Source organism: Halosaccharopolyspora lacisalsi (assembly GCF_014137975.1).
Classification (GTDB): domain Bacteria; phylum Actinomycetota; class Actinomycetes; order Mycobacteriales; family Pseudonocardiaceae; genus Halosaccharopolyspora; species Halosaccharopolyspora lacisalsi.
Genome location: NZ_JACGWZ010000009.1, coordinates 56300 through 113970 on the forward strand (window position 1 = coordinate 56300; position 57671 = coordinate 113970).

Here is a 57671-nt window from a genome sequence, read left to right on the forward strand (position 1 = left end):
GGAGGCGCCCTCTCCGGTGCGGCACCCGGCGGAAGGGCGCGCGACGCGGCCCTGCTGCTGGCGGGGTTCGTGCTTTCGACGGCGGGCGCCCACTGTGCACGCCGTGTGTTGGCGAGACGACCTAGCAGGTAACCGGTTCGGCCGTGCCTCCCCGCTCTCCGCCGCGATGTCACCGGATCCGGTGATTCTGAGCGAAATCGATGCCCCCGTTCGGGCGTATTTTCCGGGTGGGGCGCATCGTTCCCGCGTCGGTGGGCGTCAAAATAGGTGGTTGCCGCTCGTCGGTACGCGCCACCGACGAACGCAACCGGTCGGAACCGGCCGTAACGCCCCCCGTACGGCCGCTCCGACCAGCCGTGAGTCCTTCGGAATCCGAAAAAACCGAAGGACTCACGGCTCTCCCACTTCCGAAGAACCCCTACTGGCCCTTGCGCAGGCCCAGGGCGTTGAGCGTCCCCTCGACCGGCCCCGGCCGGTGCTCGGGCAGCGCCCCCGGAGCGTGCTCGCCCACGGCCGCCACGACCTGCTCCGCCGCCGGGTTCACCGCCGACCACTCGCCGATCACGACGGTCGGCACGGTCTCGTTGCCCTCGGCCAGCGACCGGACCGTGGCGGCGGCCTGCTGGTCCTGCCAGATGTCGACCTCGGTGAACTCCAGGCCCCTGCGCTTGAGCCCGGCCCGCAGCGAGGTGCAGAACGGACATCCCGGCCGGGTGTAGACGGTCACCGCGTCGGCTTGCTGCTCTCCCATGAATCTCTCCGCTCTCGGCTATGAGGCCGTTTCGTGCTCGCGCCGCGAGGACGACTCCTCGGCCTCGCCGACCCCGACCCGCTGTTGCAACCGCTTCAGCGGTCCCGGCGCCCACCACGCGGCGCGACCCATCAGCTTCAACACCGCGGGCACCAGAATCATTCGCACCACGGTCGCGTCCAGCGCCAGCGCGACGATCATGCCGACGCCGACCAGCCGCATGATCGTGACGCTGGAGAACGAGAACGCGCCGGTGACCACGATCAGCAGCAACGCGGCGGCCGTGATCATCCGTCCCGTGCGGACCAGGCCGGTGCGGACCGCCTCCTCGGTGGAAGCACCTCCCGCGCGCGCCTCCACCATCCGCGACAGCAGGAAGACCTCGTAGTCGGTGGAGAGCCCGAACACCACCGAGGCCATGAGCACGATGATGCCGACCGACACCGGCGCCGGGGTCACGTTGATCAGGTCGGCACCGTAGCCCTGCACGAAGATCCAGCTCAGCACGCCGAAGGTGGCCGACAGGCTCAGCGCGCTCATCACCACCGCCTTGATCGGCAGCAGCACCGAGCCGAAGGCCAGGAACATCAGCACCAGCGTCGCGCCGATCAGCAGGGCGGCCACCCACGGCAGCTGGTCGGCGGTGGCCCGCAAGCTGTCCAGGTTCAGCGCGGTCGGCCCACCGACCAGCATCTCGCTGCCGCCCGGGGGCGTCAGACCCCGGACGTCGGTGACCGCCTGGTTGGCCTGGTCGGTGTAGGGTCCGGTGGTCAGCGACGCGTTGAGCACGACGACGTCACCACCGGCACCGCTGGACCTGGCGGTGTCGATCCCCGGCACCTGACCGACCTCGGCGGCGAACCGCTGGACGGCGGGTGCGGGCGGGGCCGAGCCGTGCCCCTGCAGCACCACCTGGACGGCGTCGCTGCTCATGCCGGGGAACTCGGTCTGCAGCGTCTCGATCGCCTGCCGCGCCGGGTCGTTCTCGGGCAGGATCCGCTCGTCGGGGGCGCCGAACTGGGTGTTCAGGAACGGGGAGCCGAGCAGCAGGAGCACGGCGACGATCGGCACCGCCGTCAGCAGCGGACGCTTCATCACGCCGTCGGCGAACCGGCGCCAGCCCCGCCCCTCGCCGGAAGCGGAACCGGAACGCTTCCCGCGCCACGGCACGGCGAGCTTGTCGACGCGGTGGCCCAGCATCCCCAGGATCGCCGGCAACAGGGTCAGCGAGATCACGGCCGCCAGCGCCACCGCCGACATGCCGCCGAAGGCCAGCGACCGCAGGAAGCTCTGCGGGAACAGCAGCAGCCCGCCGAGGGCTACCACCAGCAGGGTCGCGGAGAACGCCACGGTGCGACCGGCCGTGGCCACCGAGCGACGCACAGCCTCACCGGTGGACGCTCCGGCGGCGAGTTCCTCGCGGAACCGGCCCACGATGAACAGGCCGTAGTCGATGGCCAGTCCGAGTCCGAGCAGGCTGGCCACGTTGACCGCGAAGACGTTGACCTCGGCGAACAACGAGATCAGGTGCAGCAGGCCGAGCGAGCCGAACACGGCCAGGCCACCGACGAGCACGGGCAGCGACGCGGCGACCACACCACCGAAGATGATCACCAGCAGCACCAGCACGACCGGCAGCGAGACGGCCTCGGCCATGGCGAGGTCGTTGGTGGTGTGCTGGGTCATGGACTGCTGCACCGGGATCTGACCCGCGACGTCGGTTTCCACGCCCCGGACCTGGAACCGGCCCTCGATCCGCTCGTAGGAGTCGGTCTTGGCGCCGAGATCCGAACCGGCGAGGGTGATCGTGGCCAGTCCGCTGGTGTGGTCGGAGTTGGTCAGCTGCGGCGCCGGCGTCCGCCAGTAGGACGTGACGTCGGTGACGGCGCCGGGCGGCAGGTCTCCCAGCGTCCGCTCGATCCTGGAGGCCACCGCCGGGTCGTCGACGGTCCCGCCCTGCGGAGCGCCGTAGATGACCACCAGGTCGCCGCCCGACGAGCCGAGGGCCTCCGAAGCGACCTCCTGGGCCTGCGCGGCTTCACTGCCGGGAGCCTCGTAACCGCCCTGGCTCACCTTGTCGAAGACGCCGAGTCCCCACGCACCGCCGCCGACGACGGCGAGCAGCAGCACGATCACCACCGGAAGGCGATGTCGGTGGGTGAGCGATCCCCAGGAAGCGAACAAGGCTGACCTCCGGCTGTGTTGGTAGCTGCCCAGCGCGGCGACTACGGTGTCCTGGCTACCTTGAACTGAGTAAACGGCGTTCACTACCGCTGTGCCCCACAGTAGCGACGAGAAGCGCGTCCAGCACCCGATGGAGTGGCACACCATGAGCGAAATCACTCGGCGTGAACGAATGCGCGTCGAGACCGACCTGGAGATCCGCCAGCACGCGCGGAGGCTGCTCGTCGCGGAGGGCCGGGAGGCCGTAACCCTGCGCGCCATCGCCCGTGAGCTCGGCATCACCGCCCCGGCGCTGTATCGCTACTACGATTCGCGCGAGGACATGCTGCGGCAGCTGTGCGTCGACATCTGCGACGATCTCGCCGACGAGCTCAACCGGGCCCTCGAAGAGGTCGGCGAGGACGACTACCGGGAGAAGCTGTTCACGGTCTGCCGCGGGTTCCGGCGGTGGGCGCTGGGACATCCGCGCGAGTTCACGCTGGTCTTCGCCTCACCCGCCGACGAGACCGGCACCGACACCGGCGAGCCCGCGCAGGACCAGTTGGGCAGCGTGTTCCTGCGCGTCATCGGGCCGCTGATGAGCGAGGGCGCCACTCAGGTCGTCAACGAGGGGGCGCCCTCGGACCTGCACAACGACCTCGCGCCCAACCAGGAGGCGCTGGCCGCCGCGTTCACGATCAAGGGCATCGAGGTTCCGGAGGAGGCCACCGGGCCGCACGCGGTGTACTTCCTGCTGCGGTGGTGGATCAGGATCTACGGCCACGTGGCGCTGGAGGTGTTCCGGCGCTTTCCGTTCGACGTCGCCCACGCCGACCGCCTCTTCGAGTCCCTGCTCACCGAACTGACCCAGGACGTCGGTCTGGACGGGTGACCGACCGGGCGGCGATCGAAAACCGCCGACGACACCGATCGTCCCTTGTGCACTCCGGTACGTGAATGATTTTTTAGAATCTCCCGAGCTGCGCATCGCCGATGCCGACCGGAACGAGGCGCAACGCCTGCTGAGCGAGCACCTCGCGGCGGGACGACTGACTTCCGGGGAACACGAGGAGCGCGCTTCGCGGGCGTCCCAGGCGCGGACTCGGGAGGAGATTCAGACCCTGTTCGGGGACCTGCCGAACCCGCAGTCCCGATTCGACGGAGCCGCACCGCAGGCCGCCGCTCCCACTCGTCGACAACAAGCGGCGTGGTTTCCGGAGCCGGGAGTCGACTTCGGCACGACCCCGACGTCCCGGCGGCTGTGGTACGCGATCACCGCCGTCGTCCTTCCGTGCGCGCTACTCGGAGCCGCCACGGGGCTCACACCGTCAGCGGGAAACCCGTTAGTCCTTCTCGCCGCCCTGGTGCTCTTCGCGGTGCTCTACGTACTCCTGGTCGTCAGCGACCGCACCGCCAAGTGATCGCGAGCACCGACCGCGCACGGCCCACCCGTCGTAGTCCCCGGCCCGAGCCGGTCCAGGAAGGACCCCGCCGCCGCGCGGTCGGGTGCCACGGCCACCTCTGCACGTGGACGTGAGGCTCTCGCTCCGGAAGCCCCATCAGCATGAAAGCCCCGTCCAAAGCAGGACGAGCACCGCCGGCAAGCGGTATGCCCCGAATCGGTCACGGTCGGTCGACGGCCGGCCCACAGCAAATGATCAAGTTGTTCACGCCGTGCCGAACGCCCGCCGACAACCCGGTGCAGTACCGACTCGTCGATGAGGGGACGAGTCCCCGACGCCTTCGACCGTCTCGGTCCGGTCGCCAGACGCGGAACGTCGGGGTGAGGCGACCCGCCCGCGCCCTGGCCCTGTGTCCGCCGGCCTCCCGAACGTCTCGGTGTCGCGACCGGACGACGAGCTGCCGGGTCACGCCACCGCTTCAGCAGCTCGTGGAAGGCGGGGGCGCCGTGAGGGTAGGCGTGTGCGCTGTTCGGCCGGCCCAGTCCCTCGCGGTTGTAGTACCCGGGGGTGCACTCGGCGTGGAACCACTCGTGGTCGGGGGCGTCCTCGGCCATGACGGCGAGCCAGGCGTCCTCGGCCTCGCGGGACGGTTCGATGAGGGCGTCCTCCGCTTCGGCGGCCGCGACGAGGGCGGCCGCATGGACGGCCTGCTCGTCGAGGACGTGCGTGAAGTTGACGCTGCTGGCGTTGTGCAGGGAACCCATCTGGATCAGGTTCGGGAAGCCGTTGCTGGTGAAGCCGTGGAGGGTTCGCGGGCCCTCCCGCGCCCAGAGGTCCAGCAGTCCGGTGCCGCCCCGGCCGCGGACGGGGAGCTTGCCGGATTGGATACCGGAGACTCCGACGGAGAATCCCGTGGCGAAGATCAGGCAGTCGAGTTCGTACGCGACGTCGCCGCCGACCACACCGTGCTCGGTGATGCGCTCGATGCCGTGGGTGTCCGCGGTATCGATCAGCGAGACGTTGTCGCGGTTGAACGCCGAGTAGTACTCGTCGGAGAAGGTGGGGCGCTTGCAGGCGTACCGGTACCAGGGCTTGAGCTTCTCCGCCGTCTCCGGGTCGGTGACGGTCCGCTCGACGCGGGCGCGCAGCTCGTTCATCTTCGCGGCGTCGGCCACCTCGTAGGCGGCTTCGAAGTCCGGTCCCCCGTCCGGGCGGTGGAAGCTCGGCAGGAGCTTTTCCAAAAGCCCCGCCGAAGAGGTCCAGCGGTCCGCCACGAGGTCCCGGTCGACCGTCTTCTCGCCGGAGACGATGCGGAGGAAGTTCTCGCGACGCTCGCGGGCCCAGCCGTCGTGGTCGGCACCGACGTCTTCCGCGGTGGTGCGGCGGTTGGCGCGCACGTCCACGGTGGAGGGGGTGCGCTGGAAGGCGTAGACGTGCTGGGCGTCCTCGGCCAGCATCGGAACGGCCTGAACGCCGGTGGCGCCGGTGCCGACGACGCCCACGCGCTTGTCGGCGAGGCCGGTCATGCCGCCGTCCGGGGTGCCGCCGGTGTAACCGTAGTCCCAGCGCGACGTGTGGAAGGTGTGGCCCCGGAAGGTCTCGACGCCGGGTATCCCGGGCAGCTTCGGCTCGGACAGGGTGCCGGTGGCGGTGACGACGTACGTGGCGTGGAAGGCGTCGCCGCGGTCTGTGGCCACGATCCACTTCTCGGATGCTTCGTCCCAGGTGAGCGAGGTCGCCGCGGTGGAGAACAGAGCGTTCGGACAGAGGTCGAACGTCCGCGCGATGCGCATCGCGTGTTGGCGGATCTCTTCGCCGGGGGAGTACTTCCACTTCGGCACGTACCCGGTCTCGTCGAGCATCGGCAGGTAGACGTGCGACTCGATGTCGCAGTGGATGCCCGGGTAGCGATTCCAGTACCAGGTGCCCCCGAAGTCACCGCCCTTCTCGACGACCCGGACGCGCTCCACGCCCTGCTGCCGCATCCGCGCCCCGGCGAGTATGCCGCCGAACCCGCCACCGACCACGGCGACGTCGACGGCGTCGTGCATCGATTCGCGCTCGGCCACTTCGCCGACGTACGGGTCGGCGGCGTAGTAGCCGAATTCGGCGTCGGTGGCGTGATACTGGCGGGCGCCGTCGGACCGTACGCGGCGCTCACGTTCGAGGTGGTAGCGCCGCCTCAGCGCGGCGAGTTCGTCGGGGGTCGGTGGTTGAGCGGTCGTCATGCGGGGCCTCACTCCTGCCGGTCGGCCGCCCCGAGGTGAGCGGCGTCCGCTACGATAACAACAACCGGACAAGGTTGTCCGGTTTCGTCGCGAGTGAAATGTGCCATTCGTGCGGACCCTTCCGCGCTCCTGCACGGACCACGCGAATCTCTCGGCCGGCAGCACCCCACACAGCAGAGAGGAACAGCGATCCCCATGCGACGCCCCCCCCCCGGTCCGATCCCTCGCCGCGCTCGCCACCGTCGGCGCGTTGGCCCTCACCGGATGCAGTACGGGCACGGGCGAGGTCGCCGGTGACAAGGCGGTCGCCACCGGCGCGGGCAGGACCATCCGCGCCCACGAGGTCATGCAGTTGACGGAGACGCACGACAAGACCGGGATGACCCTGCTCGAGGGGCCGACCTTCGGCGAGAACGGCGGCCTGTTCGTCGTCGACGCCACCGCACCCGCGGGCGAGCCGAAGGTGATGCGCGTCGACGTGGAGAAGGGGACTTCACGGCCGGTCCACACGGATGACCGAGGGGCTTACACCTCGGCGCAGTTCAGTCCGCACGACGGACGGCTCTATCTGACCGACTACGCCCACGGCGAGGTCGTGAGTCTGGCCCCGGACGGCAGCGATCCGCGGACCTTCTTCTCCGGCGAGGTCGTCGGAGCGCGGATGCACCCCGACGACATCGCCTTCGACGAGCGGGGCGACTTGTACGTCAGCGACTCACGCGGCCTGTCCGAGGGCGATGCGCACGGCCGGGTGGTGCGCATCGAGCGCGACGGCGAGAAGGCCACCGTCCTCGCCGACAAGCTGGCCGCGACGAACGGGATCTCGTTCGACGCGGACTACCGCGGGCTCTGGATCAGCGAGCTCACGCGGAACCGGATCTCCTACCTGCGCCTCGACGAGATGGGAGGGGCGGCTTCCCACCACACCGCCGTCCGCGTCGACGGCGGGATCGCCCGGACCGACTCGATCGCCGTGGACGCGGACGGCAACCTCTACCAGGCACTGCACGGCCGACCCGCGATGGCCGTCTACGACCGGCACGGCGAGCGCCTGGCGACGGTCGAGGTCCCCGCCCGGACCGAGGGCCTCGAGTCGGCGACGAACGTGGCGATCACCCCCGGCGGGACCACGGCGTACGTGACCGTCAGCGGGCCCTCAGGGGGGTACGTGTACACCTTCGACGCGCTGGCGGAGGGCATCCGGCAGTCCAACGGCGGCTGACCCTCCTGCACTCACCCGTCGAACGGCCGCACCGGCCCCACCTCGACGCCGAGCAGCCGCCACGCCGCCACGACTCGGCGTTCCCGCTCCTCCCGCGTGGGGCCGCTGGCGGCGCCGGAGACCATGGCGACGGCGAGCATGAGGTCGTTCACCGCACCCAGTCGGTGCTCCTCCGGCAGGCGTTCCCGCAGGGCGCGTTCGACCCGCTCGGACAGGGTCAGTGCGTGGGCGAGAACGTCCGGGCGTCCGTCGGCGCGGTGAGCGTGCAACAGACCGAGGAAGGCCGCCGACTCCGTCAGATGCCAGGTGAGCACACCGAGGACGTCGTCGAAAGTCGTGGCCTCGGCCGCGGCCACCTGTTCGATCTGCCGCACGTTCTCGTCCAGGACCGCCTCCGCCACGGCCGCCCGGTCGGGAAAGTGCCGGTACAGGACGCCCTGCCCGACCCCGGCTCGACGTGCGATCGCGGACAGCGGAGCCTCCAACCCGTACGTCGCGTAGATCTCCCGCGCGGCGGTGAGCAGAGCGGACCGGTTCCGGTCGGCCACCTTCTTCCCCTGATTGGCGGGCCGCCGCTCGTCGGACACAGAGGGCTCCGTCATACCGAGAGGATACCGGCCGACCGGCAGGCCGAGCTGTCAGTCGTCGAAGCTGTCTCGCCACCGGCCGGTCGGCCATGATGCGGTTCAAGCTCGCGACGGTGATCGCGCGCCCGGCCGTCGACGCGCGCACTCGAACGGAGCCCGCAGCACCCGAGGAGCACGTCGGGCGTCACCGGCTCCCCGCATCACACCCCGACCACGGCGCGCTCGATCTTCCGGAAGAGGGACCGGCCCCGTGTCGCCCCGCGAAACCCCGGCTCCCCCGTGGACACGTGGTGGACGCGTCGTTTCGGCGCTCTCGCCGCCGAGACGACGCGTTCACCCAGCATCGCTGAAGATCATCGGGCGACGTCCGCCGTGCGCTGAGATCATCCGGGCAGAGGTTGAGACTGGCATTTCCGACAGGAGGACGCCGTGTTCGACACCGCCCACGCCCAGATCCTGGGGTCCCTGGCCGTTTCCGGCACCTCCGTGCTGGTCGTCGCCACCGCCCTCGTCGCCTTCGGGTACGTGCGCGACTGCTCCGGACAGCACGCGGGAGCGGGTCCCGGCGCCACCACGGTCGCCCACATCCAGGCGGCGCTGGCCGCCGAGACCGCTCGGGGCTCCACTCCGCCGAAAGCAGTCGCGCACCACCCCGGGCGTCACCGGAGTTCGGCGTACCAGTACCCCGTCCTCCAGCTCGGTCTCCGTCCGGCGACGCCCTGAGCGGCCCTACCGCTGTGCGGCGTCGTGGGCGCGCTGCCGGTCCTGGCGTGCGGCCTCGGCACCGGTGGCGATCGGCGCGGTGACCCACTGACGCGGAGTGCCGAACGCCTGCGCCAGACCGACCGCGTGCGGGCGAAGTGTGCGGCACAGGTCGTTGACGGCTTCGGTGACGGCCTTCGACCTCCGCGCGGTGATGCGCTCGTGTTCGAGGAACCAGCCCCGGTCCTCCTCGATGTTGGACAGCACGTACAGGTCGCACAGCCGCTCCAGCATCGCGGCGACGTCCGGGTCCGTGCACCGCTCGATGCCCGCGACGAACGCTTCCAGCACTACGCGGTCCACGTGCACGCGCGCCGCGCGCAACACGTGGTCCTGGGCGTTGTTGAACACCTCGAACGGGTCCGAGTCACCACCGCTGGCCCGTCGCAGGCGCCGGGCCACCGCGTCGAGCACGTGCTTCTCGCGGTCCTCGAACATCCGCAGCTGCCAGCCCCGGTCGAACAGCACGTCCTCGTCGTCGCGTCCCGGAGCGGCGTCGACCAGCCGCTGCACCAGCGAGCGCGCGGCCGTGTGCTCGATGACCGTGCCGACGAACTGGTCGGCCACGTAGCGGGCCATGCCCAGCGTGCCGATGTCGTCGAACTGGTCCTTGTAGTTGGTCAGCAGCCCCTTGGCCACCAGTTGCAGCAGGACCGTGTTGTCGCCCTCGAAGGTGGTGAACACGTCGGTGTCGGCCTTGATCCGGGGGAGCTGGTTCTCCGAGAGGTAACCCGCTCCGCCGCAGGCTTCCCTCGCGGCCTGGATGGTCCGCGTGGCGTGCCAGGTCGACATCGCCTTGATCCCGGCCGCGCGTGACTCCAGCTCGCGCTGGGCACGGTCGTCACGCTGCTCGGACTCGTGCAGGTCGTGCAGCGTGGAGACCAGCTCCTCCTGCGCGAAGTGCAGCGCGAACGTCTTGGCCAGCGCGGGCAGTAGCTTGCGCTGGTGGCCGAGGTAGTCGAGCACGGCCGTTTCGTCGCCGGTACCGGGTTTCTCGAACTGGCGGCGCGCGTCGCCGTAGCGCAGGGCGATCTCCAGGGCGAGCTTCGTCGCGCTGCCCGCCGTGCCGGCCACGGAGATCCGGCCGCGGATGAGCGTGCCGAGCATGGTGAAGAAGCGCTTGTTCCCCCCCTCGATCGGGCTGCTGTAGGTGCCGTCCGGTTCGACGTCGCCGTAGCGGTTGAGCAGCGCCTCCCGGGGCACGCGCACCTGCTCGAAGGTGATCCGGCCGTTGTCCACACCGTTGAGCCCGGCCTTGTGGCCGCAGTCGGAGATGTGCACGCCCGGCAGGGGAGCACCTTCCTCGTCGCGGATCGGCACCATCAGCGCGTGGACGCCGTAGCCCTCACCGGCGGTGTGGAGCTGCGCGAACACCACCGCCATGCGGCCGTCCCGCGCGGCGTTGCCGATGTACTCCTTGCGCGCCGCTTCGTGCGGAGTGTGGACGACGAACTCCTGCGTCTCCGCGTCGTAGGTCGCGGTCGTCCGCAGGTTCTGCACGTCCGAGCCGTGGCCGGTCTCGGTCATGGCGAAGCAGCCGGGCAGCTCCATGCTCATGATGGGCTTCAGGTACCGGTCGTGGTGGCGCTCGGTGCCCAGGGCGACCACGGCCCCGCCGAACAGGCCCCACTGCACCCCGGCCTTGACCATCAGCGAGAGGTTGCCGGCCAGCATCTCCATCGAGACCACCGAGCCACCGGTGTCCCCCTTGCCGCCCGCCGCGACGGGGAAGCCGTACTCGGTGACTCCGCTGCCGGCGAGCACCTTCAGCTGTTCGAGGACGCGCTCGCGGTGGGATTCGACGTCGAGATCGTCGCCCGGTGGCAGCTCGGTGCTCTCCAGCAACTGCCGCACCTGTTCGCGGACGCCCGCCCAGCGGCCGTCCAGGAGCTCTCGGAGCTTGGCGGCGTCGAAACTCGCCGGGGTCTTCGGGATGTCCATCGGCCCTCCAGTCCACTGCGATGAACCCTGCCACGGGCGAGTCCGTCACCCGGGCCGGTCACTCCCAGCTTAGTTACTCACTGGTAACTTCGCCATGTGACGCTGGTCCCCCCGGTGACCGGTGGTGGCGGCGCCGGTGGATGCGGGTGTGGTGCCCGGTGGGGGTGGCCGCGCCGACCGGTGGCCGCTGCCCGGTTTCGCGCGGAAGCGGGGAACTCCGCGCCGAGGTGCGGCCACCGATTCGGATGGTCACCGCCTCAGAAGGGGTAGCCCGCGTGGTTCTCGCGGAAGGTGACCCAGCGGGTGTCGGTGAAGGACTCGACGCCGTTGCGACCGCCGAAGTGGCCGTATCCGGAGTCGCCCACCCCGCCGAACGGCGCCTGCGGTTCGTCACCGACGGTCTGGTCGTTGACGTGCACCACCCCGGTGTTCAGCCGTCGCGCCACCGCCCAGCCACGCCCGGTGCTCTCGGTGATCACGCCCGCGCTGAGCCCGTACGGCGTGTCGTTGGCGACGGCGATCGCCTCCTCGACGTCCGCGTAGCCCAGCACGGTGCTGACCGGGCCGAAGATCTCCTCGGAGTACAGCCGCTGGTCGGTGTCCACACCGCTGAGCACGGTCGGCGGGTAGCAGGCGCCCTTCGGGCCGCCACCGCCGGTGTGCAGCACCGCGCCCTTGGACACCGCGTCGTCGACCAGACAGGCGACCCGCTCGGCGGACGAGGAGTCGATCAGCGGGCCGACCACGGTGTCGGACTCGGCCGGGTCGCCCTGCTTGAGCCCGGCGACCTTGGCGGCGAAGCGCCGCGCGAACTCCTCGCGCATGCCCCTCGGCACCAGGACGCGGTCCGCCGACATGCAGATCTGCCCGGCGTTCATGAACGCCCCGAAGGTCACCGCGTCGACCGCGTAGTCCAGGTCGGCGTCGTCGAGCACGATCACCGAGTTCTTGCCGCCGAGTTCCAGGACGGCGGGCTTGAGGTGCCTGGCCGCCTCGACGCCGACGGAGCGCCCGACCTCGGTCGACCCGGTGAAGTTGACCCGCCGGACCCGCGGGTCGGCGATCAGGGTGTTGCCCACGGTGGCGGCGTCCTCGCGCGCGTTGGTGACCACGTTGAGCGCACCGGAGGGCAAACCCGCCTCCGTCAGCACCTCGGCGAAGAACAACCCCGCCGTCACCGGGGCGTCCTCGCTGGGTTTGAGCACCACGGTGTTGCCGACCGCCAGCGGCACGGCCAGCGACCGCGCGCCCAGGATCAGTGGCGCGTTCCACGGCGCGAAGGCGGCGACCACGCCCGCAGGCTGCCGCAGCGCGAAGCCCAGTTCACCGGGGGCGTCGCTGGACAGCACCTCGCCACGCGGGGAGGTCACCGTGGCCGCCGCCTCGCGGAACACGTTCGCCGCCAGCGCCACGTTGAACCGCGCCCACGGGGCGGCGGCGCCGACCTCGTCCCGCATCAGCTCGACCGCTTCCTCGGTGCGGCGTTCGAGCACGTCGGCGGCGGCGAGGAACACCTTCCGGCGGGTGAGCGCGCCCGAGCGCGACCACTCCTCGAAGGCCGAGGAGGCCGCGTCCACCGCCCGCGTCGCGTCGGCGGAAGAGGCCGCCGCCACGGTCGCGAACACCTCGCCGGTGTAGGGATTGACGTCCTCGGTCGTGCCGGAGGCGCCGGGGACGGACTCGGCACCGATGAACAGCTCACGATGTTGGGTCACGGACTTCCTTTCGCCGGTGTCGTCCTCGCGGGGGTGAAGACCTCGCGAGGTTCTCCGCGAGAATATTGCGCTCGCCCCGCTCGTCGAGGAAAGCGATGCCCGTGGTTCGCCCGGGCACGCCGAAGTCCCGGCGCGACCAGCACGAGGAGCACTTCGACCGGCTCACCGCCCTGCTCCCCACGAGGGAGGGGTGAGAGACGACCACGGGCCGAGCCGCTCGCAGCCGGGGCTGATTTTCCACGGTCGCCGCTGCGGACATACCACTGCGGGCCTGCTGGAGTTCCCGTCACCGACGGAGAGCGCACAGCGCCGTCAACGACGACTCGGCGCCGCGAGTGAACAAGTGCGGTGACGGCCCCGGGACTCCCCCACCCGGTCTACGAGGCAAGTCCGTCATGCACACCGAACGAGAGGGATCGGCGAGCAGCCCTCGTCAATCCCGGCCCCCGGGGGGCGCTGCGCGGCCCGCAGCGCGGTAAGCAAGACCCCTCGCAGTCCCGGTGCACCGGGACCTTTTCGCTGGGGGAGCATCGACGGGACGGAGGCGGCCCGGTGCCGACGAGAGTTCGACGATCCCGGCCACTGCCGCACCTTCGGTCTCGAAGGCCCGCTCCACGACCGCTCCGGCGCGGACTTCGGCACGTCCGGCCGAGAGCGCCCGCCTCCTGTGGAATCGGGACTCCCGGAGTGTGTAGGGTTGGTGGTGGTCGTTGTATTTCTGGGTTCGTGTTCGTGCACGCTCGCTCAGATGTTGGTGCGAGCGCGCTGCTGTCTTTGGTTGTTGCTGGAGTAGCCGCCGTTCGAGATACCCGGCCCGGGCTCCACGCGGTGTGGACGCCCGTCCTACCCCCCAGCTCCAGAGGAGACAGACATGGCACAGGGAACCGTGAAGTGGTTCAACGCCGAAAAGGGCTTCGGCTTCATCGCTCCGAACGAGGGTGGCCCGGACGTGTTCGTGCACTACTCGGCCATCGACGCCAGTGGCTTCCGCAGCCTCGACGAGAACCAGCAGGTGACCTACGAGGTCACCCAGAGCCCCAAGGGTCCGCAGGCGGAACTCGTCCGCGCGGTCTGAGACCACGCTCGCGGTCGGAGGTTGTCCGGCCTCCACGGTGAGGCCGGGCGACCATCACCCGACAGCGCTCCCGCACCCGCCCTCGCGTGTGTCCGGTGCGGTCGAACCGCGTTGAGCGGGCCCCCTTTTCCGGCGGCAGCTCCGTGCCGAGCGGATCGGCGATCCGCAACCGCTCCACATCGGGCCGTGCAGCACCGGCCGCGTTGAAGCGATGACCGCTGAATCCCACGCCCGGTGCACCCGGTCGCAGAAGCCCGTACCGGTCATCGCCGGCCGCCTCCCCAGCGGACACCTCCGCCCCGTTCACCAGCCCACGGCGGCGCCGATCAGGTTGATGCCGGGCCGATCCGGATCCCCCCATCCGGCCGCCTGCGGTGACGACACCGCGCTCCTCACTCACGCGGACCGAGCCGGCCGCCCCTCGCCGCACAACTGTGGCAAGCGACCGCACCTACCGACACGCGTTCAGCCCCGCCCTCACGCGCTTCCGCCATGACGCCGTGGTCCTTCCGCGGACCAATGGTCGAACGCGGCATCCGAAAGGACATCTCATGACCAGTTCCGCTTCCGCCTCCCCCCGCGCGCACCAGTCCCGCGGCGCGGCGAGCACGCACCGCAAGACCACCGCTCGGAGTGCACTCCAGCGCCTCGATCCCGTGAATCCGCTGGAGTTCGTCGACCCCGACCACACCGACAGCGCTGCCGAGCACCGCCCGCACGCGGACCGCAGTGCCGAGGCCATGCGCCGCCTGCGCACTCCCTTCACGGCGCATCTCGCCGAAGACCCCCAGAGCCGGCAGGAGCCGAACGACAGCGGGGAAGGAGTTCGTGGACTCGCCGCATGACCCGAACGTTCACCTCGCGCCCTCCCCACGCCGCGGTCGAACCGAGGCTGCGCGGGTGGACTCACCTGGGCACGGCCATCGGATTCACCGCCGCCGGCGCGACCGACCGGATCCGGATCCTGTCCGCGGCCACGGCGTCGAAGCTGCCCACCGAAACGGTCTCGGGGCTGCTGCACGACGCGCCCTCGGCGGTGCGCCACCGGGTGTACCGGTCGCTGCGGCGGCACCAGCACCAGCACCATCCACCGGCCGACGAAATGATCGAGCCGGTCCGGCGGTGGTGGGGTGACCGGGAGGCCGCCCGGTTGCTGCCCGGCTGCGCGCCGCACGTGATCACCGCGCTGCTGCCGGAACTGGCCCACGCGGTGACCACCTGGCGCCCGCTGGCCACCCGTCACCCCGGGATCCACGTGAACGAGCTGGAACGCCAACTCGCCGGGCTGCCGGTGATCCAGCACGACGACTGCTGGCGACGGCACGAGGACGCGCTGGCCACCGTCGCGCCGCTCTTCCCGCACCGGTTGCTCGCCCTGCTCGAACGGTTCGCGCCGGCACACCGGTTGCCCCCGTTCGTCCAGCACTCCCGAGCACTGGCCCACGCCGATCCGGGCCGCTACATCCGGCTGCTGATCGACACCGGACGCGTGCCGTGGCTGCGGCGCACGACGCCCGGACGCGGGGTGATCAAGGTGCTGGCCGCGGCCGAGCCGCCGGAGCTGGTCGAACTCGCCAAGCGGGGCAAGCTGCCGTCCGTCCTGGAGGCGCTGCCCCCGTCACGACGAGAGGCGCTGTACGACGCGGTTCACCCGAACGGACCCCGCTTGATCCCCGACAACGACATGAATCTGCCGTTGCTGCCCGCTCCGCGCCGACACCGCGAAGCCCGGCAGCGCATCGAGACGTCCCGCCGCTCCGGGTTCGATGACATCGTGCTCTCGACGGTCTCCCACCTCCCCTTGGACGAAGCGCGGACGGAGCTCGGGCCGTAACGAAGTGGCTGGCCGATCCTCGCGGCCGGGGCGCCCGGGTCGGGGCCGTACTGGCCCTGGACCGTTCGGCCATCGCGGTGGACGCGGTTCAGCGCGCCGTGTTCCTGCGGCGCGGCGACCTCTTCCGCAGCGCGGTGGCCGGTGCCGGCGCGGGGAAGTTCCTGTTCGAGGGTGACTCGCGGACCCCGGTGTGGTCCGAGGGAGTGCGCCGGCTCGCCCCGGCTGACCAACGGCTCCACGCCGACCGGCTCGCGGAGGTCGTCTCCGACGAGGGGGAGCGGACGCACCAGCGGGTGGCCGCACTGCACGCGGTGGCGCGGATACCCGGAACCGGGCGAGAAGTCGTGGCGCGATGGACCGACTCCGAGGACGTGTCGTTGGCCGAAGCGGCCCTCGGTGCTCTGGCGTGGACCGACGAACCCGAAAGCGCCCTGCCGACCCTGCTCGCGCACCGCTCCGACGAGCGTGCTCGCGTGGCGATGACCGCAGCCGCGCGCTGCGCCCGCTCCGTCCGGCCCTCGGAGCTGGCCGAGTCGCTGCGGCGAGCCCTGCCCACGGCGGCGAAGGTCAACGCCCGCAAGCAGCTCCTCCACACCTGCGCCCTGCTGCCACCGGAAACCGCGATGGAGGTGGTTCACACGGTGTGGCAGCGGCCGGAGGAGCACCGGGACGTGCGCGCGTCCTGCGTCAGGGTGGCCCTGCGGATGCCGGGAGCCACGCACGCGTGGTCGATCCTGCGCGAGTCCACCGGCACGGAGCGGGAGGTCACGAAACCGCTCTTCGCCCTCCGACCCGTCGACATCGCGGAGCGGTGCCGGTTGGGCTATGCCGACCTGCTGCTCGCGGCCGTCGAGCGAGCCGACCCCCGCACCTCGCAGGAGGCCGCGCACGCGCTCCCGCAGTGGAGCGCGTTCAACGACGGTGTCGTCCGGTGGCTGGTCGAGACGACCACCGACCTCGACCGGCGCGACTGGGCGAGGGCCATGAGCGCCCTCGTCCGGCTCGTCGCCTCGGGCGAGCAGCAGCCGGCCATGGAAACCACCGTGCGGAGCCTGGCCGCGGCCGTGAACGACGAGAGTCGCGACGCCGACGCCGAGCGGGACGTACCGGCCCGGCAGCGACTGCACGCCCTCGTCCGGGAGTGGGGGAGTTCGGCGCTGCGCGTCAGCGTGTCACCGCGTCCGGTGCTGGTTCGGGGCGGTCGTGTCCTCGTCGAGTCGGATCCCACGCTGCTGCCCCTGGCCGTGGAGGTGCTGGTCCGGCAGGTCCGCACCCGCGACCCGGCTCAAACCCCCGACGACCTGCACGAGATCGCTCGACTGCTCCACGGGCGCCCGGGGCTCGCGGCGACGACGAGCCAGCAGCTGTCCGGCATCGCCGGTCGCGTCGACGACCCCGGCGGGCTGCTGCCCGGCGCGGAGGGACTGGCGACGAGCGGGACACCGGTCGAAGGCAGTTTCGCCGTGGCGCTGTGCGCGGGAGCGGCGCCCCGGCTGCGATGGCCGCGACAGTGGCGTGCGCTGATCAGCCGGCTCCGCGCCCACCCCGACCGGGAGGTCGCCGAGGCCGCCCTGTCCGTGTTCACCACGCGGGAGTACCCGTGATCCGCTGACCAGCGGCGCTCGCGGCGGGGCCGGTCCTACACTGCGAGTACACCCCGAAACCTGTGCTCCTCACGGTGAACTGGGGAACTCCCATGGCACACGGTTCACGTCATCCACTCGTCCGGGTTATGGTACCGGCGCTGTTCGCGGCTCTGCTGGCCACGGCGGTGCTGGGGAACACGGAAACCGCCAAGCGGACGCGGTCCCACCCCCCGATGGAACAACGAGCCGTGGAGAACCGGATCGCCGACGACCCGGCCCCCGATCCGGCGAACGTGACGGCGGCGAACGGGATCGCCACCACCGTGCCCGGCTGGGCGTCCTGGTCGCTGCTCGACCGGCGCACCGGCAGGGTGCTGGGCGGCCCGCGCAGCCACGAACGCACCAACATCGAATCGACGATCAAGGTCTGGCTCGCCGCGGAGATGTTGCGCGAGACCGCCGAGGACGGCGCGATCAGGCCCGGCCCGTCGCAGCGCGCCCGCACCGAACGCATGATCCGGCACAGTTCGGACAGCACGGCCGAGAACGTCTACCTGCGCTTCGGCGGTGACGTCAGCATCCGGCGCATGATCGAGCAGTGCGACCTGCGCGACACCGAGCTCGGCGACCCCGGCTACTGGGCGCGCGTGCAGATGTCGTCGCGGGACACGGTGCGGATGCTGGACTGCGTGCTGCTGTCCGACCGCATCCTGCCGCCGTCCGTGCGGGGGTACCTGCTCGCCGAGATGCGGCGGGTCGACAGGCCGGACGCCTTCGGGATCCAGGACGCCCATCCCGCTGGACCGGGCGTGCGGATCGCGGTGAAGAACGGCTGGACGGCGAACTCCCGGACGGGCCTGTGGAACCTCAACTGCACCGGTGTGTGGGGGCCGGACCAGCGGTGGGTGCTGGCGGTGATGACCCGCTACGACATCAGTCGAGGCCAGCACCACGGCGAGCGGATCTGCACCGAGGTCACCCGCGCCCTCTTCGCCCGGTGAACGGACCGTTCGGGCGGTGGGAGTGCCAGAACGGTCCGTTCACCCTTTGGGAAAAGCCTCAGGCGACGACGTTGACGAGGCGATTGGGCACGACGATGACCTTGCGGGGCTCCTGCCCCTCCAGCGCCCTGACGATCTTGTCGTCGGCCAGTGCCGCCGCGCGGATCTCCTCCTGCTCGGCCGAGGCCGCGACCACCACCCGCGAGCGCACCTTGCCGTTGAACTGGATCGGGTACTCCACGGTGTCCTCGACCAGGTACTGCTCGTCGGCCACCGGGAAGGGATGGTGCACGAGGGTGTCGGAGTACCCCAGCCGGGACCACATCTCCTCGGCCAGGTGCGGCGTCAGCGGCGCCACCATCAGCACCAGCGGCTCCACGACCTCGCGCGGCGTGGTCGACGACGACGCGTAGGTCTTGGTGACCCGGTTGTTCAGCTCGATCAGCTTGGCCACGACGGTGTTGAACCGCAGCGCGTCGTACTCCTCGCGCACCGCCGCGACGGTCTTGTGCAGCGCGCGCAGCAGCTCGGTGTCCGGCTGCTCGTCCTCGGAGACCCGCAGCCCGCCGGTGTCCTCGTCGACGACGTTGCGCCACAACCGCTGCAGGAAGCGGTGCGAGCCCACGACGTCCTTCGTGGCCCACGGCCGCGACGCGTCCAACGGCCCCATCGCCATCTCGTACAGCCGCAGCGTGTCCGCGCCGTAGGAGTCGGCCATCTCGTCCGGCGAGACGGAGTTCTTCAGGCTCTTGCCCATCTTCCCGTACTCGCGGGTGACCTGCTCGCCCTCGTGGAAGTACTTCCCGTCGCTCTCGGCCACCTCCTCGGCGGGCACGTAGACCCCCCGCGAGTCGGTGAAGGCGTACGCCTGGATGTAGCCCTGGTTGTACAGCCTGCGGTACGGCTCCTCGGCGGAGACGTGGCCGAGGTCGTAGAGCACCTTCTGCCAGAACCGCGAGTACAGCAGGTGCAGAACGGCGTGCTCGACGCCGCCGACGTAGAGGTCAAGCCCGCCGGGGTCGTTCGGCCCGTGCTTGGCGGGGTCGGGGCCCATCCAGTAGCGCTCGTTGTCCGGGTCGACGAACGCCTCGTGGTTGTCCGGGTCGATGTAGCGCAGCTGGTACCAGCAGGAACCGGCCCACTGCGGCATCACGTTGGTGTCGCGGTGGTAGTGCTTGAGGCCGTCGCCCAGATCGAGTTCGACCTCGGCCCAGTCGCTCGCCCGCGACAGCGGGGGCTGGGGTTCGCTGGTCGAGTCGTCGGGATCGAACGTGCGGGGCGCGTAGTCGGCGACCTCGGGCAGCTCCACCGGCAGCTGGTCGTCCGGCAGGCCCACCGGCGTGCCCTCCTCGTCGTAGACGATCGGGAACGGCTCGCCCCAGTAGCGCTGGCGGGCGAACAGCCAGTCGCGCAGCTTGTACTGCACGCTGCCCGAGCCGTGACCGCGCTCCTCCAGCCAGGAGGTGATCGCCTTCTTCGCCTCGTCGACCTCGAGACCGTTCAGGTCCAGCCCGGTCACCTCGGAGGAGGAGTTGGTGGCCAGCCCGTCACCGGTGTAGGCCTCGCCCTCGAAGTCGGTCGGCGGCTCGACGGTGCGCACGATCGGCAGCCCGAACTCGCGGGCGAAGTCCCAGTCACGCTGGTCCTGGCCGGGCACGGCCATGATCGCTCCGGTGCCGTACCCCATCAGCACGTAGTCGGCGATGAACACCGGGATCCGCTCGCCGTTGACCGGGTTGACCGCGTGGGCTCCGGTGAACACGCCGGTCTTGTCCTTGTTCTCCTGGCGGTCCAGCTCGGACTTCGTCGACGCGGTGTACCGGTAGTTCGCCACCGCCTCGACGGGCGTGACCGCTCCGAAGGTCCAACGCTCGTCGGTGCCCGCGGGCCACTCGGTGGCGGTGAGCTCGTCGACGAGGGGGTGCTCCGGGGCCAGCACCATGTAGGTCGCGCCGAACAGCGTGTCCGGGCGGGTGGTGAACACCTCGACGTGGTCGGCCGCGCTCTTGCCCCCGGGCCCCTCCAGCTCGAAGCGCACGGTCGCGCCCTGCGACCGTCCGATCCAGTTGCGCTGCATGGTCTTGACCTTCTCCGGCCAGTCCAGCCGCTCCAGGTCGTCGACCAGCCGGTCGGCGTAGGCGGTGATCCGCATCATCCACTGCTTGAGGTGGCGGCGGAACACCGGGAAGTTGCCGCGCTCGCTGAGCCCCTCGGCCGTGACCTCCTCGTTGGCCACCACCGTGCCCAGGCCGGGGCACCAGTTCACCGGTTCCTCGGACAGGTACACCAGGCGGTACGAGTCCAGCAGGCGGCGCTGCTCGGTGGAGCCGAGCTCGGACCAGGGGCGGCCGTCGGGAGTGGCGCGCTCGCCGGAGGCGAACTCCTCGGCCAGCTCTGAGATCGGGCGGGCGCGGCCCTTACCGCCGTCGGCGGCGGTGTCGTACCAGGAGTGGAAGATCCGCAGGAAGATCCACTGGGTCCAGCGGTAGAACTCGACGTCGGTGGTGGCGATCCGGCGGCGCTCGTCGTGGCCCAGCCCGAGGCGGCGGATCTGGCGCAGGTAGCGCTCGATGTTGCTCTCGGTGGTGGTGCGCGGGTGCGTGCCGGTCTGGACCGCGTACTGCTCGGCGGGCAGGCCGAAGGCGTCGAAACCCATCGTGTGCAGCACGTTGCGCCCGAGCATCCGGTGGTAGCGCGCGTAGACGTCGGTGCCGATGAAGCCCAGCGGGTGACCGACGTGCAGGCCGGAACCGGACGGGTAGGGGAACATGTCCTGGAGGAAGAGCTTCTCCGCGCCGGAGACGTCCCCCTGCAGCGAGCCCGCGGGGTTCGGGGCGTGGAAGGAGCCGAGCTCCTCCCAACGCCGCTGCCAGCGTTGCTCGATCTCACCGGCCATGTCCGCGGTGTAGCGGAACGGCGGCGTCTCCTCCGTGTTCCGGGTCGATCCGTCTTCCGGGCCACTCATCGTGTGCGTTCCTCTCTCGTCACCCGAACGCGCCTCGTCCGGCCCCGCCGGTGCGACTGCCTGCAGAAAAGTCGAAACCCCCCAGTCCTCGCGGGACGTGAGGGGTTGCCGCGCCGAGACGTGCCCGCGGGGCCGTTCAGCGCGGCCGCATAAGAAGCAGCCGGGCCGTGCTCACGCCCGCCAGGGTACTCCCGCCTCCGGCGCCACCCGCAGCAGGGAACGATGCCCCGGGCGACATGCGTACCGCAGCGGCGGACCCGGAACCTACGTGATCCACCTTGCACGGTGGAGCGGAGCGAACACGAAGCGGGGTGACCGGGCAGCCGCCCATGAAACGCGGCACATCCGGTGCGGGTCTCCGACGGGTGGGACGCGGGGGCGGGCTTACCCTGGGGTCGTGACGCTCGCTGTCCAGATCACTTGCTGTGCGGTCCTGGTGCTCGGTGGTGCCACCCTGCTGGTCCTCGGCCGACGCGGCTTGCACGGGACGCTGCCGCGCAACCGCTTCGTGGGGGTGCGCACTCCGGCGGCGTTGCGCAACGACGAGGCCTTCGAACTGGGCAACCGGGTCGCGGCACCGGCCATGCTGGCCGGAGGCGCCGTCGGGGTGCTCTCCGGCGCGATGCTGCCGCTGCTGCCGTCTACCTCCAGCGTCGTGATGGTCGCGTTGATCGGTGCGGTGGGGACCTTCGGCCTCATGACAGCAGGCGGCGTCCTGGGCGCCCGCGCCGCGCAGGCCCTGCCCGAGCCCGCGAACCCGTGCGCGGGCTGCGCCGGAAGCTGCGCCCTGGTGAACCAGTCGCCCTGCGGCACCTGAACGCCGCACCTCGGCGACACGATCTTCAGTTGCGCTGGACGTCGCCGGGGTGGGTCGCCAGGAAAGCCAGCGGCGGCCCCTGGCGCCGGAGCACCTTTCCCCAGAGGTCGGCACCGGGAGAGGTGATGACGTCGTCCGGCAGGGCCGGGACGACGTGCCAGTCGCCCCGCTCGATCTCGCCCGTGAGCTGGTCGGCGTCCCAGCCCGCGTAACCGGCGAAGAACCGCATCCCCCTGGCGCGGGCGGCGATCTCGTCGGGGTCGCTGTCGAGGTCGACCAACCCCACCGGCCCCCGGACTCCGACCAGACCGGACACGGAGTCGACGTCCTCGCCGGCGTGCATGGCCGCCAGGCAGATCGCGGTCCGCTGTTCCACCGGCCCTCCGAGGAACAGCGAGCCCGGCTCGCTGGCGTGCTCCCCCCACTGCGGCAGCACGTCGGCCACCGCGACCTCGCTCGGTCGGTTCAGCACGACTCCGAGGGTTCCCTGCGCACGGTGATGGACGACGAAGACCACCGTGCGCCGGAAGTTGTCGTCGAGCAGTTGTGGAGCGGCGACCAGGAGCGTGCCCGGTGTCACATCGGTCTCGGATTCCACCCCGCCATGATCGCACTGTGCGCGCGTGCTCGCGGTGGGGCCGCCGACAACGGCTCGGACACGAGCCGACAACGACCGACGATAATTCTCAGTATTAATAATCGATATTCGTGACCGAGCATTATCGTCGACTGCACGTACCCACTACTCGTCCGAAGCTCGGATTCCCTGCTCACGCGCCCAGAGGTACAGCTCGGAGACGGCCTCGTCGTACTCCATGGGGCCGCGGTCCAGCCGCAGCTCCTTGAGGTGCTTCCACGCGCGACCGACCTCCGGACCCGGACCGATGCCGAGCAGCCGCATGATCTCGTTGCCGTCCAGGTCGGGCCGCACCTTCGCCAGGTCCTCCTCGGCGGCGATGCGGTCGATGCGCTCCTCGAGGTCGTCGTAGGACCGCTGGAGCGCCCTGGCCTTGCGCCGATTCCGCGTCGTGCAGTCCGCACGCACCAACTTGTGCAACCGGGGCAGCAGACGTCCCGCGTCGGTCACGTAGCGCCGCACCGCCGAGTCGCTCCAGTTCCCCTCACCGTAGCCGTGGAACCGCAGGTGCAGATACACCAGGTCCGCGACGTCGTTGATCACGTCCTTGGGGTACCGCAGGGCCCGCAGCCGCTTGCGGGCCATCTTCGCCCCGACCACCTCGTGGTGGTGGAAGCTCACGCCGCCGCCGGACTCGAAGCGGCGCGTGGCGGGCTTGCCGATGTCGTGCAGCAGCGCCGCCAGGCGCAGCACCAGGTCCGGTTCGGCGTCCGGATCGGCCGACCGCTCCAGGTCGATCGCCTGGTCCAGCACCACCAGCGAGTGCCGGTAGACGTCCTTGTGCTGGTGGTGCTCGTCGATCTCCAGCCGCATGGCGGGCAGCTCCGGCAGCACGTGCTCGGCCAGGCCGGTGTCCACCAGCATCTCGACACCCTGCCGCGGGTACGGGCCGCACAGCAGCTTCGACAGCTCCGCCTGCACCCGCTCCGGCGTGATCCGCTCGATCTGGGAGGCCATCTCCGTCATCGCCTCGGTCACCCGCTCCGCGGGCTCGAAACCGAGCTGGGCGACGAAGCGGGCCGCCCGCAGCATCCGCAGCGGGTCGTCGGCGAAGGACTCCTGCGGCGTGGCCGGGGTGTCCAGTCGCCGCCGCAGCAGCGCAGTCATCCCGTCGTACGGGTCGACGAAGGTGCGCTCCGCGATCTCGACGGCCATCGCGTTGACGGTGAAGTCACGGCGCAGCAGGTCGCCCTCGATGGTGTCCCCGAAGGAGACCTCCGGGTTGCGGCCGACCCGGTCGTAGGTGTCGGCCCGCAGGGTGGTGATCTCCACCGTGGTGCCGTGCCGGTAGGCGCCCAGGGTGCCGAACTCGATGCCGGTGTCCCAGATCGTCTCCGCCCAGCCCTCCAGCAGTTCGGTGACGCGCTGGGGGTGGGCGTCGGTGGTGAAGTCGAGGTCGCCGCCGAGACGACCGAGCAGCGCGTCGCGCACGCTGCCACCGACGAGGTAGAGCCGGTGCCCGACCGCGGTGAAGCGCCGGGCCAGTTCCTCGGCCACCGGCGCCACGCGCAGCAGTTCCACCACGGCGTTGCGCTGGGCCTCGCGTTGCTTCTCGGCCTCGGCGCCGGAGAGGGGGGCGTTACCGAACTCACTGCCGGAGGCAGCGGAATCGTGGGTCGCGGGTGACACGGCATACCAGGATATCGGCCGCTCCGCCGACGTGGACGGCGCCGGTTCGAACCGAAACGAGCCCAGGGGGTGCGCGAGCGCATTACCATCGGCGGTATGCCCTCCTCGCCCGGCCGCTCCGGCGGTGCCAAGCCGGGGCGTCGGACCCGGCGCCGGCGGCGCCGGCTCAGGACGGTGAACGAGACCTCGGCGGGTGGACTGGTGGTCGACAGCGGTTACGGTCACGCTGCGATCATCGGCAGACTGGGCCGCAAGGGCCGGCTGTCGTGGTCGTTGCCGAAGGGCCACATCGAGCTCGGCGAGGGCCCGGAGGAGACGGCGGCGCGTGAGGTCGCCGAGGAGACCGGGATCATCGGCCGGGTACTGCGGCCGATCGGAACGATCGACTACTGGTTCGTCGCCGACGACAGACGAGTACACAAGACCGTGCACCACTACCTGCTACGGGCGGTGGACGGAGCACTTTCCGACGAGGACGTGGAGGTCACCGAGGTGGCTTGGGTCCCGCTTGGCGAGCTGGACGAGGTATTGGCCTACACCGACGAACGGCGACTTGTCAGACACGCGCTCTCCCTCCTCGGGCACACCGCCGTGGCGAAGCCGGACGTCGGGACGGAGCAAGGGTGAGGTTCCTACTGTTCGTCGCGGTGACCGTGCTGCTGCTCGGCCTGGCACCGCCGATGACCCCCGAGGCTTCCGCGCAGTCCGGGCGACCGCTCGCCCACCTGGAAGTGACCAAGGTCACCCCCTCGGTCGTGCGAGCCGATTCCCCGCCCGAGGTGACCGTCACGGGAACGCTGACCAACGCCAGCGAACGCGTCATCAACGACCTGGAGATACGACTCCAACGCGGCGCACCGCGAGCCACCGAGGCCAGCGTTCAGCAGGCCATGCGCTCGGAAGCGCCCACCTCCACGCTGACTCCCTTCGCCGATATCGGCGACCGGATCAAGCCCGGTCAACGAGTGCCCTTCACGCTGCGCGTCCCGCTCGCGGGCGGGTCGGAATCCCTGGGGCTCACCCGCACCGGCGTGTACCCGTTGCTGCTCAACGTCAACGGTGAACCGGCCTACGGCAACCGCGCTCGCGTCGCGGAGTCGCGGTTCATGCTGCCGGTCACCACGTTGCCGGGCGCACCGCCCACCACACCGGCGAAGGCCACACCGACCACGATGCTCGTTCCGCTGGTGGGATACCCGCGGATGCGGCAGGAGCAAACGCCGGGCAGCCCGGGAGTGCTGGTCGACGACCGGCTGGCCGAGTCGTTGGCTCCGGGCGGGCGCCTGTACGGACTCGTCCACGCGGTCAACCAGCAGGCCGGCTCCGGATCACCGCTGAACGACGGCCTGTGCTTCGCCGTCGATCCGGACCTGCTGGCCACGGCCACCACGATGCTGGGCGGCTACCGGGTCCGGCAGGACGACGGCTCCACCCGCGCCGGCACCGGCGCGGAGAGCGCGAAGCTGTGGTTGGACGAGCTCAAGAAAGCCACCCGGGACCGGTGCGTGATCGCCCTGCCCTACGCCGACTCCGACATCGTCGCGTTCGGCCGCGCGGGACTGCCGGACCTGATCAGGGGCGCCCTCGACGGCTCCAGGATCGTGCGGCGAACACTCGGCGTGAAACCCCGCACCGACGTGCTGTGGCCGATCGACGGCGCCCTCGACGAGCCCGCCGCCACCCAGCTGGCGGGCATGGGGATCACCACGGCACTGATGCACCCCGACGCGCTGGCCCGGCCCGAGAGCTCCCTCCGGCCGGCACGGATCAGGACCGGGGCCGAGGACTACGCACCCACCGCGCAACCGACCGACCCGCTGTTGGCCAACGCTCTGGATCCCGGGCGCAGGAGCGCCGGCACCTCCGCGCAGCTGTCACCCCGGGGAGACGGGACGCCTTCGGTACAGAACACCCTCGGTGCCCTGACCTTCCGCGCCACCCAGGGCTTCGAGGGCGGTGCGAGGTCGGTCCTGGCGCCGCCGAGGCGCTGGAACCTCGACGGCGAGGAGCTGAGCTCCCTGCTCAGGGGCATGAAGCGGTTGACGAAGGCCGGATACGTCCGACCGACCTCCATACCGCACAGCGACGCGCAGAGCTCCGATGCCGCGCAGAGCTCCGGCGGCACCGCGTCCCAGGGCGACGAGAAGCCCCCGCCCGAGGTGGCGCTGAACTACCCGGTGGACTCGGCCACCGAGGAGATCCGTCAGCCCGTGCTCGACAAGCTCGCCGCGCGCAACTACAAGGTCGGCGACCTCTACCGCTCCTCCGAGAAGGAGCCCGCGGTCAACGTCGATCCCGCCCAGGTCACCACACCGCTGCGCAACGGGCTGCTGCGTGGCGCCTCCAGCGCGTGGCGGGGGGATCCGGCCGCATCCCGGGAGTGGGTCGACAAGGCCGACGACGCGATCGAGAGCGTGCTCTCGCAGGTCCAGGTGGACAAGTTCGCCGGTGACATCACGCTGGCGAACTCCAACAGCCCGATCCCGATCACCGTGCGCAATCAACTGCCGATCACGGTGGGCGTCAACCTGAACGTCTCCGGACCGCCCGGTATCGAGGTCGAGGACCTGGGGCTGCTCAAGATCCCCGCCAAGGGCAGTCGCAACTTCTACCTCCAGACCGACGTCAGACGGGCGGGCAAGTTCAGCGTCGACGTCGCGCTGCGGGCCGCCTACGGCGGTACCCAGCTCGGCCAGGCCCGGCGGCTCCAGCTGAACTCCAACGCCTACGGCGCGATCCCGCTGATAATCACCGGCTCGGCCGCGGCACTGCTGGTGCTGTTGTCGGCGCGCCGCATCGTCGGCCGGTTCAGGAGGGCGAGCGCCAACAAGGCGAACCCACCCCCGGAGAGCACCCCGGAGACCACCACTGAACGTGACCGCGACCCCGACTGGCATCCTGACCAGGGTCATCCGCACGGGTGAGCATGGTTTGGGTAGTGAAGGACTTACGTGGTGAACCGAGACGGGCACACCGGAGGCGGCGGGGCATCCGACGCACACCCGACGGAGCCGATCCAGCGGCCGCGCCCGGGGTCGTCCGCTTGGCGGGCCGAGCTGACCGAACCGATCCCGGCGGTGGCCGAGGCGCCTTCCGAGCAGGAGGAGCAGACCCGGGTCATCACCCCCGTCGGGGGCTCCGACGAAACCGGCGGTAACGCGGGGGGCGGCAAGAAGTCCCTGATCAAGGCTACCGGCTCGATGGCCATCGCCACCCTGATCAGCCGCATCACCGGCTTCGGCTGGAAGCTGGTGCTGGCCTGGATCGTCGGTCTGAGCGTGGTCAACGGCTCGTTCACCGCGGCCAACAACCTTCCGAACATCATCTTCGAGCTGCTCGTCGGCGGGGTGCTGACCAGCGTCATCGTGCCGGTGCTGGTGCGCGCCCAGAAGGAGGACTCCGACGGCGGGCAGGCCTACATCCAGCGGCTGCTGAGCCTGTCGGTCGTGGTGCTGGTCGTGGGCACCGCGCTGGCCGTGATCGCCGCCCCCGTGCTGATCACGCTCTACGTCAGCGACTCCGGCGAGGCCAACCGGGAGCTGGCCACCTCCTTCGCCTACCTGCTGCTGCCGCAGATCTTCTTCTACGGCCTCAACGCCCTGTTCGGCGCGATCCTGCAGTCGCGCCAGATCTTCGGCCCACCGGCGTGGGCACCCGTGGTGCACAACCTGGTCATCTTCGCCACGCTCGGGGTCTACTCCCTGCTCCCCGGCGACAGGAACCCCGATTCGGTGCAGATAACCGACGCCCAACTGCTGACCCTGGGGCTGGGGGTGACCCTCGGCGTCGTGGCCCAGGCGGCGATCCAGCTGCCCGCCCTGCGCCGCGCGGGCTTCCGGCTGCGCTGGCGCTGGGAGTGGGACAGCAGGCTCAACGAGTTCGGCAAGCTGGCCGCGTGGATGGTCTCCTACGTGCTGATCAGCCAGATCGGCCTCATGGCGATCAGCCAGGTCGCCACCACCACCGGCAGCCTGGCCGTCTACAGCAACGCCTGGCTGCTGCTGCAGCTGCCCTACGGCGTCCTCGGGTTCTCGATCATGACGGCGATCCTGCCGCGCATGAGCGCCGCGGCCGCCGACGGGGACGACGCGCGCGTCGTCGAGGACCTCTCGATGGGCAACCGGCTCTCGGCGGTGCTGCTGCTGCCGATCAGCGCGGTCATGACCGCGCTCGGCAGTCAGCTGGGGATCGCGCTGTTCGCCGTCGGAAAGAGCCAGCAGAGCGCCGACCAGCTGGGACTGGCACTGGCGGTCTCGGCCTTCGGGCTGCTGCCGTACGCGATCACGATGATGCAGATGCGGGTGTTCTACGCGATGAAGGACGCCCGCACGCCCACCATGATCATGGTGCTGATGACGGCGGTGAAGGTTCCGCTGGCCTACCTGTGCCCGGTCCTGCTGTCCCCGGAGAACGTGGTGCTGGGGCTGGCCTTCGTCAACTCGCTGTGCTTCGTGCTCGGCTGGGTGGCCGGGGAGGCGCTGCTGCGCCGCAGGCTGGGCTCGCTGAACGAGCGGGACCTCCTGACCACGCTCTCCAAAACGCTGGTGGCCGCGCTGTGCGGCGGGGCGGTGGCCTGGCTGATCAGGATCGGAGTCGACGGACTCGTGCCGGGCCCGGTCGGTACGGGAACCGGGTGGCTGCAACTCGTCTTCGGCGGCACGATAGGACTGGCGGCGGTCTTCGCGGTGATGTGGCTGTTGAAGGTTGCCGAACTGCAACCGGTGATGAGACGACTTGGCGGAGTACTCCGTCGTCGCTGACATCCTCGTCACGTAGTCTCGAGCGGGAAGTCTCTTTTCGTGGGGAGGGGACTGCCCGTGTCCCCCAATTGGAGCGAAAAGGAGCGGGAGCGGGAAGGTGAGCGGTAAACCGACCGAGCAGGCAGGCCCGGGACACGACGACACCGAAGGCGGTGACGCGCCGCATCGCCAGGGTCTGACCCCTGGTGCCGTGCTCGACCACGGTCGCTACCGGCTGCTCGCGCAGGTCGGTTCGGACACCAGGTGCGACGCGCAATTGTGGCGCGCCAAGGACGGCGTCCTCGGACGGGATGTCGCGCTGACCATTCTCGTGGGCGACCGCGCCGACTCCGAGATCGCCGGCAACGCACGCCGCACCCTGGAACGCGCGATGCACGCCAGTACCTTCAACCACGTCGGCGTGGCACGGGTGCTCGACGTCGTGAACCAGTCACCGGACGATCCGGAAGGCGTTCTCGGCATGATCATCGCCGAGTGGACCCACGGCAACGACCTGCTCGACCTGGTCTCGGAAGGACCGCTCTCACCGGGCACCGCCGCCCGGCTGCTGCGCCCGCTCGCGGCGGCGATCGAGGCCGCCCACCACGCCGGGCTCGTCCTCGGTGCCGATCACCCGCAGCGCGTCCGGATCACCGCCGACGGGGAGATCCGGATGGCCTTTCCCGGGCCGCTGCCGCGCGCGACCTCCAGCGACGACGTGCGGGGACTGGGAGCCGCGCTGTACCTGTTGACGACCGGACGATGGGCGCTGTCCGGTGGCCCCGAGGGGACACCGACCGCACCCGTCGGCCCCGACGGCGTCCTCGTCGCCCCGCGCACCCTGCGGCCGAGCGTTCCGCTGGAACTCTCCACCGTGGCCGTCCGCGCGCTCGGCAATCCCGACTCGACCGGCACCACCGGCGGCGTCCGCACCGGGGCCGCCGTGCTGCGGGTGCTGGAGCAGCACGCCGACTCGGACTCCTCGACCGCCACCATGCCGGCGTCCTCGGCCGAGGACGGCTCCGACGAGGTGTGGAGCACCAAGGACCCGGCACCGGACCGCTCCAAGCGCAAGAAGCTGATGATCAGTTTCGCGGTCCTGGCCGTGGCGGCCCTGCTGGTCATCAGCTGGATGACCGTCGGACTCATCAGCATGTTCACCGGGCCGACCACCTCGGGCCCCTCGGTGTTGGTGGGACCGGACAAGAGCGTCACCGAGCAGCCACGGCCGACGCCCGAGCAAGCGCGGCCGGTCGCGGCCTCCGGGGCCGACGTGTTCGTGGCCGAGCAGAACCGCGACAACCGCGAGGACGCCGGACACGTCATCGACGGCGATCCCGGCACGCACTGGGAGACCGACGGCTACAACGACCAGCTCGGCACCGGCTTCAAGAGCGGTATCGGCCTGGTGCTGACCCTGGAACGCCCCACCGAGGTGACCGAGGTCACCATCGAATCGCCCAGTCCGGGGACTCACGTCGAGATCCGCGCCGCGTCGGGGACCAACCCGTCCCTGCAGGGCAGCAAGGTCATCGGGCAGGGCGACCTCAAGGCCGGGACCACTGACGTTCCGGTCCGGGCTTCCAAGCCGACCTCCCACGTGCTGGTGTGGGTCACCAAGCTCACCGAGAACGGCCGCTACAGCTCCCAGATCGACGAGATCACCGTCAAGGGCAGGCCCGCGGCCTGACGGGCCCGCGAGTTCCTTCGAAAGGGCCGCGTGGCGGACCGGGGGGCGATCCGCGTACGTGCCGCAGGCGGCTCCACCGCCGCGTCGAAAGGGGCCTCCCCGCCGAACGGGGTGCGTGCTCACGCGATTGCCCAGAGTGGGGGATGTGGCGTGATTCGTGGTCAGTAAAGTGCTGAGCCGTGTCTGTCCCCGTCAGCTCGGATGCTGATCTCCTCGCGGCGCACAACCGCGGAGATCCGCATGCCTTCGGCGAGCTCTTCAGCCGACATCGTGATCGCCTGTGGGCGGTGGCGCTGCGCACCCTGCGCGATCGCGAGGACGCGGCCGACGCGCTCCAGGAAGCCATGATCTCGGCATTCCGCAACGCCGCGTCGTTCCGCGCCGAATCGCAGGTGGGCACCTGGCTGCACCGGATCGTGGTCAACGCCTGCCTCGACCGCATCCGCCGACGGCAGTCCAGGCCCACCGTCCCGTTGGCCGACGAGGGCCCCCGCGAACCGGCCGCGCCCAGGGACGACTTCGCCGACTCCGACACCAGGATGGCGGTGCAGGACGCCATCGCGTCCCTCCCGGAGGACCAGCGCGCCGCCATCGTGCTCGTCGACATCGAGGGGTACCCGGTCTCCGAGGTCGCGGGGATGCTGGCGATCGCCGACGGAACCGTGAAGAGCCGCTGCGCGCGAGGGCGAGTGCGACTCGCGCAACTTCTCGGACATCTGCGGAACCCGAGTGCGAATGCAAACGTCCCAGTTGACGAGATGGACGCACGTCGACGGGAGGGACGATGAGTGGCGAGGATCGGCGCCGGGAAGCGCCGCAGGGGCCACCGTGGTCCCCGGAACTGCTGGCCGATTTCCAGGCGGGAGTGCTCGACCGGGAAACGGCCGACGAACTGCGACCCCGAGTACGGGCCGACCCCGAGGCCCGGCAGATCCTGGCGGCGCTGGAGGTCACCGGCGCGGAGCTGGCCGACCCACCACCGCTGTCGATCCCCGACGACGTCGCCGTGCGCATCGACGCCGCGCTCCGGGAAGAGGCATCGGCACGGACACCACGACCCCCCGCCGAACAGGTGGACTCCGCCGCTGCTCCGGTCGTCGACATCGACCGGGCACGGCAGCGGCGCCGTCGCCGGATGTGGGGGGCCGGACTGCTTGGCGGTATCGCCGCCGCTGCCGCGGCCGTCATCATCCCCACGTTGCTCGTGCCCGACGATGGCGATCTGAACACCGCCCCGCCGCCGTCGTCCGGACAGGCACCGCTCGCCCTCGACGGCGAGCTCTCGCTGAACGGGGAGCAGTTCTCACGGGTGATGGGCACGCACCAGTACAGCGGGCTGTCGGACCCCGAACGGCTCGTCGGCTGCCTGCGGGCCAACGGAATCGGGAGCGGGAATCCGCTCGGAGCGCGCGAGATCGCCCTCGACGGCGAGCCGGCCCAGCTCTTCGTCCTCACCACCGGCGAACTCGGCGAGTTCCGGCTGCTGGCGGTCCGCCCCGACTGTGGCCCGGGCAACCCGGCCACCGTCTCGGACACCACCTACGGTGGCTGAGCGGCTCCCACCGTTCGGGAGCCGTCGGCAGCGGGAACAGACACGCCTAGGATCGCGTTGACCCGGTACGTGCGCGCTCGAGAGGCCGCGCACCACCTGTACACGTGACGACGGAAGGGGCGCGGTGAGTGGCGACGTCCGGAACCTGATCATCGTGGGCTCCGGCCCAGCCGGATACACCGCGGCGGTGTACGCCGCGCGGGCCGAGCTCGAACCAGTGGTCTTCGAGGGCACCCAGTTCGGCGGTGAACTCATGACCACGACAGACGTGGAGAACTACCCGGGCTTCCGGGACGGCATCATGGGACCCGATCTCATGGAGCAGTTCCGTGCTCAGGCACAGCGCTTCGGCGCCGAGCTGCGCACCGAGGACGTCGAGGAACTGGACCTCTCCGGTGAGATCAAGACGCTCACGGCCAACGGAGTCCAGCACCGGGCCAGGGCCGTCGTGCTCGCCATGGGCGCCGCCGCCCGCTACACCGGGGCCCCCGGCGAGGAGCGGCTGCTCGGGCGCGGCGTGTCGGCGTGCGCGACCTGTGACGGCTTCTTCTTCCGCGACCAGGACATCGCCGTCGTCGGCGGTGGTGACTCGGCGATGGAGGAGGCCACCTTCCTCACCCGCTTCGCCCGGTCGGTCACGATCGTCCACCGTCGCGACGAGTTCCGCGCCTCCAAGATCATGCTGGAGCGGGCCCGGGCCAACGAGAAGATCAAGTGGCGCACCAACGCCACCGTGACCGAGGTGCAGGGCGAGGGAACCGTTTCCGGGATCACCCTGCGCGACACGGTCACCGGCACGGAGTCCGAGCTGCCCGTGACGGGGCTGTTCGTGGCCATCGGTCACGACCCGCGCAGCCAGCTCGTCCGCGACCAGCTGGAGGTCGACGAGGAGGGTTACATCCTCGTGCGGCACCCTTCCACGCACACCGGCCTGCCCGGCGTGTTCGCGGCGGGCGACCTGGTCGACAAGACCTACCGCCAGGCCGTCACGGCAGCCGGTTCGGGGTGCTCGGCGGCCATCGACGCCGAGCGCTGGCTGGCCGAGCAGGAGGCCGCGCCCGCGGCCGACATCGCCGCCGAGCAGGTCGGTGGTGGCTACGGAGCCCCCGTCGCCGAGGCCACCCGCTGAACGCACCGGTCGAAACCCGGTGAAGATCACCGAAGTCAAGGGAGATGAACATGGCCGGCAAACCCGTGACCGTGGACGCCGATTCCTTCAAGTCCGAGGTCCTCGACAGTGACCGCCCCGTGCTGGTCGACTTCTGGGCCACCTGGTGCGGCCCGTGCAAGATGGTCGCCCCGGTGCTGGAGGAGATCGCCGACGAGTACCCGGAAAAGATCACCATCGCGAAGCTGGACATCGACCAGAACCCCAGCGTCTCTCGCGACTACCAGGTGATGTCGGTACCGACGATGCTGCTGTTCTCCGGCGGCGAGCCGGTCAAGCAGATCGTGGGTGCCAAGCCGAAGGCACAGCTGCTGTCCGATCTGTCCGAATACCTGTGAAGTCCGCCTCCCTGTGAGGCGCCGCACTAACGCGATCCCATCGCCCCTCCGACAACGGGGGGACGGTGGGATCGCGTCGTGCGCACGGGGAATCCACGTAGACACGTTGAGTAACTGCACCGCAGTGGAGTGTTGCCGCGTTCGTGCGGCCCATAGCGCTGGAACGACAGCGGCAAGGCACAATAACTCCACGAGGGTCCGCCGAAACGCCAAAAATGGATACCGGGGGGTAACCATCATCCTTCGCGCCGGTCCGTTCCGGCGCCTGAATCGAGCGAGGAGTGCATGCAGCTGCTCCACCGCGGTGATGTCGGCCCGGCCGTCGCCGAGATCAGGAACACTCTCGCCGCGCTGGGTCTGCTACCGGCACCGAACGGCCATCCGGAACCCGTCTCCTACGACGGCGCGATGGAACAGGCCGTGCGTGCCTTTCAGCAGCAACGAGGGCTGATCACCGACGGAGTGGTCGGTCCGGCCACCTACCGTGCCCTCACGGACGCGCGCTGGCGGCTCGGAGACCGTTCCCTGGCGTTCCTGGTCTCCAAACCGGTCAGTGGCGACGACGTGTTCGCGCTTCAGGAGCGGTTGCTCGAACTCGGTTACGACGCGGGCCGCCCGGACGGCATTTTCGCCCACGATACCGAAGAGGCGCTGCGCAACTTCCAGCGCGACTACGGTCTCAACGCCGACGGCATCTGCGGCCCCCAGACGATGCGCGCCCTCAAGCAGCTCGCGCCGAAGGTGCGCGGTGGTCGTCCGGTTTACCTGCGTGAGCAGGAGAAAGTACGGCGCGCGGGACCGCGGTTGCGCGGCAAGCGCATCGTCATCGACCCGGGCCACGGCGGTACCGATCACGGAGTGATCAACGACAGCATCACCGAGTCCGACCTGGCGTGGGACTTCGCGCGGCGGCTGGAGGGCCGCATGGTCGCCACCGGGATGGAGGCGCTGATCTCCCGCGGCCCGAACTCGTGCCCCCCGGACTCCGACCGGGCGGCCTTCGCCAACGAGGCGGGCGCCGATCTGTTCCTGTCGCTGCACATGGACGCCAACCCGTCACCGCTGGCCCAGGGCGTGGCCAGTTTCCACTTCGGGACCGGCAACGGCACCACGTCGACGGTGGGCGAGGCGCTGGCCGGTTTCCTGCAGCGAGAGATCATCGCCCGAACGGGGATGCGGGACTGCCGGACCCATCCCAAGACCTGGGAAGTCCTCCGCCTGACCAAGATGCCCGCGGTCCGGGTCGAGGCCGGGTACCTCACCAACATCGAGGACCGTCGCCGACTGCTCGACCCCGCGTTCCGCGACGTGATCGCCGAGGCACTGCTGGTGGCGGTGAAGCGGCTCTACCTGCTGGGCGAGGACGACCAGCCGACCGGGACGTTCACCTTCGACGACCTGCTTCGCCACGAGTTCACCCGCGCGGAGGGCGCCTGAGACGGCCACGCCGGGGCTGAGACCCCTGTGGCGGGCCCGCTACGCGAGCCGACCCGGCAAACCCCCTTACCTCCGATCGAAGCTCGGCTCGGCGGTACGCACCGACGTGGTGTCCAGCAGCCGTTCCAGCGCGGCCTCGACGTCCTCCTTCCAGTTGATCGCCGTGCGCAGCTCGAGCCGCAGCCGGGGCCACTCGTGGTGGGGACTGACCGTCTTGAAACCCACCTGCCGCAGGAACCCCGCCGGGATGACGCATCCCGCGGGGTCCTCGGTGGCGTCTCCGAAGGCCTCAATCGCCTGTACGCCGCGTCGGGTGAGGTCTTCGGCGACGTGGCGCACCAGGAAGCGGCCGAGCCCGGCACGCTCGAAATCAGCGGTGACGCGCAGCGCCGTCAACAGCACCGCGTCGGCGCTGACGGGGCCGGTCGGGAACAACGCGGCTCCGGGGACCGCCGCCGGCGGAGCGTAGAGGGCGTAGCCGGCGGGCACGTCGTCGACGTGGACGGTGCGCCCACAGGATCCCCACTCCAGGAGCACGCTGGAGACCCAGGCCTCCTTCTCCAGATCCGTGTGCCCGAACTCCTCGGCCTGCTCCCGCACGTGCGGCGCGAGCTCCCAGAACACGCACCGGCGGCACTTCGAAGGCAACTCGTCGAGCTCGTCCAGCGTGATGCCCGCTATGCGTCGAGACACCTGACCTCCCACGATCGGCGCGCATCAGTACGTCGCCACCTGCTGTGGCCTTCAACATAGCAAGACACCGCGGTGGGACGGCGGCCCAACGAGCACCCGTCGAGTCGTTCGAAAAGCATCGACGGACAGTGATGTTCGTTACTCCCCGAACACCTCGGGGGAGGCGCACGTTACACGAACAGGGTGGGTGAGCGATGTGCTGGTTAGAATCGCCGGATCGCCGATAACGGCGCAGACCGAGTCGATCCGGCGCACCACCGAACCCGGGAGCGCGACCATGTCCGATCACGGAAGCCACCACAGTCACTCCACGTCGCCGGAGAACCAGGCGCCGGCACGCACCCTCGACGCGCACACCGAGCGCTACGCCCGGCGCACGGCGGGAATGACGGCCTCCGAGATCCGAGCTCTCTTCGCGGTCGCCAGCCGCCCCGAGGTCGTATCGCTGGCGGGCGGGATGCCCAATCTCGCCGCCCTGCCGCTGGAGTCCCTCTCCGGTGAGATCGCCCGACTGATCGCCGAGGACGGCCAGGCCGCGCTCCAGTACGGCTCCGCCCAGGGCGTGGGGCAGCTGCGCGAGCAGATCTGCGAGATCATGGAGCTGGAGGGCATTTCCGCGCACTCCGACGACGTCATGGTCACGGTCGGCTCGCAGATGGCGATGGACCTGGTCACGCGGATCTTCGTCGATCCCGGTGACGTCGTTCTCGCCGAAGGCCCGACCTTCGTGGGTGCCCTCGGTTCGTTCACCGCGTACCAGGCCGACGTCGTGCACGTCGACATGGACGACGACGGCATGCAGCCGGAGGCGCTGCGCCAGACCATCGACGAGGTGCACCGGCAGGGCAAGCGCATCAAGTTCCTCTACACGATCCCCAACTTCCACAACCCCGCCGGAGTGACCCTGGCCGTCGAGCGCCGCTCGGAGATCCTGGAGATCTGCGCCAGCAACGGCATCCTCGTGCTGGAGGACAACCCGTACGGCCTGCTCGGCTTCGACGGCCAGACCTATCCGTCGCTGCGCTCGCAGGACCCCGACAACGTGGTCTACCTCGGCTCGTTCTCCAAGACCTTCGCCTCGGGTCTGCGGGTCGGATGGGTGCTCGCGCCCCACGCCGTGCGGGAGAGGCTCGTACTGGCCGCCGAGTCCGCCACCCTGTGCCCGCCGACGCTGAACCAGATGATCGTCTCGCGGTACCTGAGCACGCACGACTGGAAGGGCCAGATCAAGGTCTTCCGTGAGCAGTACCGCGAACGCAGGGACGCCATGCTGGGCGCGCTCGAGCAGCACATGCCCGCGGGCAGCGACTGGACCCACCCCGAGGGCGGCTTCTACGTGTGGTTCACCGCCCCGGAGGGGATCGACACCAAGGAGATGCTGCCGCGCGCGGTCAACCAGCGCGTCGCCTACGCGTCGGGCACCGGTTTCTACGCCGACGGGTTCGGCAACCGCCAGATGCGGTTGTCGTTCTGCTATCCCACCCCGGAGCGCATCCGGGAGGGCGTGCGGCGCCTGGCCAACACCGTCACCGACGAGTTGGACCTGGTGCGCACCTTCGGTCCGACGGGAAAACGCCCGGCCACGGGACCGCAGACACCGTCGCCCGACACCGCCTGATTCGCCGTCGGCAGCAGGGTTCCCCGTCATGATCCGGTCCACTGTGCTCGTCGAACGAGCGCAGTGGACTTACTACGTCCCAAGGTGGAGGAGTGGTCGATATTTCCGCTGATCGCTGGGTCGCCGTGCTGTCGGGCGGCCTTTCCCACGAACGCGAGGTCTCGCTTCGGTCGGGCCGGCGCCTGTCGGCCGCACTGCGGTCGGCGGGGCTGACCGTCACGGAGTGGGACGCCGACGGCATGCTGCTGTCGCGGCTGGCCACGGAACGTCCGGACGCCGTGGTGGTGGCACTGCACGGTGGCGAGGGGGAGAACGGCGCGATCCAGTCGATCCTGGACATGGCCGGCGTTCCCCACGTGGGCACCGATCCGAGCGCGTGCCGGCGGGCGTGGGACAAACCCACGGCCAAGGCGGAGATCAGCCGAGCGGGACTGACCACTCCGGACTGGGTCGCCCTGCCGCACTCGACCTTCCGGGAGCTCGGTGCCCAGCCGGTCATCGACGCCCTGGTGGCGAAGCTCGGACTGCCACTGATGCTCAAACCCGACCAGGGCGGTTCCGCACTCGGTGCCAGGGTGGTGCGCGAAGCCGCGGAACTTCCCTCGGCGATGGTCGGGGCCCTGTCCTACGGGGACACCGTGCTCGTCGAGCAGCTCGTCGAGGGCACCGAAGTCGCCATCGGTGTCGTGGACGGCCCGGAGGGCCCGGAGGCCCTGCCCGCGGTGCAGATCGAGGCCGCCGGGGGAATCTACGACTACGCCGCTCGCTACACCGCCGGCCTCACGAGCTACCGGGTACCGGCGGAGCTGGACACGTCGAGCGCGGAGGAGCTGGCGATAGCGGCCCACCGGCTGCTGGGACTGCGAGACGTCTCACGGACCGACGCGATCATCGACCGGGAGGGCACCGCGCACTTCCTCGAAGTCAACGTCTCCCCGGGGCTCACCGAGACCTCCCTGCTGCCGATGGCGATCGAGGCCGCCGACCGCTCCCTCGGGGGAGTGTTCGCCGGCCTGATCGAACAAGCGATCTCAAGGGGACACGCGGGCCGGCTTGCGTAGTGACGCCATCGGTTTCACGTGAAACAAGCCAGCGTCACCGTGACGCAATGGCCTTGGATTATCGCTCGGGGCTCGTACCGACGTTATCGGCGTTGCTCGGCAACAGCAGTTCGCCCAACCGCTCCAGGTCCTCGGAAGAGCCGAACTCCACCACGATGCGCCCCTTGCGCTGTCCCAGTTCCACGCGGACCTTGGTGTCCAACCGATCGGAAAGCTTCTCGGCCAGTTCCTCCGAACCCGGAGCTTCCAACTGCTTGCGCGGCGCGGGTTTGGACTTGGCCGGCCCGGTTCCCTTCCGCAACGTGACCGCTTCCTCCGTCGCCCGGACCGACAGTCCTTCGGAGACGATCCGGCCGGCCAACTCCTCCTGATCGCCGGGAGCCTCCAGCGTCAGCAAGGCACGGGCGTGCCCCGCCGACAGCACTCCCGCCGCGACCCGTCGCTGCACCGGCAACGGCAGTCGCAGCAGTCGGATCGTGTTGGTGATGACCGGGCGACTGCGCCCGATGCGATCCGCGAGCTCGTCGTGCGTCACGTCGAACTCGTCGAGCAGCTGCTGGTAGGCCGAGGCCTCCTCCAACGGATTGAGCTGCACGCGGTGGATGTTCTCCAACAGCGCGTCGCGCAGCAGCGCGCCGTCGTCCTCGACCGGACGCACGATCGCGGGGAGCACCTCGAGTCCGGCCCGCTCGGCCGCCCTCCACCGGCGCTCTCCCATGACGAGTTCGTAGCGATCGTCGCCCACGTCGCGGACGACGATCGGCTGCATCAGCCCGAACTCTCCGATGGAATGCTCCAGCTCCGCCAGCGCCTCCTCGTCGAAGACCTGACGCGGCTGCCGCGGGTTCGGCGTGATCGCCGCGATGTCCACTTCGCGGTAGACCGCTCCAGCCACGGTGCCGCCGGTTTCACGTGAAACCGGCTCCTCGTGCTCCTCCTCGGGGGCCGGGCGCAACCGAACGCTCCCGGGGGAGGCGGGGGGAGTTTCCGGCTCGGATTCCTCCGCCGGGCCACTCGGAATGAGTGCCGCGAGTCCCCGCCCCAGACCACCTCGCCGCTCGTTCATGCCGTCTCCCTCTCGATACCGCGCTCCGCGATCTCGCGGGCGGCGTCCAGGTAGCTCATCGCACCGCGGGAACCGGGATCGTAGGTCAGAACGGTCTGACCGAATCCGGGTGCCTCGGAGATCTTCACGCTACGGGGGATCACCGTCCGCAACGCCAACTCGCCGAAGTGCTGCCGCACCTCACCGGCCACCTGGTCGGCGAGCTTGGTCCGCCCGTCGTACATGGTGAGCAGAATCGTGGAAATCGACAAGGACGGGTTCAGGTGCGACTGCACGAGTTCGATGTTGCTGAGCAGCTGACCGAGTCCCTCCAGCGCGTAGTACTCGCACTGGATCGGGATCGCCACCTCGTGGGCGGCCACCATCGCGTTCACCGTGAGCAGGCCCAACGAGGGCGGGCAGTCGATCAAGACGTAGTCCACGTCGAGTTTCTCCAGCACCTCGGGGCGCAACGCCTCCCGGAGCCGGGCTTCGCGAGCCACCATCGTGACGAGCTCGATCTCCGAGCCGGCCAGATCGAGCGTGGCCGGCACGCACAGCAGATTCCCCGCCTGCTTGCTCGGTACCGCCGCCTCCGCGACACCGATCTCACCGAGCAGGATCTCGTAGACCGAGGACACGCCGGAGCGGTGCTCGACTCCCAGGGCGGTGCTCGCGTTGCCCTGCGGGTCGAGATCGATCACCAACACGTTGAGCCCCTGCAGCGCGAGCCCGGCGGCCAGGTTCACCGTGCTCGTGGTCTTGCCGACGCCCCCCTTCTGATTGGCCACGGTCATGATCCGCCGTCGATCGGGGCGGGGGAGCTGCATCGTCTCCGGATGCAGCACGTTGGTCGCTCGCTGCGCCTCCTCCATGATCGGAGTCCACCCGATGCTCTCGACCTCGTCGTTCGCGTGCTTGCCGGACGAGGACGAGGCGGGGAAACGCATGCCACCGACCGAACGTCCCCTGGTTTCACGTGAAACGCCGTCCGTGTCGTTCGACTCGGGATTCATCTCTCAACGATCCTTCCTTGTCCGACGCTTGCCACGGCGCCGCGTGGTCGCGTCCCGGTCGGCGACGCGCTCCACCACGACGATGTTCGTGAGTTCTTCCAACACTCCGTCGCCACAGGAGATCAGTTCCTGCCGTCCACCACCCGCCGAACGGATCTCGGCGGCGTCCCTGTCGAGTTCCTCCGCGGCGGTGGCTCCCTTCATCGCGAGCAACCGCCCACCAGGACGGACCAGCGGAAGGCACCAGGACGCCAACCGCCCCAGCGGGGCCACGGCACGGGCCAGGACCACGTCCTGACCGGCGAACCGTTCTCGCACCGGAGCCTCCTCCGCACGCCCACGTACCACCTCGGCGGTGAGCGCGAGCTCGTCGACGACCTCCTGCAGCCACGTCACCCTCCGAGCCATCGGCTCCAGCAGGGTGCACCGTATGTCCGGGCGTGCGATGGCCAGTGGGATGCCCGGAAGTCCCGCCCCGGAGCCTACGTCGAGCACCCGGGAACTCGGGGGAAGCAACTCCGCGAGAACCACGGAATTCAGCAGATGTCTGTCCCAGAGTCGGTCGACCTCGCGTGGACCGATCAGTCCACGCCGAACACCGTGCTCCGAGAGCATGTCGGCAAAGCGCTCGGCCAGCGGTAACCGCTCGCCGAAAAGGTCCTGACGAACATCCGAGGAGTGCTGAGGTTCGTTCTCCACCACAGTTCACACCCTGTCGTTTCACGTGAAACACCGTCGGTCGGTGCGCCCGCCACCAAGCCTGCCGGACGCCGTCGAGGGCACCGACACCAGCCCCTGGTTTCACGTGAAACAACGAAGGGCCGCCCCTGACGGGACGGCCCCAAGGTTCGGGTGAACGGGGAGCGCGGCACTACCCGCACCGCTGCGCAACCGTTCCGAAAAATTCTCACTCGGTGCGGTAGACGACGACCTTCCGCTCGGGCCCCTCGCCCTCACTCTCGCTGTGCACGCCGGCGACCTGAGCCACCGCGTCGTGAACCACCTTGCGCTCGAACGGGCTCATCGGCCGCAGCCGCTTCTCCTTGCCGGTCTCCAGCACGTTTTCGGCCGTCGTGCGCCCCAGGGCGCTGAGCTCGTCCCGACGACTCGCGCGCCACCCCGCGACGTCGAGCATCAGCCGACTGCGCTCACCGGTCTCCTGCTGCACGGCCAGTCGGGTCAACTCCTGCAGCGCTTCCAGGACCTCACCGTCGCGGCCGACGAGCCGCTCCAGGTCGCTGCCGCCCTCGACACTGACGATCGCGCGGCCGGCCTCCACGTCGAGGTCGATGTCGCCGTCGTAGTCGAGCAGGTCGAGCAGCTTCTCCAGGTAGTCACCGGCGACGTCGCCCTCCTGCACCAGGGTCGACTCGGTGTTTTCCGCGTTGCCCGCGTCCTCCGTGTTGTCCGCGTTCTTCACGCTGTCCGCCGCTTGCTGATCGGACTCCTGCACGGTTTCCGACACTGGGTGTCTCCTCTCCAAGGTTCGCGAGGGGTCACCGGGCCGTACCCGGCTGGTCCTCGTCACGGGAACGGTCCTCGATCACTCCGGGAACTTCGTCGGGCTCGTCCTCGATCTCGACCGCGGGGCCGGACTCGTCCGTCACCTCGGTGGCCTGCTGTTCACGGTCGATGCGGCGGAAAACGACGTACTGCTGTCCCAGCGTCCAGGCGTTGTTCGCGAGCCAGTAGATGAGGATGGCCAGCGGCAGGAACGGGCCACCGACGACGGCGAAGGCCGGGAATCCCCACAGCATCAGTCGATTCATCATCGCCGTCTGCGAGTTCGCGCTCGCGGCTCCGGGCTGGCGCGCGATCGAGTGGCGGGAGGTGAAGTGGGTCGCGACCGCCGCCGCGATCATCAGCGGTACTCCGACCAGCAGCATGGACGTGCGGTCGGTACCGAAGGAATCCAGCACCTGGGCCGGTTGGCTGATCGCGTTCGACAGCTGCGCACCGAACAGGTCGGCCCGGACGAACGAGAGGACCTCGGCGCGGTCGAACACGAAGTTCGACGGCGCGTCGGGCTTGAACCCGTTGAGCACGTGGAACAACCCGAAGAACACCGGAACCTGCACCAGCATCGGCAGGCAACCGCCGAGCGGGTTGACCCCGTGCTCGCGCTGGAGCTTCTGCATCTCCTCGGCCAGGCGCTGCTTGTCGTCGCCGTGCTGCTGTTGCAGCTCGCGAATCTTCGGCGCGAACTCCTGCATCTTGCGCATCGAGCGCACCTGATGCACGAACGGCTTGAACAGCAGGGCGCGCAGCGTGAACACGAGGAACACGACCGAGAGCGCCCAGGCGTAGCCGCCGCCCGAGTCGAGTACCTTCCCGAAGACCTCGTGCCAGAACCACAAGATGGCCGAGACCGGATAATTGATGAAATCCAGCACGACAGCTCTACTCCTCGGCAGGGGGTCGGGCGGGGGGCACCGGATCCAAGCCACCGGGGTGCCAGGGACCGCAGCGCAGCAGTCGCCGCAACGTCAGCCAGCCACCCCGCAGGGCACCGTGCACGGTCAGCGCTTCCACCGCGTAGGCACTACAACTCGGGTAGAACCGACACGTCGGAGGCAGCAGCGGCGAAATCACCTTGCGGTAGGCGCGGACCGGCAACAACAGCACCCACGCCACCGGCCCCGGCCGAGTGCCGGAGTCGGTTCGTTCGTCGTCCATCGCGCCAACCCCCGTCAACAGGGGCCGTCCGCCGGTGCGGACAGGCGAAGTTTCCGCAGTGCCGCGTCGAGGTCCCTACCCAGCTCGGCACTGGTGGCCGGAGCCGCCGGAGGCAGGGCTCGTACGACGGCCAGCGTCCCCGCGGGCAGCCGGTCCAGCCGCTGCCGCACGAGGTGTCGTAGTTGGCGAGTCACCCGGTGCCGCACGACGGCGTTTCCGACGGCCTTGCTCACGACAAAACCCACCCGGGCCGGTTCTTCCGAGTCCCGGATGGGTGTCGTACCGCAATCGGCACGGGGTGCCTCCGGCTGCAGCACATGCAGCACCAGGCGTGAGCGTCCGGCTCGACGACCTCGGCGGATGGCCAGGCCGAAGTCCTGGCTTCGCGTCAACCGAGCAGCCGCGGGAAGCACGTGTCAGCTCACGCTGTGAGTTGCTTGCGACCCCTGCGACGACGAGCGGCCACGATGGCACGCCCGGCGCGGGTGTGCATGCGCTGCCGGAAGCCGTGGGTTTTCGCCCGCTTGCGGTTGTTCGGCTGATAGGTGCGCTTGCCCTTGCTCACGGTCGGATCTCCCGGTTACTACAGGCATGCTGTGGCCAGCATGACCACTATGGGCTGGTCATGTCCCGTCCGCGGACAGCTGCTCGCACTCGCCGTGACCGGACTTCTCCGGCGGGGACGAGGACGGCACGCTCGAACCCGATGTGCCGGCACCGTGTCGACGAAAAATCAAGCACGACCGCAAGCCCGCCTCGGTGACGGGGACTTCGCCAGCGTACGCACCCTACCGTCGCGCTTCAAAACCGGGGGCGACCAACGGGCCTTGTCGCGGTCTTCGCGACGTTGTTAACCTACCGGTCTGCCGTGTATCGGTACGTGCTCGGTGGGCGGTGGAGCCCGCGGCACGACCGGGCGCGGTCACCGGGTTCAGGGGCGCAGCGGGAACCCCGGGACAGCCGTCGTCGCGTCCTGCCGTACCTTCGTGCACAGTTGTGGATAACTCTGTGGACAAGTGTGTCGACAGTGTGGATCGACGTGGCTCGGAGTGGACCGGCACCGTGAGCCGGACCGCTCCACAAGAACGCCACGGCAGGATGCCCGCAGCGAGATGACCACAACACTCGTACCCGATGGTGCCAGTTCACGCCGCAGGGTGCAGGCCAGTTCATTCGCTCACGCCGCGGGGCGGGGTGGGGATCGCGCGAGGGGAGGGGACTCCAGCGGTGTCCGACCACCAGGATCTCGGACGGGTCTGGGACGAGGTGGTGCACGAGCTGTCCTCGGGCACGCTCTCACCCCAGCAACGCGCGTGGATGCGCGTGACTCGACCAATCGGACTGCTGGACGGGACCGCACTGCTGGCCGCCCCCAGCGACTTCGCCAAGGAAGCGATCGAACGCGCGCTGCGCGAGACGATCACCGAAGCGCTCTCGCGCAGGCTCGGCCGTGACGTGTCGCTGGCCGTCAAGGTGGACACCGCCGTGCCGGCACCGACGCGTCCGCAGGGGGAGGATTCCCCGGAGGGCGAGGAAGCGGAGCCCGAGGAGCAGCCGACCTACGCCTACGAGGTGCCCCCCCACGTCACCCTCGGCCGCTACGGCCGGGGAGGCGCCGAGGAGCACTGGGCCGGTGACGACCGCCCGGAGACCTACGGCAACACCGCGCACACCGGATCCATCGGCAGCATCGCGAACGGCACCCACCACGGAGCCGACGCGAGCCCCGGCAGGCCGACCGCCCACGCTCCTCCGGACTCCGCCGAAGGCGGACAGGACACCAACGAGGACACGACGACGGGCGAGGCGCCCGAGGAGTCCTGGCCGACGTTCGAGCGCGGCAACCATCCCGAGCCCCAGCAGGGCCAGCCCTACACCGCACCGAAGCACGCCCCGCCGACCTCGCAGACCCGGCTGAACGCGAAGTACACCTTCGACACCTTCGTGATCGGCTCGTCCAACCGTTTCGCCCACGCCGCCGCCGTGGCCGGGGCCGAGGCACCGGCGCGGGCCTACAACCCGCTGTTCATCTGGGGCGAGTCCGGGCTGGGCAAGACGCACCTGCTGCACGCGGTGGGTCATTACACGCAACGGTTGTTCCCCGGGATGCGGGTGCGCTACGTCTCCACCGAGGAGTTCACCAACGACTTCATCAACTCGTTGCGCGACGACCGGCAGGTGGCCTTCCAGCGCCGCTACCGCGACGTCGACGTGCTGCTGGTCGACGACATCCAGTTCCTCGAGGGCAAGGAAGGCACTCAGGAGGAGTTCTTCCACACCTTCAACACGCTGCACAACTCCAACAAGCAGATCGTGGTCTCCTCGGACCGGCCGCCGAAGAGCCTGCACACGCTGGAGGACCGGCTGCGCACCCGCTTCGAGTGGGGGCTGATCACCGACATCCAACCGCCCGAGCTGGAGACCCGGATAGCGATCCTGCGCAAGAAGGCCGCCCAGGACCGGATGGCCGCGCCCGCCGAGGTGCTGGAGTTCATCGCCGCACGGATCGAGCGCAACATCCGCGAGCTGGAGGGAGCGCTGATCCGCGTGACGGCGTTCGCCTCGCTGAACCGCCAACCGGTGGACGTGCAGTTGGCCGAGATCGTGCTGCGGGACCTCATCCCGGACACCCAGCAGCCCTCGGAGGAGATCGACGCTTCTATGATCATGTCGGTGACCGCCGAGTTCTTCGACGTCACCGTGGACGACCTGTGCGGGCCGGGCAAGACGAAGGCGCTCGCGCAGGCCCGTCAGATCGCCATGTACCTGTGCCGTGAGCTCACGGACTCCTCACTGCCCAAGATCGGGCAGAGCTTCGGCGGTCGCGACCACACGACGGTCATGTACGCCGACAAGAAGATCCGCAACGAGATGGCTCAGCGCCGCCGGGTCTACGACCAGGTCCAGGAGCTGACCTCCCGCATCAAGCAACAGTCCCCCGACGCGCGGTAGTTCCACGACCCCACTCGCCCCGCCACAGTCCGCACCACACCGCACTTCCGAGGCGGGCGCACCTTTCCGCGCCCCCGCCCTGCTCCGAACACCACGGGGGCGCGGAAAGGTGGAGTGGCCGTCTCCACGAGGATGACGCCCGTGAGACGTCACGAAGGCCACGGAAAGCACGCTCTCCCACGTCGGCCCCTCGACTCCGGGGTCGACGTGGCCGACCTTTCTGCGACGCGGCGACGGTCGAGCACCCCCGGGGGAGCAGAAAGCTGTCGTCCTCGCGATCCCGCGGCCTCTTCCGCGGCTGTCGACAGCAGGTGCGACACGGCGATCTCAGTCACCCGAAACGGTCATATCGGACTGGAAACACGATGGGTAACGAGCGCCACTCATATTCACCCGTGTGGGATCAGCCTCATGATCGCCACCCGAAATGTCCGGGTTTTCCCCAGTTGTCCCCAGCTTGACCCCCGCGAGCGAGTGACCAGCGAATTACCCGAGTTACTCACAGGCTGTACACAGGCTTTGACGAGTTACCCACAGGCCGGGGCGGAGTTGTCCCCAAGTTGTCCACAGGGTAATCCACACCCCTATCGGGTGAGCGCAACCATCCACAGCAGGATGGGGACAACCTGGGGAAAACCTGGGGACGGAGTGGGGACAACTCTTGATCACATGGGGACGAGTTATCCACAGGGTTGAGTTGTCCCCATGCAGGCTTGATCATCCCCAATTTCATCCCCAGCTTATACACATGGGGCTACCACGAGTGACCAGCCGAAACGGCACTTGTCCCCAGTATCCACATGCCCTACTACGCCTACTGTCTTTATCTCTTTTTCAGGGGGAAAAAGAAAAAAGAAGGGGCACAGGGGCAAGATCGGCTCGGTGGTGTCACCGAGCTCGTCACCACGCCGCAAAGCCAGGGCCCGGATGACGCCGAGCTCGAGCAGCCTCTACCGTGGGACTCCCGCGACGGCCAACAGCCGCTGCTCGTGTCGGTGTCGTCGATCCCCGCATCACTTCCGCGCACAGCATCGGCCGGGGCACTGGCCGTTCGACGTCCCTTCCACACCCGGCGGCCGGACCCGAAAGGACCCCCATGAAGATCCGCGTCGAACGTGACGGCCTCGCCGATGCCGTCTCCTGGGTCGCACGCAGCCTGCCGTCGCGGCCCTCGGTGCCGGTACTGGGCGGGATGCTGCTCGACGCCAACGAGAACCTGACCATCTCCGGCTTCGACTACGAAGTATCGGCACAGGTCAACGTCGATGCGATGATCGAGTCCACCGGCCGCACCCTGGTCTCCGGCCGACTGCTCGCCGACATCACCAAGGCGCTGCCGAACCGTCCGGTGGAGATCACCGTGGACGGCACCCGCGTCACCATCACCTGCGGGAGCTCCCGGTTCAGCCTGCCGACCATGCCGGTGGAGGACTACCCCTCGCTGCCGGAGCTGCCCCAGCACGCCGGCTCGGTGACCGGCGACCTGTTCAGCGAGGCCGTCGCCCAGGTCGCCGTGGCCGCGGGCAGGGACGAGACGCTGCCGATGCTCACCGGCGTGCGGATCGAGATCGAGTCGGACCGACTGACGATGGTGGCCACCGACCGCTTCCGGCTGGCCATGCGCGAATTCACCTGGGAGCCCGGCGAATCGGTGACCGACACCGCCGTGCTCGTACCGGCCAAGACCCTCGCCGACTCGGCCAAGACGCTCGGAGGATCGAGCAACAAGGTCGATCTCTCGCTGGCCTCCGGCGACGGTCTGCTCGGTCTCTCCGGTCCCACGCGGCGCAACACCACCCGGCTGCTGGACGCCGAGTTCCCCAAGTACCGCCAACTGCTGCCCTCCGAGACCTCGGCATCGGCGATCATCGACGTCACCCCGCTGGCCGAAGCCATCAAGCGCGTCTCGCTGGTCGCCGAGCGCGGCACCCAGGTGCGTCTGGAGTTCTCCGACTCCGGGCTGCGGCTGACCGCGGGTGGCGACGACGAGGGCAGCGCGGAGGAGGAGCTCCCGGTCGAGTTCACCGGGGACCCGCTGGCGATCGCCTTCAATCCCACCTACCTGCAGGACGGCCTCGGAGCGCTCAAGACCGACCGTGCGCAGATGTTGTTCACCACGTCCAGCCGTCCGGCGCTGCTCAAGCCGGTCGGGGAGGATGGGGAGGTAACGGAGGGTTACCTCTACCTGCTGATGCCGGTGCGGCTTCCCGGCTGAGGCCACACCGCCAGCGGAGTCACACACGCACGCCATAGGGGAGTTTCGGTGCAACTCGGACTTGTCGGCCTCGGCAAAATGGGTTTCAACATGCGCGAGCGGCTCAGCGCCGCCGGGCACGACGTCGTCGGTTACGACCGCGACCAGAACATCAGCGACGTCGCCTCGCTCGCGGAGCTGGTGGACAAGCTGCGGGCCCCGCGACTGGTGTGGAGCATGGTTCCGCACGGCGATCCGACCCGGCAGACCGTCGAGACGCTTCGCGACCTGCTCGAACCCGGTGACCTGATCATCGAGGGCGGTAACTCCCGCTTCACCGACGACAGGTCCAACGCCGAGCTGCTGGCCGAGAAGGGCGTCAAGTACGTCGACGTGGGCGTCTCCGGGGGAGTGTGGGGTGCCCAGAACGGGTACGCCCTCATGGCCGGCGGTGACGCAGCCGACGTCGAGCACGCGATGCCGATCTTCGACGCGCTGCGGCCGGACGGCCCGCGCGAGAAGGGGTTCGCCCACGCCGGCCCGGTCGGTGCCGGGCACTACGCGAAGATGGTGCACAACGGGATCGAGTACGGCCTGATGCAGGCCTACGCGGAGGGCTTCGAACTGTTGGCCGCCTCCGACGTCGTCACCGACGTCCCCGCCACGATCAAGGCGTGGAGCGAGGGCACCGTCGTGCGTTCCTGGCTGCTGGACCTGCTGGTGCGCGCCCTGGAGGAGGACCCGGGCCTGGAGCGGTTGCAGGGCTACGTGACCGACTCCGGCGAGGGGCGCTGGACGATCGAGGAGGCCATCAACAACGCCGTGCCCACGCCGGCGATGACCGCCGCGCTGTTCGCCCGGTTCTCCTCGCGCCAGGAGGACTCGCCCGCGATGAAGGCGGTCGCCGCCCTGCGCAACCAGTTCGGCGGCCACGCCGTGCACCCCTCCGAGAACGAACTCGAGGACTAGTCCGGGCCATCCCGCGAATGGCTCGCGTAGCGGTGCCGGTGGACGACCTCGGCCGGCACCTCCTTCCGGGACCCGCCACATCGAGTAGCCACGGTCTCCCGCCCGCTGTATCCGAACTCTTTCCTGGAGCGTCGTGTACGTCCGTCATCTCCAGCTCGGGGACTTCCGCTCCTGGGAGCACGCCGATCTGACGCTGCGGCCGGGGCCGACCGTGCTGGTCGGGGCGAACGGGGAGGGCAAGACGAATCTCGTCGAGGCGCTGGGTTACGTCGCCACCCTCGGTTCGCACCGCGTCTCCTCCGACGCGCCGCTGGTGCGGCACGGAACCCAGCGAGCCGTGGTTCGGGCCGCCGTCGTCAACGGCGGTCGGGAGTTGCTGGTCGAACTCGAGATCGCTCCCGGCCGGGCGAACCGCGCACGCCTCAACCGGGGTGCCGCCGCTCGTCCTCGCGACGTCCTCGGCGCGCTGCGCACCGTGTTGTTCGCACCGGAGGACCTGAGCATGGTGCGTGGCGACCCGGGGGAGCGGCGGCGCTTCATCGACGACCTGCTGGTGGCCCGCGCACCGCGCTTCGCGGGCGTGCGCACGGACTACGAACGAGTGCTCAAGCAACGCGGTGCGCTGCTGAAGTCCTCCGGTGCCGCACGTCGTTCCTCCGGCGATCTGCGGACCCTGGAGGTCTGGGACGGGCATCTGGCCCGGCACGGTGCCGACCTGCTCGCCGGGCGGCTGGACCTGGTCGCCGATCTCGCTCCGCACGTGACCCGCGCCTACGCGAACGTGGCCGCCACCGGTGAGAACTCGGGACCGGCCGGCCGCGTCGCCGAGGCGCGCTATCGCGGCAGCCTCGGCGAGTCGATGCCCGAGGGCTACGGCACGGCCCACGGCCCCCGCGCCGACACGGAAGTGCTGGAGGCGGCACTGCTGGAGGAGCTGGCACGGGTCCGTGACCAGGAACTCGAACGCGGTGTCTGCCTGGTCGGTCCGCACCGCGACGACCTCGAGCTGGTGCTGGGCGAGGCGCCGGCCAAGGGATACGCCAGCCACGGCGAGTCGTGGTCGCTGGCCCTGGCGTTGCGACTGGCCTCTTACCACCTGTTGTCCGAGGATGGCGCCGAGCCGGTGCTCGTGCTCGACGACGTGTTCGCCGAGCTCGACCGCCGACGCCGGGCGCGACTGGCCGAGCTGGTCGCCGGTGCCGAGCAGGTGCTCGTGACGGCGGCCGTACCCGAGGACGTTCCGGACGAGCTCTCCGGTGATCGATTCGACGTGCGAGACGGGAAGGTGTGGCGTGTCGAGTGACGAACCCGCAGCGGAGACCACGCGCGGACGCACAGTGTCCGAAGATGCCCCCGGGGTATCCACGATTGGGGATAACTCTGTGGATGATGTGGATAACTCCGTAACGGTCGGTGTGTCACAGGTCGACTCATCGGGACAACCGCTGCACGGTTCGGACCTGGCTCGCGCGGCGCTCCGGGCGGCTCAGGAGCAGACGCGTTCTCGCCCGCGCGGCCGGCCGCGCAAGAAGGTGGGGGCGCGGCGCAAGCGCGGATGGTCCGGCCCCGGCGGCGACGAGCGCGATCCGCAGCGGCTGGGGCGTCTGGCCGCCCGCATCGTCGCCGACCAGGGGTGGACGGAACGGCTGGCGGGCGGCCAGGTCTTCGCCCGCTGGGTCACCCTGGTGGGGGACGAGATCGCCGAGCACACCACGCCGGTGGCGCTCGAGGACGGGGAACTCACCGTCCGGGCCGAGTCCACGGCCTGGGCCACGCAATTGCGGCTGTTGCAGCGTCAGATCATCAAGCGCATTTCCGACGGCGTGGGGAAGGACCTGGTACGTCGTATCAAGGTGCAGGGGCCCGCGGCCCCGAGCTGGCGTTACGGACCCAAGCACGTACCGGGCCGCGGACCCCGTGACACCTACGGCTGACAGCGTCTCGCAGAGTCCCCCGTGGTCCGTTCGTGGCCCTGCAAAGGTGTCCTGATCCGATCCATTGGCTCTGTGGGGCAGTGAGGACCCTCCTTGCCCCACTTCTGACGGAGGGGACCAGTAGAATGGTCGGCGGGTATGGCCGCGGGTGCCGACTCGTCGGTCCGGTGGTGACGTCCCAGTGGCCCTGTGACGACGTCCCAGCGGTGACGTTCCCCGCGGTCGATCACCCCGTGCAAGGCCGTGTCGCGGTGGGCGTCCGCCGCGCCGCGGCGACTCGTGCTCATCCCGAGCACCAGAGAAGCTATTTTCGGCTCTAGGAGACTCCGAGGCCCGTGGCAGCGAAGAAGAACGAATACGGCGCGTCCTCCATCACCGTTCTTGAGGGCCTTGAGGCCGTCCGCAAGCGCCCCGGCATGTACATCGGTTCGACCGGTGAGCGCGGTCTGCACCACCTGGTGCAGGAGGTCGTGGACAACTCGGTCGACGAGGCGATGGCCGGGCACGCCAGCAAGGTGGACGTGACCCTGCTCGCCGACGGCGGCGTCCGCGTGACCGACGACGGTCGTGGTATTCCGGTGGACCAGCATCCGATCGAGAAGAAGCCGACTCTCGAGGTCGTGCTGACCATGCTGCACGCGGGTGGCAAGTTCGGCGGCGACTCCTACGCGGTCTCCGGCGGCCTGCACGGCGTGGGCGTCTCCGTGGTCAACGCGCTGTCCTCCGCGCTGGAAGCGGAGGTGTACATCGGCGGGTACGTCTGGCGTCAGCGCTACGAGGACTCCAAGCCCGTGCAGGCCCCGGAGCGGGGCGATTCCACTCGCAAGACCGGCACCACCATCACCTACTGGGCCGACCCGAAGATCTTCGAGACCACCCGCTACAACGCCGAGACGATCTCGCGCCGCCTCCAGGAGATGGCCTTCCTCAACAAGGGGCTGACCATCGTGCTGCGCGACGAACGCGCCGCGGAGGAGGACGACTCCGGCGAGGACGCCAGCGGATCCGCCGCCCGCGCCACCGAGCGCACGTTCCACTACCCGGGTGGGCTGGAGGACTTCGTCGCCCACATCAACGCGACGAAGGAACCCATCCACAAGAAGGTCGTGAGCTTCAGCGCCGCAGGCGAGGGCCACGAGGTCGAGATCGCGATGCAGTGGAACAGCGGTTTCAACCAGTCGGTCTACACCTTCGCCAACACCATCAACACGCACGAGGGCGGCTCCCACGAGGAGGGATTCCGGGCCGCGTTGACCCGGGTGGTCAACTCCTACGCCAAGGACAAGAAGCTGATCAAGGACAAGGACGGCAGCCTCACCGGCGACGACGTCCGCGAGGGGTTGGCCGCGATCGTCTCGGTCAAGGTCGGCGAGCCCCAGTTCGAGGGTCAGACAAAGACCAAGCTCGGCAACACCGAGGTCAAGTCCTTCGTGCAGTCCACGGCCTTCGAGTGGCTCAGCGACTGGTTCGAGCGCAACCCCGCCGACGCCAAGACCATCATCAACAAGGCGGTGTCCTCGGCGCAGGCCAGGCAGGCCGCCCGCAAGGCCAAGGACCTGGTGCGGCGCAAGTCGGCGATGGACATCGGCGGACTGCCGGGCAAGCTCAAGGACTGCCAGTCCAACAGCCCCGACGAGTGCGAGCTCTACATCGTCGAGGGCGACTCGGCCGGTGGTTCGGCGAAGGAGGGGCGCGAGTCCCGGTACCAGGCGATCCTGCCGATTCGAGGCAAGATCATCAACGTCGAGAAGTCCCGCATCGACAAGGTCCTCAAGAACAACGAGGTCCAGTCGATCATCACGGCGCTGGGCACCGGCATCCACGACGAGTTCGACCTGTCCAAGCTGCGTTACCACAAGGTCGTGCTCATGGCCGACGCCGACGTGGACGGTCAGCACATCCGCACGCTGCTGCTCACGCTGCTGTTCCGGTTCATGCGCCCGCTGATCGAGAACGGCCACGTGTACCTGGCCAGCCCGCCGCTGTACAAGATCAAGTGGCCGCGCGGCGAACCGCAGTACGTCTACAGCGACCGCGAGCGGGACGCGCTGCTGGAACAGGGTGCCGCGGAGGGCAAGAAGCTGCCCAAGGAAGAGGGCATCCAGCGCTACAAGGGACTCGGCGAGATGAACGCTCCCGAGCTGTGGGAAACCACGATGGACCCGGCCAGCCGGTTGCTGATGCAGGTCACGATGGATGACGCGGCCACGGCCGACGAGCTGTTCAGCGTGCTGATGGGTGAGGACGTCGAGGCCAGGCGCTCCTTCATCACCCGCAACGCCAAGGGCGTCCGGTTCCTCGACGTCTGATCGCCCCGCTCTCCTCCCGAGCAAAGTTCCCACGAACGACTTCAGAAGGACGCCATGACCGAAACCCTGCCAGAAGGTGGTCGCACCGAACCGGTCGACATCCAGCAGGAGATGCAGAACTCCTACATCGACTACGCGATGAGCGTCATCGTCGCGCGGGCGCTGCCCGACGTGCGCGACGGCCTCAAGCCGGTGCACCGTCGTGTGCTCTACGCGATGTACGACTCGGGCTTTCGCCCGGACCGCTCCTACGTGAAGTGCTCCCGCGTCGTCGGCGAGGTGATGGGTAACTACCACCCGCACGGTGACTCGGCGATCTACGACACCCTGGTTCGGCTTGCCCAGCCCTGGTCCATGCGCAACACCCTCATCGACGGTCAGGGCAACTTCGGTTCCCCCGGCAACGATCCGGCCGCCGCCATGAGGTACACGGAGTCGCGGCTGAAGCCGTTGGCGATGAACATGCTCGCCGACATCGACGAGGACACCGTCGAGTTCTCCGACAACTACGACGGGCGCACCCAGGAGCCCGACGTGCTGCCGGCGCGGATTCCGAACCTGCTGGTCAACGGCGGTGGCGGAATCGCGGTCGGAATGGCGACCAACATCCCGCCGCACAACCTGCGCGAGGTCGCCGACGGTGTCGTGTGGGCGCTGGAGCACCCGGACGCCACCGACGAAGAGCTGCTCGAGGCGATGATCGAGCGCATCAAGGGCCCGGACTTCCCCACCAGGGGACTCATCCTGGGCACCAACGCCATCGCCGAGGCCTACCGCACGGGTCGTGGTTCGATCCGGATGCGCGCGGTGGTCGACGTGGAGGACGACGCCAAGGGGCGCACCTCGCTGGTGGTCTCCGAGCTGCCGTACCAGGTCAACCCGGACAACCTCATCGAGAACATCGCCACGATGCACCGGGACGGCAAGATCTCGGGCATCTCCGACATCGCCGACGAGTCCAACAGCCGTCGCGGGATGCGCATCGTGATCACCCTCAAGCGGGACGCGATCCCGAAGGTGGTGCTCAACAACCTCTACAAGCACTCCCAGCTGCAGACCACGTTCGGCGTGAACATGCTGGCGCTGGTGGAGGGCGTGCCGCGCACGCTGCGGCTGGACCAGGTGATCCGGTACTACGTCCGGCACCAGATCGACGTCATCGTCCGGCGCACCCGCTACCGGCTGCGTAAGGCCGAGGAGCGCGCGCACGTGCTGCGCGGGCTGGTCAAGGCGCTGGACGCGCTGGACGACGTGATCGACCTGATCCGCCGTTCGCCGACGGTCGACGACGCTCGCAGCGGGCTGATCGAGCTGCTCGACATCGACGAGATCCAGGCCAACGCGATCCTGGAGATGCAGCTGCGCAAGCTGGCCGCGATGGAGCGGCAGAAGATCACCGACCAGCTGGCCGAGATCGAGGAGCAGATCGCCGATCTGAAGGACATCCTCGCCAATCCGGAACGGCAGCGCCGGATCGTGCGCGCCGAGCTGATGGAGATCGTCGACAAGCAGGGCGACGAGCGCCGGACGAGGATCCTGCCGTACGAGGGCGAGGTCTCGATGGAGGACCTCATCGCCGACGAGGACGTCGTCGTCACCATCACCCGCACGGGCTACGCCAAGCGCACGCGCACCGACCTGTACCGGGCGCAGAAGCGTGGCGGCAAGGGTGTCCAGGGCGCCGCGGTGAAGCAGGACGACATCGTGTCGCACTTCTTCGTGTGCTCCACCCACGACTGGATCCTGTTCTTCACCAACAAGGGGCGGGTGTACCGGGCCAAGGCCTACGAGCTGCCCGAGGCCAACCGCACCGCGCGGGGACAGCACGTGGCGAACCTGCTCGCGTTCCAGCCGGACGAGCACATCGCCCAGGTGATGCAGATCAAGGACTACACGGCGGCGCCGTACCTGGTGCTGGCTACGAAGAACGGGCTGGTCAAGAAGACCAAGCTCACCGACTTCGACTCGAACCGCACGGGTGGCCTGATCGGCGTCAACCTCAAGGACACCGACGAGCTCGTCGGTGCGGTGCTGTGCTCGCAGGACGACGACCTGCTGCTGGTCTCGGCGGAGGGCCAGTCGATCCGTTTCCACGCCACCGACGAGGCGTTGCGGCCGATGGGCCGGGCGACCTCCGGTGTGCTGGGGATGCGGTTCAACTCCGGTGACGAGCTGCTGTCGATGGGCGTGGTGCGCCCGGACCGGTACGTGCTGGTGGCCACCGAGGGCGGCTACGCCAAGCGCACCCCGATCGACGACTACCCGGTGCAGGGTCGTGGCGGCAAGGGGGTGCTCACCCTTCAGTACGACCGCAAACGTGGGAGGCTGGTGGCGGCGCTCATCGTCGAGTTGGATGATGAGCTCTACGCGATCACTTCCCAGGGCGGGGTCATCCGGACCACGGCCAAGGAGGTGCGCAAGGCAGGCAGGCAGACGAAGGGTGTCCGTCTGATGGACCTCGGTGAGGGAACGTCGGTGGTCGCCGTGGCGCGCAACGCCGACGAGGCGGGCAATCCCGATGCCGCCGGGCCGGAGCAGCGAAAGTAGTGGGGCGGACACGCCGCCACCCAGCCGCCGACGATCAGTGAAGGATCGCTCGTGACACCTTCCGACAAGCCGCAGGGTTCGGATCCGCAGCAGGAGGATCCGGCCTCGGTCATGACGCAGGCAGTCGACGACAGCACAACCGCCACGTCCGCCGAGCAGCAGAGATCCGACGGCGGGGCGGCGGCCGACGCGGAGCAGCGACCGTCCGAGTCGCGCGGTGGGGAGAGTTCGGAGGGGACCGAGGCGCCTCCGCCGTGGCAGCGTGGTTCGGCCACGTCGACCGCTTCGGCATCCTCGGATCCGGCCGACGAGACCACCGCGCGCGATTCGGCTCCGGACTCGGGCGCGGAGGACACCCAGACGATCCGTCCCCTGCAGGAGGATCCGGAGGGGGAGGCCACCGAGTCGGCCTCCCCCGGCCGCAGCACGGTGTCCTTCGGGGCCGAGTCGCGGGCGGGGGCCACGAGCGCCCGGCGCCCCAGCCGGGGGCCGCGGCGGGCCAGCTTGCAGGTCAGGCGGGTGGATCCGTGGTCGGTGCTCAAGCTCTCCCTGGTGCTGAGCGTGGCGATGTTCTTCGCCTGGATGATCGCCGTGGCGGTGCTCTACGGCGTGCTCGGTGGCATGGGTGTTTGGGAGCAGCTCAACGGTACGTTCAGCGATCTGACCCAGCCGGAGAACTCGCTCGGGGAACCGCTGATCAGCCCGGCCCGGGTGTTCGGCGTGGCCTCGATCATCGGTGCGGTCAACATCGTGCTGCTCACGGCGCTGGCCACCGTGGCTTCCTTCATCTACAACGTGGCCGCCGACTTCGCCGGTGGTGTGGAGGTCACCCTCTCCGAACGCGACTGAGGCTTTTTCCGGCTCCGGTACCGGCTTGCGTAGCGGGTCCGGTGGCGGAACCTCAGGCGGGGCCTCGCGAGGAAAGCCCCGACGTGATGTGGAGACCTACCTGATGTCGGGGGTCCCACAGCGAGGCCCCGCCTGAGAACCCGCGGTGGTCCAGCTGCGTGCTGGGGGAGAAAGCGGCTGGCGCCGCTTGCCTGACGGTGGAGGCGTTCAGGTGGGCGTCCACCGGTCCGGGCGTGCTTCGGGCCAGTGGGGCGTGAGCTGGAATGATAGGTGAGTCCACCCCCGGTTTGGAAGGCCTGAATAAGGTCATGTAGTGTTGGAGACGTCGGACAACGAAGGGCCTATAGCTCAGTCGGTTAGAGCGCTTTGCTGATAACGAAGAGGTCGGAGGTTCAAGTCCTCCTAGGCCCACTCTCTTCCCGCGCCGACCCAATGTGCGGCGGCACGGGTTCCGTAACGGTAGGAGGCGACCGAAGTGAAGAAGCTGCTCGTTCTGGCCGCAGTCGCTGGTGCTGTTCTGTTCGTCGTCCAGCGGAAGCGTGCCGCCAAGGCGGAGGCAGACCTCTGG

At 69.5% G+C, this 57671-nt stretch carries 50 protein-coding genes and 1 tRNA gene (2 of these 51 running past the window's edge); 33 read left to right on the forward strand and 18 right to left on the reverse strand.

The window, feature by feature from the left end:
• Positions 1 to 132 carry the 3' portion of a hypothetical protein gene (locus FHX42_RS24620; RefSeq protein ID WP_182546856.1) on the forward strand. It extends 273 nt beyond the left edge of the window, so only the last 132 of its 405 coding nucleotides appear in the window; its start codon lies beyond the left edge, outside the window; its stop codon occupies positions 130 to 132.
• Positions 133 to 418: 286 nt separating this feature from the next.
• Here the strand turns inward: FHX42_RS24620 and FHX42_RS24625 are convergent, their stop codons facing one another.
• Together FHX42_RS24625 and FHX42_RS24630 are read right to left on the reverse strand one after the other, a co-directional pair.
• Entirely contained in the window at positions 419 to 751 is a 333-nt protein-coding gene (locus tag FHX42_RS24625) for a glutaredoxin family protein (protein WP_182546857.1), read from the reverse strand.
• Positions 752 to 769: 18 nt separating this feature from the next.
• Complete coding sequence (locus FHX42_RS24630) at positions 770 to 2890, reverse strand: MMPL family transporter (protein ID WP_328796723.1); 2121 nt, start codon at positions 2888 to 2890, stop codon at positions 770 to 772.
• A gap of 190 nt (positions 2891 to 3080) precedes the next feature.
• Here FHX42_RS24630 and FHX42_RS24635 point away from each other — a divergent pair, with 190 nt between their 5' ends.
• Both FHX42_RS24635 and FHX42_RS24640 read left to right on the forward strand, forming a co-directional pair.
• Positions 3081 to 3806: a TetR/AcrR family transcriptional regulator gene (locus FHX42_RS24635; RefSeq protein ID WP_182546858.1), complete on the forward strand. Its 726-nt coding sequence runs from the start codon at positions 3081 to 3083 to the stop codon at positions 3804 to 3806.
• A gap of 61 nt (positions 3807 to 3867) precedes the next feature.
• Positions 3868 to 4335 (forward strand): DUF1707 SHOCT-like domain-containing protein, encoded by a 468-nt coding sequence (locus tag FHX42_RS24640; RefSeq protein WP_182546859.1) that lies wholly within the window; start codon positions 3868 to 3870, stop codon positions 4333 to 4335.
• On the opposite strand, the gene FHX42_RS24645 is transcribed toward FHX42_RS24640, so the two are convergent.
• Positions 4296 to 6545 (reverse strand): Scr1 family TA system antitoxin-like transcriptional regulator, encoded by a 2250-nt coding sequence (locus tag FHX42_RS24645; protein WP_220480849.1) that lies wholly within the window; start codon positions 6543 to 6545, stop codon positions 4296 to 4298. The two genes, FHX42_RS24640 and FHX42_RS24645, sit on opposite strands and share 40 nt — an antisense overlap.
• 250 nt (positions 6546 to 6795) lie before the next feature.
• On the opposite strand from FHX42_RS24645, the gene FHX42_RS24650 reads away from it, so the two are divergent.
• A complete protein-coding gene (locus FHX42_RS24650) occupies positions 6796 to 7767 on the forward strand; it encodes an SMP-30/gluconolactonase/LRE family protein (protein WP_220480850.1) in 972 nt (323 codons plus the stop codon).
• 11 nt (positions 7768 to 7778) lie between these two features.
• On the opposite strand, the gene FHX42_RS24655 is transcribed toward FHX42_RS24650, so the two are convergent.
• Entirely contained in the window at positions 7779 to 8369 is a 591-nt protein-coding gene (locus tag FHX42_RS24655; protein WP_182546861.1) for a TetR/AcrR family transcriptional regulator, read from the reverse strand.
• A gap of 414 nt (positions 8370 to 8783) precedes the next feature.
• Between FHX42_RS24655 and FHX42_RS24660 the strand changes: the two genes are divergently transcribed.
• Positions 8784 to 9077: a hypothetical protein gene (locus FHX42_RS24660; RefSeq protein WP_182546862.1), complete on the forward strand. Its 294-nt coding sequence runs from the start codon at positions 8784 to 8786 to the stop codon at positions 9075 to 9077.
• A 6-nt stretch (positions 9078 to 9083) separates the two neighbouring features.
• Here the strand turns inward: FHX42_RS24660 and FHX42_RS24665 are convergent, their stop codons facing one another.
• Together FHX42_RS24665 and FHX42_RS24670 are read right to left on the reverse strand one after the other, a co-directional pair.
• Positions 9084 to 11057 carry an acyl-CoA dehydrogenase family protein gene (locus FHX42_RS24665; protein ID WP_182546863.1) on the reverse strand — a complete coding sequence of 658 codons (1974 nt, stop codon included), beginning with the start codon at positions 11055 to 11057 and terminating at the stop codon, positions 9084 to 9086.
• Positions 11058 to 11314: 257 nt separating this feature from the next.
• Entirely contained in the window at positions 11315 to 12772 is a 1458-nt protein-coding gene (locus tag FHX42_RS24670) for an aldehyde dehydrogenase family protein (protein WP_182546864.1), read from the reverse strand.
• Positions 12773 to 13643: 871 nt separating this feature from the next.
• On the opposite strand from FHX42_RS24670, the gene FHX42_RS24675 reads away from it, so the two are divergent.
• The 5 genes from FHX42_RS24675 (at position 13644) to FHX42_RS24695 (ending at position 18268) form a co-directional block, all read left to right on the forward strand.
• Positions 13644 to 13847, forward strand: a complete 204-nt coding sequence (locus FHX42_RS24675) for a cold-shock protein (RefSeq protein ID WP_182546865.1) — start codon at positions 13644 to 13646, stop codon at positions 13845 to 13847.
• Between the two features lie 551 nt (positions 13848 to 14398).
• Positions 14399 to 14692, forward strand: coding sequence for a hypothetical protein (locus tag FHX42_RS24680; protein ID WP_182546866.1), 294 nt, complete (start codon positions 14399 to 14401; stop codon positions 14690 to 14692).
• Positions 14689 to 15681 carry a hypothetical protein gene (locus tag FHX42_RS24685; protein ID WP_182546867.1) on the forward strand — a complete coding sequence of 331 codons (993 nt, stop codon included), beginning with the start codon at positions 14689 to 14691 and terminating at the stop codon, positions 15679 to 15681. Before FHX42_RS24680 ends, FHX42_RS24685 begins: the two co-directional genes overlap by 4 nt.
• Positions 15682 to 15758: 77 nt before the next feature.
• Positions 15759 to 17285: a hypothetical protein gene (locus FHX42_RS24690; protein ID WP_182546868.1), complete on the forward strand. Its 1527-nt coding sequence runs from the start codon at positions 15759 to 15761 to the stop codon at positions 17283 to 17285.
• A 92-nt stretch (positions 17286 to 17377) separates the two neighbouring features.
• A complete protein-coding gene (locus tag FHX42_RS24695) occupies positions 17378 to 18268 on the forward strand; it encodes a serine hydrolase (RefSeq protein WP_182546869.1) in 891 nt (296 codons plus the stop codon).
• Between the two features lie 58 nt (positions 18269 to 18326).
• Here FHX42_RS24695 and leuS read toward each other — a convergent pair whose 3' ends face one another.
• The gene (gene leuS / locus FHX42_RS24700; protein ID WP_182546870.1) at positions 18327 to 21233 is read right to left on the reverse strand and encodes a leucine--tRNA ligase; all 2907 of its coding nucleotides are present in this window, start codon (positions 21231 to 21233) and stop codon (positions 18327 to 18329) included.
• A gap of 397 nt (positions 21234 to 21630) precedes the next feature.
• Between leuS and FHX42_RS24705 the strand changes: the two genes are divergently transcribed.
• Positions 21631 to 22050 carry an SdpI family protein gene (locus FHX42_RS24705; protein ID WP_182546871.1) on the forward strand — a complete coding sequence of 140 codons (420 nt, stop codon included), beginning with the start codon at positions 21631 to 21633 and terminating at the stop codon, positions 22048 to 22050.
• A gap of 25 nt (positions 22051 to 22075) precedes the next feature.
• Here the strand turns inward: FHX42_RS24705 and FHX42_RS24710 are convergent, their stop codons facing one another.
• Entirely contained in the window at positions 22076 to 22648 is a 573-nt protein-coding gene (locus tag FHX42_RS24710) for a YqgE/AlgH family protein (RefSeq protein WP_182546872.1), read from the reverse strand.
• Between the two features lie 144 nt (positions 22649 to 22792).
• Entirely contained in the window at positions 22793 to 24211 is a 1419-nt protein-coding gene (locus tag FHX42_RS24715) for a CCA tRNA nucleotidyltransferase (protein ID WP_328796733.1), read from the reverse strand.
• A 201-nt stretch (positions 24212 to 24412) separates the two neighbouring features.
• Here FHX42_RS24715 and FHX42_RS24720 point away from each other — a divergent pair, with 201 nt between their 5' ends.
• From FHX42_RS24720 to FHX42_RS24760, 9 genes are all read left to right on the forward strand, one after another.
• A complete protein-coding gene (locus FHX42_RS24720) occupies positions 24413 to 24943 on the forward strand; it encodes an NUDIX hydrolase (protein ID WP_182546874.1) in 531 nt (176 codons plus the stop codon).
• A complete protein-coding gene (locus FHX42_RS24725) occupies positions 24940 to 27240 on the forward strand; it encodes a DUF6049 family protein (protein ID WP_182546875.1) in 2301 nt (766 codons plus the stop codon). The genes FHX42_RS24720 and FHX42_RS24725 overlap by 4 nt, the downstream gene beginning before the upstream one ends.
• 30 nt (positions 27241 to 27270) lie before the next feature.
• A complete protein-coding gene (murJ, locus tag FHX42_RS24730) occupies positions 27271 to 29076 on the forward strand; it encodes a murein biosynthesis integral membrane protein MurJ (RefSeq protein WP_328796724.1) in 1806 nt (601 codons plus the stop codon).
• 97 nt (positions 29077 to 29173) lie between these two features.
• Positions 29174 to 30745: a protein kinase family protein gene (locus tag FHX42_RS24735; protein WP_182546876.1), complete on the forward strand. Its 1572-nt coding sequence runs from the start codon at positions 29174 to 29176 to the stop codon at positions 30743 to 30745.
• Positions 30746 to 30924: 179 nt separating this feature from the next.
• Positions 30925 to 31533, forward strand: coding sequence for an RNA polymerase sigma factor SigM (gene sigM / locus FHX42_RS24740; protein ID WP_182546877.1), 609 nt, complete (start codon positions 30925 to 30927; stop codon positions 31531 to 31533).
• Positions 31530 to 32297: a hypothetical protein gene (locus tag FHX42_RS24745; protein ID WP_182546878.1), complete on the forward strand. Its 768-nt coding sequence runs from the start codon at positions 31530 to 31532 to the stop codon at positions 32295 to 32297. Before sigM ends, FHX42_RS24745 begins: the two co-directional genes overlap by 4 nt.
• Positions 32298 to 32421: 124 nt before the next feature.
• Entirely contained in the window at positions 32422 to 33426 is a 1005-nt protein-coding gene (trxB, locus tag FHX42_RS24750; protein ID WP_182546879.1) for a thioredoxin-disulfide reductase, read from the forward strand.
• Positions 33427 to 33476: 50 nt separating this feature from the next.
• A complete protein-coding gene (gene trxA, locus FHX42_RS24755; protein ID WP_182546880.1) occupies positions 33477 to 33803 on the forward strand; it encodes a thioredoxin in 327 nt (108 codons plus the stop codon).
• 285 nt (positions 33804 to 34088) lie between these two features.
• Positions 34089 to 35240 (forward strand): N-acetylmuramoyl-L-alanine amidase, encoded by a 1152-nt coding sequence (locus tag FHX42_RS24760; protein WP_182546881.1) that lies wholly within the window; start codon positions 34089 to 34091, stop codon positions 35238 to 35240.
• Between the two features lie 66 nt (positions 35241 to 35306).
• Here FHX42_RS24760 and FHX42_RS24765 read toward each other — a convergent pair whose 3' ends face one another.
• Positions 35307 to 35933: a GNAT family N-acetyltransferase gene (locus FHX42_RS24765; protein WP_182546882.1), complete on the reverse strand. Its 627-nt coding sequence runs from the start codon at positions 35931 to 35933 to the stop codon at positions 35307 to 35309.
• A gap of 277 nt (positions 35934 to 36210) precedes the next feature.
• On the opposite strand from FHX42_RS24765, the gene FHX42_RS24770 reads away from it, so the two are divergent.
• Both FHX42_RS24770 and FHX42_RS24775 read left to right on the forward strand, forming a co-directional pair.
• Positions 36211 to 37551: an aminotransferase-like domain-containing protein gene (locus tag FHX42_RS24770; RefSeq protein WP_182546883.1), complete on the forward strand. Its 1341-nt coding sequence runs from the start codon at positions 36211 to 36213 to the stop codon at positions 37549 to 37551.
• 92 nt (positions 37552 to 37643) lie between these two features.
• Positions 37644 to 38612 (forward strand): D-alanine--D-alanine ligase family protein, encoded by a 969-nt coding sequence (locus tag FHX42_RS24775; protein WP_328796726.1) that lies wholly within the window; start codon positions 37644 to 37646, stop codon positions 38610 to 38612.
• Positions 38613 to 38670: 58 nt separating this feature from the next.
• Here FHX42_RS24775 and FHX42_RS24780 read toward each other — a convergent pair whose 3' ends face one another.
• From FHX42_RS24780 to rpmH, 8 genes are all read right to left on the reverse strand, one after another.
• The gene (locus FHX42_RS24780; RefSeq protein WP_182546884.1) at positions 38671 to 39678 is read right to left on the reverse strand and encodes a ParB/RepB/Spo0J family partition protein; all 1008 of its coding nucleotides are present in this window, start codon (positions 39676 to 39678) and stop codon (positions 38671 to 38673) included.
• Entirely contained in the window at positions 39675 to 40607 is a 933-nt protein-coding gene (locus FHX42_RS24785) for a ParA family protein (protein WP_182546885.1), read from the reverse strand. The genes FHX42_RS24780 and FHX42_RS24785 overlap by 4 nt, the downstream gene beginning before the upstream one ends.
• Positions 40608 to 40676: 69 nt before the next feature.
• Positions 40677 to 41375, reverse strand: coding sequence for a 16S rRNA (guanine(527)-N(7))-methyltransferase RsmG (rsmG, locus tag FHX42_RS24790; protein WP_328796727.1), 699 nt, complete (start codon positions 41373 to 41375; stop codon positions 40677 to 40679).
• Between the two features lie 205 nt (positions 41376 to 41580).
• Positions 41581 to 42138, reverse strand: a complete 558-nt coding sequence (locus FHX42_RS24795) for a Jag family protein (RefSeq protein ID WP_182546886.1) — start codon at positions 42136 to 42138, stop codon at positions 41581 to 41583.
• 31 nt (positions 42139 to 42169) lie between these two features.
• Positions 42170 to 43066 carry a membrane protein insertase YidC gene (gene yidC / locus FHX42_RS24800; RefSeq protein ID WP_182546887.1) on the reverse strand — a complete coding sequence of 299 codons (897 nt, stop codon included), beginning with the start codon at positions 43064 to 43066 and terminating at the stop codon, positions 42170 to 42172.
• Positions 43067 to 43073: 7 nt separating this feature from the next.
• Positions 43074 to 43349 carry a membrane protein insertion efficiency factor YidD gene (yidD, locus tag FHX42_RS24805; RefSeq protein WP_182546888.1) on the reverse strand — a complete coding sequence of 92 codons (276 nt, stop codon included), beginning with the start codon at positions 43347 to 43349 and terminating at the stop codon, positions 43074 to 43076.
• A gap of 14 nt (positions 43350 to 43363) precedes the next feature.
• Positions 43364 to 43762 (reverse strand): ribonuclease P protein component, encoded by a 399-nt coding sequence (gene rnpA, locus FHX42_RS24810; protein WP_182546889.1) that lies wholly within the window; start codon positions 43760 to 43762, stop codon positions 43364 to 43366.
• Between the two features lie 8 nt (positions 43763 to 43770).
• Positions 43771 to 43914 carry a 50S ribosomal protein L34 gene (rpmH, locus tag FHX42_RS24815; RefSeq protein ID WP_182546890.1) on the reverse strand — a complete coding sequence of 48 codons (144 nt, stop codon included), beginning with the start codon at positions 43912 to 43914 and terminating at the stop codon, positions 43771 to 43773.
• 662 nt (positions 43915 to 44576) lie between these two features.
• On the opposite strand from rpmH, the gene dnaA reads away from it, so the two are divergent.
• From dnaA to FHX42_RS26080, 11 genes are all read left to right on the forward strand, one after another.
• Positions 44577 to 46301: a chromosomal replication initiator protein DnaA gene (gene dnaA / locus FHX42_RS24820; RefSeq protein WP_182546891.1), complete on the forward strand. Its 1725-nt coding sequence runs from the start codon at positions 44577 to 44579 to the stop codon at positions 46299 to 46301.
• A gap of 800 nt (positions 46302 to 47101) precedes the next feature.
• Positions 47102 to 47401, forward strand: a complete 300-nt coding sequence (locus tag FHX42_RS24825) for a hypothetical protein (RefSeq protein ID WP_182546892.1) — start codon at positions 47102 to 47104, stop codon at positions 47399 to 47401.
• Positions 47398 to 48516 (forward strand): DNA polymerase III subunit beta, encoded by a 1119-nt coding sequence (dnaN, locus tag FHX42_RS24830; protein WP_182546893.1) that lies wholly within the window; start codon positions 47398 to 47400, stop codon positions 48514 to 48516. Before FHX42_RS24825 ends, dnaN begins: the two co-directional genes overlap by 4 nt.
• Positions 48517 to 48564: 48 nt before the next feature.
• Positions 48565 to 49464, forward strand: a complete 900-nt coding sequence (gene gnd / locus FHX42_RS24835) for a phosphogluconate dehydrogenase (NAD(+)-dependent, decarboxylating) (RefSeq protein WP_182546894.1) — start codon at positions 48565 to 48567, stop codon at positions 49462 to 49464.
• A gap of 133 nt (positions 49465 to 49597) precedes the next feature.
• On the forward strand, positions 49598 to 50767 hold the full coding sequence (gene recF, locus FHX42_RS24840; protein ID WP_182546895.1) for a DNA replication/repair protein RecF: 1170 nt from the start codon (positions 49598 to 49600) through the stop codon (positions 50765 to 50767).
• 112 nt (positions 50768 to 50879) lie between these two features.
• Positions 50880 to 51398, forward strand: a complete 519-nt coding sequence (locus FHX42_RS24845; protein ID WP_328796728.1) for a DciA family protein — start codon at positions 50880 to 50882, stop codon at positions 51396 to 51398.
• Positions 51399 to 51733: 335 nt separating this feature from the next.
• Positions 51734 to 53707, forward strand: a complete 1974-nt coding sequence (gene gyrB, locus FHX42_RS24850; RefSeq protein WP_182546896.1) for a DNA topoisomerase (ATP-hydrolyzing) subunit B — start codon at positions 51734 to 51736, stop codon at positions 53705 to 53707.
• 54 nt (positions 53708 to 53761) lie between these two features.
• Complete coding sequence (gyrA, locus tag FHX42_RS24855; RefSeq protein ID WP_182546897.1) at positions 53762 to 56254, forward strand: DNA gyrase subunit A; 2493 nt, start codon at positions 53762 to 53764, stop codon at positions 56252 to 56254.
• A 51-nt stretch (positions 56255 to 56305) separates the two neighbouring features.
• On the forward strand, positions 56306 to 57103 hold the full coding sequence (locus FHX42_RS24860; RefSeq protein ID WP_328796729.1) for a DUF3566 domain-containing protein: 798 nt from the start codon (positions 56306 to 56308) through the stop codon (positions 57101 to 57103).
• Positions 57104 to 57440: 337 nt separating this feature from the next.
• Positions 57441 to 57514, forward strand: a tRNA-Ile gene (locus tag FHX42_RS24865).
• Positions 57515 to 57578: 64 nt separating this feature from the next.
• Positions 57579 to 57671 carry the 5' portion of a DLW-39 family protein gene (locus tag FHX42_RS26080; RefSeq protein WP_328796730.1) on the forward strand. Its footprint extends 24 nt past the window's final position, so the window shows 93 of its 117 coding nt (coding positions 1-93); its start codon is at positions 57579 to 57581; its stop codon lies beyond the right edge, outside the window.

Excerpts from the sequence above, each read along its gene's own strand:
- FHX42_RS24745 (WP_182546878.1), top strand. The coding sequence starts at position 31,530 with ATGAGTGGCGAGGATCGGCGCCGGGAAGCGCCGCAGGGGCCACCGTGG.
- FHX42_RS24760 (WP_182546881.1), top strand. The coding sequence starts at position 34,089 with ATGCAGCTGCTCCACCGCGGTGATGTCGGCCCGGCCGTCGCCGAGATC.
- trxA (WP_182546880.1), top strand. The coding sequence starts at position 33,477 with ATGGCCGGCAAACCCGTGACCGTGGACGCCGATTCCTTCAAGTCCGAG.
- yidD (WP_182546888.1), bottom strand. The coding sequence starts at position 43,349 with ATGGACGACGAACGAACCGACTCCGGCACTCGGCCGGGGCCGGTGGCG.
- dnaN (WP_182546893.1), top strand. The coding sequence starts at position 47,398 with ATGAAGATCCGCGTCGAACGTGACGGCCTCGCCGATGCCGTCTCCTGG.
- FHX42_RS24695 (WP_182546869.1), top strand. The coding sequence starts at position 17,378 with ATGGCACACGGTTCACGTCATCCACTCGTCCGGGTTATGGTACCGGCG.
- FHX42_RS24825 (WP_182546892.1), top strand. The coding sequence starts at position 47,102 with ATGCCCTACTACGCCTACTGTCTTTATCTCTTTTTCAGGGGGAAAAAG.
- FHX42_RS24685 (WP_182546867.1), top strand. The coding sequence starts at position 14,689 with ATGACCCGAACGTTCACCTCGCGCCCTCCCCACGCCGCGGTCGAACCG.
- FHX42_RS24720 (WP_182546874.1), top strand. The coding sequence starts at position 24,413 with ATGCCCTCCTCGCCCGGCCGCTCCGGCGGTGCCAAGCCGGGGCGTCGG.
- FHX42_RS24770 (WP_182546883.1), top strand. The coding sequence starts at position 36,211 with ATGTCCGATCACGGAAGCCACCACAGTCACTCCACGTCGCCGGAGAAC.
- FHX42_RS24780 (WP_182546884.1), bottom strand. The coding sequence starts at position 39,678 with ATGAACGAGCGGCGAGGTGGTCTGGGGCGGGGACTCGCGGCACTCATT.
- FHX42_RS24645 (WP_220480849.1), bottom strand. The coding sequence starts at position 6,545 with ATGACGACCGCTCAACCACCGACCCCCGACGAACTCGCCGCGCTGAGG.
- FHX42_RS24655 (WP_182546861.1), bottom strand. The coding sequence starts at position 8,369 with ATGACGGAGCCCTCTGTGTCCGACGAGCGGCGGCCCGCCAATCAGGGG.
- FHX42_RS24635 (WP_182546858.1), top strand. The coding sequence starts at position 3,081 with ATGAGCGAAATCACTCGGCGTGAACGAATGCGCGTCGAGACCGACCTG.
- FHX42_RS24785 (WP_182546885.1), bottom strand. The coding sequence starts at position 40,607 with ATGCGTTTCCCCGCCTCGTCCTCGTCCGGCAAGCACGCGAACGACGAG.
- FHX42_RS24680 (WP_182546866.1), top strand. The coding sequence starts at position 14,399 with ATGACCAGTTCCGCTTCCGCCTCCCCCCGCGCGCACCAGTCCCGCGGC.
- FHX42_RS24665 (WP_182546863.1), bottom strand. The coding sequence starts at position 11,057 with ATGGACATCCCGAAGACCCCGGCGAGTTTCGACGCCGCCAAGCTCCGA.
- FHX42_RS24675 (WP_182546865.1), top strand. The coding sequence starts at position 13,644 with ATGGCACAGGGAACCGTGAAGTGGTTCAACGCCGAAAAGGGCTTCGGC.
- FHX42_RS24625 (WP_182546857.1), bottom strand. The coding sequence starts at position 751 with ATGGGAGAGCAGCAAGCCGACGCGGTGACCGTCTACACCCGGCCGGGA.
- leuS (WP_182546870.1), bottom strand. The coding sequence starts at position 21,233 with ATGAGTGGCCCGGAAGACGGATCGACCCGGAACACGGAGGAGACGCCG.
- gyrA (WP_182546897.1), top strand. The coding sequence starts at position 53,762 with ATGACCGAAACCCTGCCAGAAGGTGGTCGCACCGAACCGGTCGACATC.